The following is a 40,871-nucleotide window of genomic DNA, read 5'->3' as shown; positions in this document are numbered from 1 at the left end:
CTTAAATGGTTTATTTCCACGAACAGTTTTTACTCCGAATACTTCTTGAGCTATACAATTCTTCTCTTCCTTGTCTACTTTCCTTCCTTGTCTCCCTTGTCTTATCCCCACCCTAAAGTAAAAAACCTACACCTGTCAGCTTGTAGATCCCCCTCCCGTCCCCCTTAAAAAAGGGGGAAGCCAGCAGATGCTTCGCTTTTTGTTCCATGGGGGATGACAGAGGATGCTTCGCTTTTGTTTCCTTGGAGAAGGGGAATTAGAACAATTAATGATAAAAAAGGTAGGTAGCTACGCCTGCAATATAACACCTTTCTTGCTCCCCTCTCCCCAGAGTGTGAGAGGGGCTGGGGGTGAGGGGTTTCTGGCTTAAGCTGTAAGGGCACGATAATATCGTGTCCCTACCATAAATTCGGTGTGCCATACTACTACAATTTGCCTTATTGAGAAGGGATCAATATCTGAGTTTTAAGTAACAAGCTGTCACCCATTTAAACTGGGAATGGGTAGCGATAAATATGCTAGCACTACAATGAATTGACAAGCCATTCTTATATAATTATCGTAGGGGCGCAAGGCTTGCGCCCAGAAAAACGCCGCAGAAAACGAAACCCAAATCTCACCCTATAATACGCTTTGTGATGAAATCGTCTATCAACAGCTTAGAAGTCGTTACGATTTACGCCTTCCTGGAAGCCTTAACTCAACAAACTAAACCTCTCCCACCCGACTTAAAACACCAAATTAACGAAGTCGGACACCTATTTACAGAAAACCCCACAGCCGCCGTCAATCGCCTGTTGGAGTTAGCCGAACATGAAACTATTAAACCGATTTACGAACAAACCCGTCTGGAGATTCAAAATCAATATGAATCCACCGAACTAAATATATGGATGTCTTTCGATGAACCCAATCCCTCAGACGAACCTGAACCCGAAATCCTAGAAAACCTAATGGCGGTGAGTCTACAATCTCCCGAACCGGAGAAAGAGGCACAAACCCTATTATCTAAATTAAAATCCCTCTTTCCTCGGTTGTTTGGGCATAAAAATAATGATTAATTACAGCTATCTAACCCTTGACTTATTTACCTATACTCTGATCAAGGGGTTAGGATTTGATTCCAGCAATACCCTAAAACCAGATCAGCAGTTTTGGCGTCAACTACACGATCATGTTACAGCCTCTCTGAGTAATGTTTATTATTTAACTCCATTAGACGATATAGACGATCAACTAAAATTTAGTGGTAAACTGGACGATTTTTTCGTCGATGGAAACTATCAATCTTTTCACTTAGGTGATACTCAAGCCTTTGTATTTGACCGTTCCGCTAACCCCAAAAATACGCAAAATTCTGTCAATTATCTCAGCCAACTCAAAACCCTAACCCCAGAGTTTCCCACCACAGACTTAACGCTAGGACAAACCTGGATGATTTCCGGTTGGGTATCTTCTAGCCAGGACGATGAACTCGAAAACCTCGCTCAAACCCTGTACAAAACTTTAGTGGGTCAAGAGTGGGATCATCAACGAATGGGACAATTTATGGGCGCAACAGTATTTGAAGTCTGGCGTTCGCCTCAACTCTCGGATAAACCCAAAGCCAATAGTCATACTCTGATTATTTTCTATACCAATGACAACCAAATGGAAGCAGCAGGAAAATTTTATCGATATTGGCTACATTTACTCTGCTATCGCCATAAAATTTGGTACGCTTACACCTACAGCCGCCAACTGAAACAAGAACTTCAGGACGAGTTTAATCAAATTATCCCTAGCTTTCCCACTCCAGGTTGCTACGACTTAGATAAACTGAAACGCGACTTAAATAATAACCGCCATATCCTGTTCCGCTACAGTCAAAAACTTAACCTATTAGCCAATCAACAGCAAACGATTATCACCAATCTCTATAACTATCAAAGTTATTTGAACTTGATCGAAACCCAAGCAACAAAACTTGGCACAACTGACCTAACCTTTCTCAACGCCTTTAGTCAAACCGTTGAGAAACACTATCAACCGCAACTGGAACAAGACATCGCCAGCTTAACCCCCAGTTTAGGCACATTACAAGGGCTAACTGATACCGTGCGAGGAATTGTTGAGATAGAACAAGCGCAGCGCGATCGCAACTTCCAAAATAATATTGCCATTGTCGGTGTCGGCTTAGGTACCGCGTCGATTTTAGCCTCTGTTCCTGATTTAGAAATGATTACAGAACTACCGCCAGTCAACGCTTATATTACCCACTGGCAACTCAGCAAACCTCAAGCTAATTTTGTCGTTAGCCTCAATGTTAGTATCTTTGCCGGAGTATGGGTGGCAATATTCACCGCGATCGTGATTAAACTCGGTGAACTATTACGTTCAAAGAAATCCTCTGAACGGCGCTAAACTGTGATACTTTTAAATTTGGTATTAGTAGCAAGTAAATTGGGTAGTAGTAGCGAGCAAGATGCTCGCACTACAACGATTTTATTAATTCTACCGTTCCAGCAGCAATGTCACGGGTCCATCATTTTCAATCGAGACATGCATCATCGCCCCAAATACCCCCGTTTCCACTCGTAACCCACTGTGACGCAACTTTTCCACAAACTGCTGATACAATTGTTCCGCCTGTTCGGGATTTGCCGATCGCGAAAACGAGGGGCGACGCCCTTTGCGACAATCCCCATACAAGGTAAACTGACTCACCACCAACAATTCGCCGCCAATTTCCTGAACAGACTGTTCCCAGCGATCGCTATTGCTATCGGTTCCCGGAAATAACCGCAAATCCAAGCATTTTCGCGCCATCCAATCCAGTTCAGTTTCCGTATCACTATCGGCAATTCCCACTAGCAAATTTAGCCCTTGACCAATTTTACCAACGACTTCACCATTAATTGTGACTTGAGAGGATTTAACTCGCTGAATAATAACGCGCATTTACAATTTACATAAGTGTGTAGGGGCGGGTTTCACCAATAACGCATCGGATTAAACCATTCACTTAACTAAACCCGCCCTGACTTGACCCTTCGCTTACAGAAATCGGAACCTAATGTGTGTGTACGGTTGGGTTGAGGGGCGGGTTTAGTCGCACAACCCCCTCACCCCCAGCCCCTCTCCCACCAGGGGAGAGGGGAGCAATAAATGACAAATAACGAATGACGAATGACGAATGACAAATGACAATCACCGACTTAAGATAATAAGCTGTTGCTGTTGGAGCGATCGCACTCCATCTAATCCTAACTCTACATCCCTTAAAATCTCTGCCACAGTGCGCTGTTGACTGCTATTTTCGTCACAAGCTTGCAGAAAAGCAAACTCGGCATCTGATAAATTAATAATCTGATAATCATAGTTAAATAAACATTGACTGGGCCACCCTTCCATACAGGGATTGCGTTCGGGAATCGCCGCTAATAACTCCTGATCCTGTGACCAATCAACCTTCGGTAAAGGTGGACGCCCCAAGAAAAACTCGTAATGGGACAGATCTGGATCTAACAACTCAATTAAACGATACCGTTCGCGATCGCTCAACCCACTCGCCCGTTCCATTAATCCTGGATTTTTTCCCAATAGTCGATCCAATTGCCAATATCCAGGATTAGAAAAGCCGATAAATTCCAACCCCGACGCATCAATTAACTCAAATAAACTGTCAATCGTGTAGTCAATCTCTTGGGGATGCACATACATATCCGCGAAATTCGCATCCCGTTGATTTTCCAATGACCAACGTTCTTTTTCTCGCTTGACAATTCGATTATTTTCTGGTAGTGATTCAAACACCTGACGTCCGACTTGCACACCATCTTGGTAATCCCCACGCTGTTCCCCTTGCAAAAGTGCGATCGCCTGTTGCATCAGCCGCACTTCCCAGCGCCCCAATTCAGCATAGACAAAAATATGCATCAAGCCCCCTGGTGCTAACTTGGGTGCTAATGCCTGAATACCGCGAATCGGATCAGGCAAATGATGCAATACGCCTACACAGTTAATTAAATCAAACTCTCCCTCCAATTCCTGGGCATCATAAAGACTCAAGTGATGAAACTCAACCCGATTCGCCCCAGAACGATGACAGCGTTCCTGCGCCACCTGCAACGCCCCAGCACTCAAATCGATACCCACAACCGAAGCTTGGGGATTCAGGTGAACCAAATATTCGGTGCCTACCCCTGTACCGCAGCCCGCATCTAAAATCCGAATATCCTGCCTCGGCGGTTTTTGACCCGTGCAGAAATTATAGGCGGCTAACCAATTCCAGCGCCAGTTATACCCAGGCGGCGGTTCATCCAACAGGGGTTCTGGGGGAAAGGGGTAAGCGTCATACAATTGGGCTACAGCAATGCTGGTATTGTCATTTGTCATTCGTCATTTGTCCTTTGTCATTCGTCATTTGTCCTTTGTCATTCGTCCTTTGCTCCCCCATCTCCCTCATCTCCCTCATCTCCCTCAGCTTCCCCAGCTTCCCCATCTCCCTCATCTCCCTCATCTCCCCCATCTTCCCCAATCTCCCTCATCTCCCCCATCTCCCTCAGCTTCCCCATCTCCCCCATCTCCCCCATCTCCCCCATCTCCCCCAGCTCCCCCAGCTTCCCCAGCTCCTTCACCCCTCGGAACCCGAACTAATGTAACAAAACTTATGCTTTTTCTCAGTGAGTGAGATTAATCCACTATGATGACTCTGTTATGACACTGTAAAATTTTGGCATGTATTCTATACACTTCTTAATAAAGCCGTTAAGCAGATCAGAAACGTTTTAATCTAGATTCTGACCAGGTTGAGCGAGGTCACTGGTTGATTTAGGGCAAGGTAACGCAGGATATCCCATTCCCTGAACAAGTAGGTCTGGGAAAAAATCTTAATGTACTGAGCCTAAGAATGTAAACGACAGTGACCTAGATGAATCCCCTGGTCAGGCTTAACACAGTCAGTAGCAATTGTCGATGGGAGCGTTTGAAAATCAATGAGTGTTAAGGCAAGTGGTGGAAGCTCAGTTGCACGTCCGCAACTGTATCAAACTGTACCGATTAGCAACATTATCCAGGCTGAACAGCAAGATCGGTTTTTGGGTAAAGGAGAGCTGCTTGAGCTGTCCGAATACTTCCAATCCGGTACAAGACGCATAGATATTGCCAATCTGATTACTCAAAACTCAGATTTGATCGTATCTCGTGCCGCTAACCGGATTTTTGTCGGCGGTTCTCCGATGGCGTATTTAGAAAAGCCCCAGGAAGAACCTGCACCGGAAATGGCAATGGCAACCAGTGGTGCGGGTACAGGTGATGTCAGACGCACGATGACACTAGGAACCGCGACGTATGTAGAAAGTGGCGGAGGGTTCTTTGAAGGATTCCGGAACATCTTTAGCGCCTCCAGTGGCGGTCCAGCGCCATCGGGATTCCGACCGATAAATGTCGCCCGTTATGGTCCAAGCAATATGCAGAAATCCCTGCGCGACTTGTCTTGGATGCTGCGCTACCTCACCTACTCAATCGTTGCCGGTGACCCGAATATTATTACCGTCAACGTCCGAGGATTACGGGAAATTATCGAAAATGCTTGCTCTGGAGATGCCACCCTACTGGCACTGCAAGAAATGCGGGCAGCCTCTTTGGGATACTTTAAGCGCGATGCTGAAGCCGCCCAACTGGTGGGTGAGTACTTTGAGATTCTGATCAACGAATTCAAAGCCCCGAATCCAGCCGATAAAGTCCGCCAACGTCCTTCGCCGGATCAGCAAGGGTTACAACTGCCTCAAAGCTACTTCAATGCCGCAGAACGGCGTCCGAAGTTCGTGATGAAGCCGGGACTATCGGCATTAGAAAAGAACCAAGTGGTCAAGGCGGCGTATCGGCAAATCTTTGAGCGTGATATTAGCCGCGCTTACAGCCAATCCATCTCCTACCTAGAATCTCAGGTGAAAAACGCCGACATCTCCATGAAGGAGTTTGTGCGTCGCCTGGGTAAATCGCCCCTATACCGTAAGCAATTTTACGAACCCTTTATAAACAGTCGTGCTTTAGAACTGGCATTCCGTCATTTCCTGGGTCGGGGTCCGTCCTCTCGCGAAGAAGTTCAAACCTACTTCTCGATTGTGTCTGATGGCGGTTTAGCGGCGCTGGTGGACGCCTTGGTGGATTCTCAGGAATACTCCGATTACTTTGGCGAAGAAACTGTTCCCTACCTACGGGGATTGGGACAGGAGGCTCAGGAATGCCGCAACTGGGGCATGCAGCAAGACTTGCTCAAATACAGCGCCCCTTTCCGCAAGGTACCGCAATTTATCACCACCTTTGCTAAGTACGAGCAGCCGTTACCGGATCAACACCCCTACGGTGCTGGTAATGACCCCTTAGAGATTCAGTTTGGGGCAATTTTCCCCAAAGAAACGCGCAATCCCAATACCCAACCAGCTGGTTTTGGCAAGGATACTAAGCGCATCCTGATCCATCGCGGACCGGCGACGAATAACCAAAACAGCAATCCTCAGGCAAGGGGAGAGTTTCCGGGTTCTCTGGGGGCGAAAGTCTTCCGCTTAGACCAGATTCCTAGCACTAAGGCGGCTAGTGTCACATTTGCCGAAAGCTCGACCCAAAAGGTGATTAGTGCCTGCTATCGCCAAGTCTTTGGACGGGAGGTTTATGATGGTCAACGCCAGAAAGTGGCGGAGATTAAGCTGGAAAATGGCGAAATTACCATCCGGGAGTTTATCCGCATCTTGGCGAAGTCCGATGTCTTCCGCAAGATGTACTGGACATCCCTGTATGTGATGAAGGCTGTGGAATATATCCACCGTCGTCTATTGGGACGTCCCACTTACGGGCGCGGGGAAACGAACAAATACTTTGATATTTGTGCCAAAAAAGGCTTCTACGCCCTGGTTGATCTGCTGATTGACAGCAAAGAATACGAGGAAGCCTTTGGGGAAGATACGGTTCCCTACGAGCGCTATCTGACACCGGGGGGTCTACAATTGCGATCGGCTCGACCGGGTGCGATTCGTGAGGATGTGGGGACTAAGCCAGAAGTACCAGCGACTCCTGCCTATGTGGAAATGGCAAAAGTGCCAGAAACGCGGACTGAGCCGGATGTTCAATTCCGAATTAATCAGGGCGTTAACACTAAGCGCCAGCAGACCAAGATCTTTAAGCTGACGGATCTCAATAATAAGCCAGCGGTGAAGGTTCTGATTCGTGCCGCGTATCGCCAGATCTTTGAGCGCGATGTTGAACCGTATGTGGTCAAAGGTCAGTTCTCGAGCCTGGAAAGCAAGCTGGGGAACGGTGAGATTAACCTCAAGGAGTTTATTGAAGGGTTAGGATGCTCTGAACTCTACATCAAAGAGTTCTACACGCCTTATCCCAACACCAAGGTGATTGAGTTGGGAACCAAGCATTTCTTGGGTCGAGCACCGGAAAATCAAAAGGAAATCCAGAAGTACAACCAGATTCTGGCATCCCAGGGTATCCGAGGCTTTATCAGCGCCATGGTTAACAGCATGGAGTATGTTCAAGTCTTTGGTGAAGATACGGTTCCCTATCGTCGCTTCCCCACTTTACCGGCGGCGAACTTCCCCAATACGGAGAAACTCTATAACAAGCTAACCAAGCAGAATGATCAACTGGTGGTTCCTAGCTTTGAGCCAGTCAGTTCACGAGTGGATGGGGCAAAACTGCCTTTGACGGGGAAAGCGATCGCGGATATGGCGGCGACACCTAAGCCTGATTTTGTCGAACTCAGTCGTTCTGTACCCAAGGACAATAATCCAGCGGTTCAACCCGCCATCGGAATTGCCAATCGTAAACCAGCACGGATTTTCCGCCTAAACCCCGGAAATCCGGACGAAACGGCTCAGGTTATTGAGGCAATTTATGCTCAGGTGATGGATATCTGGACGGGTGAAATTCCCCCATCCTATCGACAGCCTGACTTAGAGCGTCAACTGAGCCAGGGTGATATCTCGGTGCGCGACTTTGTTAAGGGGTTGGCATGTAGTGAAAGCTATCGCCAGCGCTTCTACTCACCCTATCCCAGTGCCAAAGTCATCGAGTTTTTGTTCCGTCATCTGTTGGGACGCACTCCTGCGACTCAAACGGAGATTCAGGACTATACCAAACTCATGGCTGAACAAGGACTGAATGCGGTTGTGGTTGCGATCGTGGATAGTTCAGAGTATGCTCGTTTCTTCGGGGACTATGTGGTTCCCTATCCTCGTGTTCCCTCGTTGCCAGCAGGCAATTACTTGGGCAGTATCAAAGCTATCTCTGATTAGGGATTAGGGTAATGTTCTAGGCGTGTTACGGCACGTCTTTGAGGAAGATAGGGTGTAGAGACGTAGCATGCTACGTCTCTATAATCAGCGTTCCCCCACCCCTAAATCTGAGGACAAATGTTACAAAATGTTGCGAACATAGGAAAAATGTGAACAATCTATCGCAAAATATTTGCGGAAGAGAGCTGTCTCACTGACCTAATGTATCGCTAGCTACTCTCACCAATCTTGAGTCGATTAAGTCGTTTCAAGATCAGGCAGAGTCAGCCATTAAGCTGGAGAGCCTAGCCCATTGGGAAGCGTTTCAGCGTTTCAACAGTTACAATAAGCCAGTTTAAGTACACACACCTGGTTACATTCTTGGAGGAGGAATCCTGTAAATGAGTATAGTCACGAAATCAATCGTGAATGCCGATGCCGAGGCTCGTTACCTAAGCCCTGGTGAATTAGACCGGATCAAGTCGTTTGTGACCTCTGGTGATCGTCGCCTACGGGTTGCTCAAACGTTGACAGACTCTCGTGAGCGCATCGTTAAGCAAGCTGGAGACCAGTTATTCCAGAAGCGTCCTGATGTTGTTTCTCCCGGTGGTAATGCCTACGGTGAAGAAATGACAGCAACTTGTCTGCGTGACTTGGACTACTATCTGCGCCTAATCACCTATGGTGTTGTCGCTGGCGATGTTACCCCAATTGAAGAAATTGGCTTAGTCGGCGTGCGCGAAATGTACAAGTCTTTAGGGACTCCCGTTGACGCTGTTGTCGAAGGCGTTCGTGCCATGAAAAACGCTGCTACCGGTATGATGACTGGGGAAGATGCGGCTGAAGCTGGCTCCTACTTCGACTATGTAATCGGAGCAATGCAGTAGACCCTATCCGACTGGGAAAGACGTAGCATGACGCTTCCACACCTGGACGTTGCACGTCTGTCTTAAGGATTCGAGAGACTAGGTGAAATAAGGAAAATAGAATCGATGCAAGACGCAATTACCTCTGTTATTAACTCTTCCGACGTTCAAGGAAAATACCTGGACGCCTCTGCGATGGACAAGCTCAAGGGCTATTTCGCCACGGGTGAATTGCGGGTGCGTGCGGCAACCACAATCAGTGCTAACGCAGCAACTATCGTTAAAGAAGCTGTTGCCAAGTCTTTGCTCTACTCGGATATCACTCGTCCGGGTGGCAACATGTACACCACTCGCCGCTACGCTGCTTGTATCCGCGACTTGGACTACTATCTGCGCTACTCCACCTATGCCATGTTGGCGGGTGACACCTCCATCCTAGATGAGCGTGTACTCAATGGACTCAAGGAAACCTATAACTCTCTAGGTGTTCCCATTAGTGCAACCGTACAAGCCATCCAAGCCATGAAAGAAGTTACCGCCAGTCTGGTGGGTGCTGATGCTGGTAAGGAAATGGGTGTTTACTTCGACTACATTTGCTCGGGTTTGAGCTAGAGAATTCTGGAACGTTCCCTTGTGAACCTGTAGTCGGTAATTTTTTCAAGGTTTGGGAAATCAATTGTGAGTGCTAGCTTGTTAAAGGCAAGTCTGACTTTTTAGTTAAGCAGATGAGTTTTGACAATCTAGTATTGACAGTTGAGTCCCAAACCTGATTGCAATATAAAGTTTCTGAATTTTAATTAGGAGAACTTCAATCATGCGAATGTTTCAGGTGACGGCTTGCGTCCCTAGCCAAACTAGAACCAGAACTCAACGGGAGTTGCAAAACACCTATTTCACTAAGTTAGTTCCCTACGACAACTGGTTCCGCGAACAACAGCGGATCATGAAAATGGGCGGCAAAATTATCAAGGTGAAGCTAGCCACTGGCAAACAAGGTACAAATACTGGATTGCTTTAAAAAATAGCTTCTACGGCAAAGGTGGGGGGTCGCGATGACCCCTTTTTGATTGAAGATTGTCAGAAGGTATAGCACGACGAGGATACGTTAGGAGATTCCCGTTCAGAACAGTGGGATAAACTCTATGCGATCTTGATACTCATCATCAAAAGATCCTTCAGCGATCAAAATTAACTGCTCAAGATTTTCACCAATACTTAATTTTGGATTAAGGATAAAAATTCCCGGTGCATGGTGTCCTAGCGCAATGTGATCTGCCAGATGAACTGGCATAGATTTGCGGTTGTTAGTAACGAGAATACAGCGATTCTGTTCACACCAAAACAAAATTTCTGGGTCTAATGTTCCTTTGGGTGGAGCCGTAATATCGCCCACTGCGATCGTAAATAAATCTGGATTAAGGCGGCGGAGTTGCTTGGTATAAGTTGGATCGACATTTTCATCAACAAGATACTTGAGCATGATCCATTTGATTTGCCTGTTTTTCCGCTTTCAATTTTCGCAGTCTTTCTACAACTGGACGAGGATTCCGCTGTTGTTCTGCACGCATCCGATCGCCCCACTCTAACCAATCGGTCATGTAAGCTTCAACAGCTTCCTTATTATGCAAATAGTACAAAATTGTTGCATACACTTGCTCTAAGGTTAGCGAAGTATAAGTGTTAGCGATTTCTTCTGGGGTTTTTGCCCGAAAAAGGTGGTCAAATAAAATTGTTTCGATCCCGATTCTTGTACCTTTGAGCCGAATGTCATCAGGAGCTAAAAAATTAAAGTAATCCTCCAGTCGCATAATTTTTTTTAAATAAAAGATGTCGTGTTGGCGATCTTAGCATACAAGTCTCAAATAAACTCTAGTGGCTGATATTCACCCCAAACTAACCAGAATCCTTGAAACTCTAAGGTATCAGGGTGAAACCCAAAATATTCTGGTGTGCGAAAGGTATGGGAGCATCCAAATTTTGGGCGTTAGCTCTTTTGAGGGGGCTGAAACCCTTGAAATATCATTGCTTTTGGAAGTGGTGTTTCTTATGTCTTTTAAGCCTACTGATGTAATTACTGGATGATATACTCCGGTTGCGCTACCCTAATTGAGAGTAATAAATGAAATTTTAGTGACTCTACGTAACCTGATTTCATGGATTCATCCTTCGGCTAAGGACTGGGGAATCGATGCCCGTCTATTGCGCTGGTTAACCTTTCTGTGGCTATTGGTGGGTTTGGCGGTGCTGTTCTCGGCATCCTATCCCAGTGCCGATGCTGAGTTTGGTGACGGTTTATATTACTTTAAGCGACAGCTCATCTGGATTACCCTAGGCATGATCGCCTTTAATTTTTTTGTGCGATCGCCTTTACGGTATATCCTCAGAATTGCCCATTGGATAATGCTGGTGTTATTGGGGTTGATCTTGATCATCCTGATTCCCGGTGTGGGAACAACAGTGAATGGCGCAACCCGCTGGCTATCCCTGGGTTCTGTTCCCCTACAACCCTCGGAATTAATTAAACCGTTTCTGATCCTTCAGAGTGCTTGCATCTTTGGGCAATGGCAACAGATTTCCGTGCGAGTACGCCTGTTCTGGCTAGGGATGTTTGCCCTAGTGCTGTTGGGAATTTTGCTCCAACCAAATCTGAGTACAACGGCGCTATGTGGGATGACGCTATGGCTCATTGCACTGGCGGCTGGGTTGCCCTTTTCCTACTTAGGAGGAACCGCCTTGGGAGGCGTGTTACTGGCAACGATTAGTATCAGCATCAAGGAGTATCAGCGGCGTCGGGTGATGTCCTTTCTCAATCCCTGGGCTGATCCGATGAATGACGGCTATCAATTGATTCAAAGCCTGCTGGCGGTAGGATCAGGGGGTACATGGGGTTCTGGGTTTGGTCTATCCCAACAAAAGTTGTTTTACTTACCCATTCAATATACCGACTTTATTTTTGCCGTATTCGCGGAAGAATTTGGCTTTGTCGGCAGTACATTATTGCTGCTGCTGATCGTAGCTTATGCTACCTTGGCAACCATTGTGGCATTAAAAACCCGTCATCCTGTGCATCGGTTAGTTGCGATCGGAGCGATGATTGTAATTGTCGGTCAGTCGCTGTTAAATATTGGTGTCGCCACAGGGGTTCTCCCGACTACGGGTTTACCCTTCCCATTTTTTAGTTATGGGGGAAGTTCGATGATTGCCAATTTGTGTTCGGCTGGATTGTTGATTCGGGTAGCCAGAGAAAGTAGTGAGGCTCAAGTCGTTTCTTTACAAAACCGTCGCCAATCACCACCTCAGCGGCGTAGGCGACAGAGAACGCAGTTACAGAGGATTCGAGATTAAGGCGTTAGTAGAGACGTAGCATGCTACGTCTCTACATCTTCAATCTTCCAAAATTGGCACAGTCTGATTGGAAGCAGGAGGGGGTAGGGTTTGAGGATTGGTAGCTGGATTGTCTAGGGTGGGTACAGTAACTGATGGTGGAGTATTTTCCTCGCTTGGCTTTGTGAAAATAAACTCCCGCTCGGTTTCTGCGGGTGCAGGTTCCTGTACTGCTGGCGTTACCGGGTTTGGAGGACTCACCGCTGGTGTTGCTGGCATCCCTGTATCGCTTGTTAGATAGATATGACCTAAAGTTCGACCTTGATAAGCACGTCGAGTGAACCGCCAACCGGGATCAAGTTCAATTTTGAGAAAATTGCCATTACTCAACCCTTGGGTTCTGCCAATTTCCACCTTGGGAGCTTGACGATTCATCCGATTTGTACCCATGAGGACTAACTCGCCATCACGCTCGACAAGTCTGAGCAAATAGTCTAATCCTAAATCTTGACCCTCCATGCGAATCGAATAACCATTACTATCAGTGCTACGTCCGCAAATGCCTGTAAAGTCAAAATTGAGCAGTAACGGATCAACGATCGCGGGATTACTTCCCACCTCCTGCCAGCAAGCGCGTTGGGTTGAGCGCTGTTCGATAATTAGTAATTGATACTTGTTATCCCCGAAAGGAGCAGCAACGGCAATAAAGTTATCAGAATTGACTTCTTGACTATCAAATGTGCCTGCCTTGAGGGAATTTGAACCTCCGACGGTGAGTAGAAATGCCGTCGTTAGAACTCCAACGTTGAGCCATCGTAAACGTTTCATAGTTAGTGTGGTTGCTGAAAATTTCTACATTCCACAATAGACGTAGTGAGCGCTTCAAAGATTCCTAATCTAGGATTTGACATCCTCCCCGGTGTAAACGCACAGGGATTCCTACCGATAGGGGTTTGGGAACCAAACTGATGGCGCTCATACTTCCCCTGCTCCCCCAGCTCCCAGACGTGCCATGGCACGTCTCTACATTGCTCCCCCAGCTCTCCACCTTCCCCGCACTAGCGACTCCCCTGATCGGGTGAATTGGAATTCACTGGCACAGGGTTAACGGCAAAAGTTAAGACTGTCTCATCAACACCTTTAAGTTTAAGAGAACGATACTTGGCGATCGCGTCATCATCTAACCAATCCGCAACGGATGCCGAAACCAGGATTGAATTCGGTTCAGCGGCTTCTTGCAATCGGGCGGCGATATTCACTGAAGGACCGATCGCGGTATAGTCGGTTCGTTCATCTCCACCAAACATCCCCACTACAGCAGTTCCTTGATGAATCCCACAGCGGAATCGTACAGGCGGGGGTCCTCCATTACCCACGAGTCCCCTCGCTTGCCACTGTTGATTCAGCTCATCGAGCGATCGCAACATTTGTCGTGCCGAGGCGATTGCCCGTCGCGCTTGTTCGTGAGGACTTAATTCTTCAGGAGCGCCGAAAATCGCTAAAATGCCATCCCCCATAAACTTATCCACCGTACCCCCATTATCAAACACCGCACGAGTCATGGCGGCTAAATACTCATTCAGCAACTCAGCAATTCGGCGCGATCGCAAGGTATTCGACAACTCGGTAAACCCAACAATATCACTGAATAAGGACGTAACTAAGCGGGGTTCTGGATGTAAATCCAGTGCTAATTCTCCCCGTGCTGCTTTCTGAACCATAGCTGGGGGTAAAAACCGCTTCAGTACCGACTCAGTTAGATATCGATTTAACTCAACCACGCGCTGTTCTTGTTCTTTAAGCGCTAACAAATTCCGGACTTCTGCCAACAATTCCCGGTCATTAAACGGTTTGGAAAGATAGGCATCTGCCCCCTTTTCTGTTCCCTCAATCCGGCTGGCTTCATCCGCTTTTGCCGTGAGCAATATAATCGGTATTCCCTTAAAGTCCTGGGAACCCCGAATGGTATGAATCATATCCAGTCCTGACATCACAGGCATCATCAAATCAGTCACGATAAGCTGAGGATGACACTTCTGCGTCATTTGCCATCCCTCTTCCCCATTCCGTGCTGTCCACACCTGATACCCCGATTGCCTTAAGATACTGCTTACATAAGCCCGTAAATCGGAATTATCATCAACGACCAAAATTCGCGCTACTTTCGCCGCCAAAGGTGTATGTGGATCAACAGTCAAATAAGCATTTCCCGGCTCTTGAGGTTCGGCTTCGGGTTGATCTTCGGGTTCCCCGAAGGAATTTAACTCCAAGTCCGCCAGTTCCACCAATGCTCGACTGGACTGGATTTCCGTGGCAACATCCACAATCTGCTCGACGGGGAGGTGAGCTTTTCCTTGTTGTAAATGAATAGTGAATGTTGTTCCTTTTCCCTGTTCCGAGGATACGTCAATTTCTCCCCCATGGAGTTCTACTAATTCTTTCACCAACGCTAATCCTAAACCACTGCCTTCATAACTGCGGTTGACTGAGCCTTCTGCTTGTCGGAACCGTTCAAATAAATGAGGAAGTTGTTCTTTACTAATACCAATACCCGTATCGGAAATTTTTAGACAAACTTTATTGTCCGTCGATTTAACGGTAATGGTAATACTCCCCCCAGCATTGGTAAATTTCATCGCATTTGACAGGAGATTATACAATACCTTGTCAAATTTTTCTATATCTAAATAAATCTCAGGACAAGGGATGACCTGGCTCAAGAGATTGATATTTTTTTTCTCGCAGTAGGGTTTAAAAGTTTCAACAATTTGATGAATAAATTCAATTAAATTACAGGGACGGAAACTCGGTTGCATCCGTCCCGCATCGAGTCGCTGTAAATCCAATAGCTGATTGACTAATCGCAACAAGCGGCGCGAATTCCGCAGCGCGATCGCACTTTGTTCATAAGGTAATCCCTGATGTTGATTAATTGCCGATTCTAGTGGCCCAATCATCAGGGTCAGGGGCGTGCGGAATTCATGGGAAACATTTTGGAAAAATTCCGTTTTCTGGCGGTCTAATTCCATTAACCGCTCGGCTTGCTGTCGCGTTTTTTGATAAAGTCGCGATTGCTGAACCGCAATTGCCGCTTGGGATGCCACGGCTTGGGCAAGCTCAATTTCGGATTGCAGCCAGTGGCGTGGGGTATCGGTTTGCCGCAGGCTAATGCTACCAATAATTTTGCCATCAACCAATAAAGGCACCACCAAAAGAGCGCGGGCATTTTGGCGCAGGGGTAGGTCAGACCCATTCATTTGGGGATTGGCTGTCAGATCATCAAGCACTACTGGGGCTTGGGTATCAATAAGCTGCCGTAATACGGGATTGCCGACAATCGGAACAGCTGACAGAGGAAGTTGAGTTGAGGAGACCGATTCAATTGAGGAGGTAGGGGAATCAGTTAGAGTGACTTGATTATTCTTTGGAAATTGATCATGATGATTAACCGACGTTCCCACCACTTTGGTTGATTTCCCATCATACAAGCCCACACATTGAACAAACTCATCGTCTTCACTCCACAGAGACAGAACACAACCATCAACGTTGAGAGCAACGCCTAATTGTTGAGTAATGGCTGTGAAAATTTCTTGGGGATCAAGACTAGAACGAATAGCGCGAGTAATTGTGTTGATTAAGGTTTGCTGCGTCGCTAAGGTGTGTAGCTGTTCATACGCCCGTGCCTGGGAAATTGCCATGGCAGCTTGGTCTGCTACCATCACGACGAGTTGAATTTCGTCATCTTGCCAGCTATAGGGTTCTACACACTGGTGTAACGCCATGACAGCCACCAATTCCTGTTGACTAATCAGGGGGACGACTAAGCTAGAGCGAATATTCGCTTGTTGATACGCCTGTAGCCGAGCTTCGCCTTCAGGACTATCCTGATTAAATCGTTCATCTGTCAATACATCGTGAATAACGGTAACTTCATGGGTTTGCCAAACCGTCTGAGTTAAAAGCGGCGGTAGCGATGAGGTCGCATCTGTATTTTCACCCGTGGTTTGTATGGTACAGGAGTTGGGTTGCGCCTGTGCTAAGTCTAATGGTGAATGGTTCGGTGATAAGGGTTGCCTACCATTGTCTCTAAACCTTGAAGTTTCGCCCTCTGAGTCGCTCAGTTGCCGTTGATAGACAAACCATTCATCGACCAACTGCTCTTGCTGGAAGGGACGAAGAATACAGACATCGACTTCTAGCAAGTGACCCACCGTCTCAACAATCCGCTGTAGAACGTCTTTAAGCGGGGAACTACCACTTTTGTCATACTGAGCATTGCGAATGGTATTGGTTACGGTATTCAGCAGGGTTTCCCGACGCAACGCCCGACAGAGTTCACTGGTGCGGGACTTAAGGACATTATGAGTGTCCATAGCTTGCCGCACGACTGACTTCAGTTCCTCGGCATTCCAGGGCTTGGTGACGTATTTAAATACTTTACCCGCATTGATGGCTTCAACGAGGTCTTCAACATCGGTGTACCCCGTCAAGATAATCCGGATAATATCAGGGTATTGAGCGGCGGTGATACTGAGAAACTCCGTACCACTCATTAGTGGCATACGCTGGTCGGAGATAATCACAGCCACATCTCCTTCAGCTTCCAAAATTTCTAGTGCTGCAGGACCATTATCTGCCCGCAAGACTTTATACTCACGATGGAATGTTCGATATAGCAAGTCCAGGTTGTCGGGTTCGTCGTCAACAACCAGAAGTTTAGGCTTTCGTGTGGATTGAGATCTCATGCACCGCTCTCCTGCTGCCAGAGCTTTTGCGAATAAAAACAGTTTGCAAGCACGTTAGAGATTTTTACGGCTGGCAATGACTGGCTCGATGAGAACTCTCTGACTCCAGGGAAGTGTAGTTCGATGATCACGACGGGCTAAAGGAAGCATGTTACTTGTCCTGCGGCAATTTGGCTATTGTGACGGTAGTTAGTGGTACACCCCAATTGATTTTAATTTTTGTTTTCCAGTATGGTTGTATTCTGCCTCAAGTTGCCGAATAGTCATGTTTGGTCTGAGCGTCTTGGTTTTGGCTTTACCATAAGAGTTATGCGATCGCGCCTAACTCCTCTATTTTGGGCGAATCCTGAAAATTTAGGGGATCTAGCATACCTTGAGGACGCAAAGCGCTGCGCCTTGATCGGCTTTATGATGGTGTCATGCCCCTGGGAAAGCGCTGTGGGAAGAAGTGATTCGTCAATGCTCTCCTTGTACAATACTATCGTTCTAGAAACGAAAGACGATGATTTCTGGTTAAGTGTTGATCCCAAGGGAGTGGTGATGGCGCTCTTTATGTTTTTGCAATGGTGAACCCCTGCTTTTCTTTCGTGACGTCCCACAAAGTTGCTTCTGAAGCTCAGCAGACGCTGGCTGTGGATGCTTCCCGCTTAACGATCCGGAGGGCAAAAGACCAAGATCTAATTGCGCTCTCGGAAATTCTAGCGGATAGCTTTCACTCGCAACAGGGACTCTGGCGTTTGGTTTATCCAATTTGGCGATTAGGAATTTATGAAGATCTGCGGAATCGACTGCGTGGCAATTCTCCCCATTATGCCTGTTTTGTTGCCCTCAACCCTGATGCTTCTGGCGATAGTGCTGACGGGCTACTCGTCGGCACTGTCGAAATTGCCCTCCGTTCTCCTCCATCCTGGCAACCTCAAGGTCACCACTATCCTTACATTTCTAATTTAGCGGTCAGAAGGTGTTGTCGGCGACGGGGTGTGGCTGGACAATTACTGCTAGCTTGCGAGCGTCAATCCTTGGCATGGGGCTTTCCCAATCTTTACCTTCATGTCCTAGATAGTAACGATCAAGCGCGGCAACTTTACCTGAAAATGGGCTATCAACTGCATCATCTAGAGCCGAGTTACAGTCTCTGGCGACGCCATCCTCAACGTTTGTTATTACGCAAGCGTTTAAATACGGGAACACCTGGATAACCCTAAGAGGAATTTTTTCCTCACGGCGGTAAGTGACACAGTTGGGGACATAATCTCCACTTTGCCGCCTTTGGGAATCGAGTTTCTCGCTCCAGCTTTACCATTTCTTTAAAAAACGTTCCCACTTCTTCACAAAATCTTCATAAAATTTCTTAACAAATAGGCGTATATTGACCCAATTCAGGCATCTGTAAGGGATTGACCTGACCTATAGCTGTAACCGTATGCCATAAAATAGAGTTATAAATTTGTCGAGAAGCAACAAATGACACCGATCTGAGTTGGTTTGATAGGGTAATTCAACATAGAGGATCAACAAAACTTCTCTTCTTGGTTATTATCAAAGACTGATAACCAAATAAATTGATTAGTTGTGCGTTCAACCTGGGTGCATCCCTGCTCCCTTGAAATTAAGCAATACGAGTTGAAATGGAGAGCGAAAATAACCAGCGTTGCCAAACAACTCTTTACGAAGAAGAGGAGGTGCTTGCCCGCCCCAATAGTTTCGCCAACGCTCAAGGCTCTAGTGGCATGAATAAACAAAGCCCAAATTCCCATGACTCACCGGAAGGAAAAATTCTTCAGCAGCTTCACGATCAGCAACTGTTGATCGTGAATCCTCGGCGTCGGAATGGCTTAATTCTCTTCAAGCGCTATCATGCTGAATTTGCTGGACCCGGTTCAGGGGTGGGAGGATTATTCGATGTGGATTGTCAGCGGGTGCTACCTGTGGGAAACATTTCTTTACTCTCTCCAGAATCATCAGAAGAGCGACAGCGGGCGTATCTGATTCGACGACAGTGGGTGAGATTAACGATGCAAATTACGGATAACCCAGTTCCCCTGCAACGCGCCCAAAAGATGATAGAGCAGTTTGAGGGCTTCTTTGACGCGGAAACAATTGCTAAATTACCTAATGAGGCTTTTTCTCTGTTGGTGGGAGTCTTGCCTCAGACGGTGATTAAAGTGCGTCACACAGGCTAGTGCAGTGTGGCAGAGGAGGGAAGATGGGGGAGATGGGGAAGCTGGGGAAGCTGGGGAAGCTGGGAAGCTGGGGGAGCAAGGTGGGAATTGTCAGGGGCGGGTTAGGATAAAGATTGGAGCATTTGTTAGCGGATCACGCCGGATGTCTGAACCTTTGATTTGTGTCTCCATCAAACTGTTCGCCGCTTATCAAGACGCCTACGGCGTCCCTGAACTTCAACGGGAGTTCCCCGCCCAAACCCCTGTATCTGTCCTTCTGGATAGCTTAATCGCCGAACATCCTCAACTGAAACCCTGGCGGGATTTGACTCGTTTTGGTATCAACCTCCAGTTTGTTGAACCGGATACGATTTTGCAAGCAGGAGATGAGGTTGTCCTAATCCCCCCTGTCAGTGGCGGTTAATTCGGATGAATTCCGGCGAAGAGAGGGGCAACAGGTTAATTGATGGCTCCTTTTTCTGTAAAAATATAAAGAGAAATTATCAGAAAAACCTGCAAGTGAGTCGTTATGCCAGAAAAAAACAAATCTAATCCGGACGCTCAAGGGGCTAAATCTAAATCCTCTAAAGCAAAAAAAGAGAAACCACCAGCACCTGAGGACAAACCGTTCCCGGAATTTATCGAACAAGAGTACCTACCCGCATTAAAGACTGCCTTTGGCGAAAAAGGTGTCGATGATGTAGAGGTCAATTTTGTCAAGGAAAAATTCCCGATTCCCGGTTTAAGCAGCCAGCCAGACTGCTGGCAAGTCATTGGTCGCTTCGCTAATGGTCAGCGTCAATTTAACGTATATTTCCCTGATGAGGATATAAAGGCGCAAAAAGCCTTCTCCTGTGCGCCCAAGGGAGCCAAACCCAGTACCCTTGAGTCATTTATGATTGACGAACGCAAGGTGTCTCTCGATCTGCTGGTGTTTTATACCATACAGCGATTGAATGCCCAGAAATGGTTGGCAAGAAATTAGTTAGGGGCTGCTAAATAAGTGTTGTGGTTAGGGGGAGCTGGGGGAGCAATGTAGAGACGTATCATGCTACGTCTGGAAGCTGGGGGAGATGTTAGCCGTTCAGTTATTTCCCTGCTCACTGCACTATGAGGCTTCTCTTGAGCGATCGCAAATATGAGTTATACTTAACTGAATGGGGTATGCTTTAGACAAGCTTGAGATTTCCAGCTAAATTTTTCCAAAAACAGAGTCCTGCTGTAACATAGTGCGATACTAGGGTGTACTGACTGCTTTCCTTGGAGATTAGCCAAAACGTTAGCTCATGGGTTTACCCTACTCCTGCTTCCTGGCGTTGTGGTAGCCGTACTTGCGAAAAACGGCTGTAGCTGGCTAATCTATTAGTGATCCTGACCTGTAGTGATCCGAACCTCTAGATTCCAGCAGCAAATTTCCCACCGAACCGCTGGCTTGAGTTAAGGGTTCTCACTCAACGCACGCTTCTACCCCCTTACTTTTGCTATGCTGACTTCCATTACCCACGAACAAGAACTAAAACACGAAAGCCTGCGATTGCTGCGAGACTATCAGCAATCCAAATCCGCAGAGACTCGCAACCAGCTAGTGTATCTCAATATTGGGCTAGTTAGACGAGAAGCTCATTATTGGGTCAATCAATGCACCGAAAGCTATGAAGACTTGCTACAGGTTGGTTGCCTAGGTCTGATTCGAGCGATTGAGCGATTTGCTCCCAGCAAGGGTAATGCGTTTAGTTCCTTTGCTATTCCCTACATTCGTGGTGAAATTCAGCACTATTTGCGCGATCGCGGCGGTTGTATTCGTATCCCCCGGCGCTGGTTGGCGCTACAACAGCAGTCTATCGCTATTATTCGCCAGTTACGAGAGGAACTCAATCGCCAACCCACCGATGCAGAAGTAGCGGAAGTTCTGGACATTCCTCTAGCCGAATGGCAAGAAATTAAACTAGCTCATCAGAATCGAGAACCTCTGAGCCTAGATACGCCTGTTGGGGACGAAGAAGATGGCACAACCAGCTTGGGTGATATTGTCCCTGATCCGCAATATCGCAGTTTTCAACTGGCACAAGAAGACCAAATTCGCCTGCAACAAGCGCTGGTTCACCTAGAACAACGGACTCGCGAGGTTTTGGAATTTGTCTTTTTACATGATTTAACTCAGAAAGAAGTGGCAGAGTTGTTGAATATTAGTGTGGTAACCGTGTCTCGCCGCATGAAAAAAGGACTCAACGCCATGAAAAATATTATGAATGGTGGGGAACGGTAAGTGTCAAAGATGATGGCGCGATCGCTACTAACAGTTGTAGTCAAAGCATCCCCAACCCTTTCACTATAATAGTAAGTAGAGAAAATAATTGAAATATATTTCTAATTGGGGTGTTCTGTCTGGTGTCTTCTGTAAAAATATGGGGGGACTCGATCATGCATAAAAAATTATTAGTTGGGTTGATCACAGTATTAGCATTGTACATAGGAGGTTGTCAGGGCGACGATACTGAACAAATTGGCGAAGTGCCAGAGCCGACAACAGAGGAATCGCCAAGCGAGTCACCAACTGCACCAGAGGTAGCGCCCTTTGCCAATCCTGATGTAGGCGCACAGCCAAGATTGCCAGCAGCATCAGGGTTGATCCAAAGTCAGTCGTCCCAGGAGCAAGTTAGAAAAGTAGAAAAAGGACGCAGCGATCCCTTTGCTACCCTGACCCTAAAACCGGAAGTAACCGTATCGCCTAATCCTCAAGCACAAGGACGATCTATACCTGTACCTGTGGTTCCGCGAGTCCCCTCGCCTCCCGTTAGGAGGGGGACGGGTAATGGTAGTCCAGGTAGTCCAGGCGGTGGCAATCAAAGCAGAGGAACAGGTGGCACAGGTGGCACAGGAAGAACGGGTGGAAACGGTTCCAATGTAGTACCAGGAGCAACAACATCACCAGGAGGAACGAGTGCCAACGGTGGTAATGGTGGTAATGGAGGGCAACCAGGTAGTGCGACAGCCAGTGGAAGTCCGGTTCCGGAACCCCCTCCCTTGGTTCCCGAACTGCCAAAATTACCAGATCCTACATTAGCTAGGCAAGTGGAAGTTGAGGGTGTAGTCCAAGTTGGCAATGTGCCTCGAGCTATTGTCAAAGTTCCCAATGAACCAAGCCGCTACGTCCAAGAAGGACAAAGGATTTCCAACGGACAAGTTCTGGTTAAGCGGATTGAAGTGAATCGCGGTCCGACGCCAGTGGTTGTTCTGGAGCAATATGGTCAAGAAGTGGCTAGACAGGTTGGTGAAGGACCTGCGGGAACTCCAGCACAAGCCGAATCCTCTACCGCTTTGCCACCACCACCCGCCTGATGTCAGGTGAATGAGCATCGCCCGCCCTAGCTAGGAGCGCGATCTGTCAGGATAAATAGTTTGTAGAGACGTGCCATGGCGCGTCTCTTTGTATTAAAAGCAGTAGCTCGCAAACTTTGGTAACCTGGAGGAATTCAACCCAAAAAACGTATCCCAGAAAACGAAAAATTAGGTGAATTGAAACGTACAGCCTGTGGCAAGCCAATCACTACGATATTATGTATCTGGTTCGAGAGTACCTTTAGCCGTTTATCGAGAGGTGGCGGCTCATTTACGGCAAGTAGAAGGAGTAGACGTTGAGCTAATCCCCCAAATGTCCCAGACGTTTGATTACAATCAAAGTCAAGTAGAGGGGTTATGGATTCAACATGCTGATGATTCTGATGCGGTGAGTCGAGAACGAGTTAACCAAATTTTGACTCACTATAACCTACTCACGACTTAATGAAGAATCGTTAACGATTATGGACTATTGGGAATTTCTACTCCAAAAAGAGGGCGATCTCACTTGGTTACCGATCAAATCCCCTAAGCTTGACTTGGATGTGGGTCGATACCGGGTAGTGGCTCATTCGAGTCGCGCTAATACCGATGTGGAAATTTGCGTGACGCATACCGATACGAATGAAACACCACCCAAGCGACGGTATCAAAAGCGATCGCGCCGTACTAACCCTGATGGGTTAATGGTGATTATTCCCTTTACCTATCTTAAGCCCGGTCTGTGGGAGTTGCGCTGCTGTGGCGATATTATGTCCGATTTTCTGGGCAATTCTTGGCAGGAAACGGTACATTTATCGGTTGTACCTAAGGTGAGTGAGGTTTTCAATCAGGCAGAAGGACATGAGATCACTCCGGAAACGGTAAATAATGACTCCGCGCATCCAGAGGAACTTGACCCCCCATTGATCACATCCCTCCATAGCCCAGAGTCCCTCCATAGCCCAGAGACAGAAGAGGTTCTCTCCACACAAGAGCAACCTGCGATCGCGGATAATGATTCACTCGACTCATCTCACCCTGTCCCCCAATCAACCCAATCCCCCCCTCCAACTGAGTTACCGACTCTAAGTGAGACAATCACATTACCCCAACCTCATACTCCCTCTCAAACCCCTATAGCGGCGACAGAAACCGCTCAAACAGATACAGAACACTCTATTTCCCACCCCACAAATGGCAAAATCGGCGATAGAGAGGAAACGACACCCTCAGAAACAAAAGCCACCTCTCCCCCACCGGAAGCATTACCTGAGTTAGAGATTCCTGAACCCGATATCCCGATTCAAACCTCTACCTCTTCCCAATCTCCTATCTCCAATCCCATCTTGGATCAATCCCTGCAAGTGCTAGAGCAAGTGTTGCAACAAGTACTTGATCCGGTAATCAAAGAATTTGAAGCGTCTGAGTCCTCAGAATTGCCTATTCCCATCTCCCCAGAATCCGAATTTTCTCCAGAAGAAGATACGTCATGGCAAGGATTAATCTTAACCCTAGAGGAGGAAGCTTTAGTCACACAACGGGGAGAATCTCTAACTGTAGCCGGACAGGTGGATCAGTTAAAGGTGCATCCGCTAGACCCTAGGGAAACTGTCCTAAGTGAGACGAATCAGTTTCAGGGCATCCTACACTATGAATTACGTCATCCGCAAACCGGAGAGGTTGTCGTGGATGTACAAACACCCATCGCCGCATCCGCCTTTCCTGTCACTTTTAGCCAGACGCTAGAGATTCCCTCAGACAGCAAAACCTGTTTATTACTAGGGAAAGTTAACCTGTCCGAATCAACGGGGACAGCATTAGCCAGTCAACCGTTTACAGTCACGGTAGATTTAGATGAATTGTTGGTTGCGGTTCAATCGGGAAATTGGACAAAATCGGAAGACACAACTCCTGGGGTTTCTATCCCACAACCCCAGTCACAGTCAATTGCTCTGAATCAGATATTTCTTGATTTGGTGGATAATCCGAACAACCGTAAGCCTTTAATCTACCAACCCTCATCCGATCAACCTTTACCCCCACAGCTTTATCAACCCCAATCCCAGCCCGGATTAACCAAATCCCTGGATTTGCCTACCTTTTCTCAGCCCAAACCAACCTCAGGGAAAGAATCGGAATTCCTTGATCAAATCCAGCCAGAAACAGAAGCGCGATCGCAAGCTGTTGAACCCACTGATAAACAGACAACCGAAACCACGCCTTCAGCACCCAACGATACAACAGAAGACTTCGTAATCGACTCATCTGTCACCGAATCTCTAGTGCAGGAAACAGGTGAGGGGGAAACCAACGAGACTATCTCTGTTCCTCACACGGCGGTCACTGAAGCCTCTATGCAGGCGGAAACCGGAACTGAGTCCGCTGAACCCTCAGATGAAACACCCCCCCTAGAGGACAATCTCGCCGCCTTAGCAGAAACATCTGAACAGGCTTCTACAGAGTCCACCGAGATATCCGATGTCTGGACATCAACACCAGAGGCGGAACCCGAATCCTCCCAGGGAGAAGAGATAGCGAATCCAGACTTATCCGAGTGGAAAACAGCCGCGATGTCAACTGCTGCACCCATCGATCAAGATCCGATCGCGGTTGATCGCGCTTTCACTGAACTCAACCTGAATGAGCGATTCTGGGGGCGTTTGAATGCGTTAATGACGGATACGGATTTAGCCGAATGGCTGAAAGTGGAGTTACCCCCTAGTGAGGAGTTGGTTGAGTTGGAAGGGGAACTATCCGAGCCAGAGGTTGATCCATTATTTGCTCAACCCAAAGAAATTCCGCCATCCTCTGATGATGAAGATCAAGAATTAAATGGCTTTGATGAATCGATGTGGGATGAAGACACCGAGGAAGTGGGGAGTCTAAATCATGAGGAAATCCCGAAACTCGAACCCCCTATCCAACCCGATCATCCTCCTTTGAATCGTGAGGAATTATTGGAGCGAGAAATTGTGGTTGAAGATGAACCCCCGACTACCGAATCCTCAGCGTCTGGGCTAGTTGGTTCAAGAACCGTTGAGACAGAAACAGGAGCGCGATCGCACCTGAGAACGTCTGACATGGCTCAACTCGACTTAGGAACACCCTTACCCACACCAGAACTATTCATCCCGACTCAGGAACTAGCGGCTGGGGAACCTGTACTGGTAAAGATTAAATTGAACCCTCATTCGGCTCGCTTAGGCGTTAAATTATGGGTTCAAGATCGTCAAAGTCGCTCCCTACTTGATGGACCCCGTTGGTTAATGGATTTAAGCCCAAATAAATCGGGGGAATTAGAAGCCTTAACCCAGTTAGTTGTACCTTTTGGTACAGTGGAAATTCGGTTTGAAGCAATTACTGTCGATTTAGACAGTGAACGGGAAAGTCATAAAGTTTCGGTTGATCGGGTTGTCGTTCCACCGGACTTGTCAGATTTCTCTGAGGATGAGTTCTGAATTTACCCATACGATCATCAGTTACTTGTAGGGGCGGGTTTAGGGATAAAATGAGGAAACCCATCTTAAATTAAACAACGAAACCCGCCCTAATCCTAACTGTCATCGTCGCTATTCTGTAAATTTGGGATTTAGGTGATCAGTTGAGTGTGAGGGGGAGGAAGGGCGGGTTTTGTAGAAACGTTATTAATTTCTGGGTTAATTATTTCCCTAAACCCGCCCCTACATGGGATATACAGTCCTAGATACCAAATGAATACTAAAATATCGTTCTGGCTGATACCATCAGCAGCTTATCAACCCTTTTTTCAAGAGATGATTAACTCTCTAGCTCAAGCCCATAATGCGCCCAGGTTTGAGCCTCACGTCACTATCTATTCGGAAAACTATACGGCTGATGAATCGGTTGATGAATTAATCGAAACAGCCGCAAAGAATGTTTCTGGGTTTATGCTGGATATCGATCAGGTTGGCTATACCGATCTATACACCAAGACATTATTTGTGCAGTTTCACTCATCGGCAATTCTAACTCAGATTTCCGAAACCTTACGCCATAACTCGGCTAAACCCTCTAATTATGTTCTCAATCCCCATTTAAGTTTGCTGTACCAGCATCTTGATCAAACTGTTCAAAAAAAATTAGCCACAGAGTTAGTTATTCCCTACACTCAGGTTTTCTTTGATGAAGTGAGAGCCATTTCCACACCAGAACCTGTTCGGAGTGGGGAAGATGTGGAAAAATGGCAAACGCTCAGTGTCAGGAAATTGGCACCGTGAGAGTGGAGCAGAGGGAGCAGGGGGAGCAGGGGAAGCAGAGGGAGCAGGGGAAGCAGGGGAAGCAGAGGAAGCAGAGGGAGCAGAGGGAAAAGAGGCGTTCCGATAAAACATCTTTTGTAGGGGCGGGTTTTACTACTAACATTTCGTTTTCACCCTGATGTAACTAAACCCGCCCCAACCTAACCGTTCAATTATTGCAAATGACGTAGCTTGCTTCTCGCGATAGCGAGTATGACAAATGACGAATGACAAATGACAAATGACAAATGACAAATGACATAAGACAAATGACATAAGACAAATGACAAATCCGGATGAAGCGATCGCACCTGCGAAACAAGAAGAGGAGAACTTGTTCGGTTAACGGACATGACTAGCGACAAGCATCAGCAGGATGAGACTATGGTTGTATCAGGGAATTCTAAACTATCCGAGAATCCCTCAGCAGGGATGGAGGATGTGCAATCTGACGCCGATACCTGGTTGAGTCAGGGAATTGCGTCGTTTCAGCAAGGGGACTATCGCCGTGCGATCGCGGCGTTGAATCAAGCCTTGCAGATTAATCCCGATTTGGCGCAGGCTTACCATTATCGGGGAATGAGTCATTATTGTCAGGGAGACGCTTTGGGGGCGATCGGGGATTTTGATGAAGTGTTACGGCTTGATCCTCAAAATGCCCAAGCTTATAGCGATCGCGGTTTGATTCTAGCGACGCTTAATGATCGCTGGGGTGCGATGCAGGATTATAATCAAGCCTTGCAAATTGATCCGAATTATGCTAAAAGTTATCTGAATCGTAGTATGCTGCGGTTGGCATTAGAAGACTATGATGGCGCGATCGCGGATTGTGATCAAGTGATTCGGATGAATCCGAACTTAGCCGAAGGGTATCTGAATCGAGGGATTGCCCGGTTTGAACTAGAAGCCTATCAAGATGCTATTGCAGATTGCGATCGCGCTTTAGCGATTAATTCAAATCTGGCGGCGGCTTATTTTAACCGGGGGATGAATCAAATCGCTTTGGGAGCGTATCAGGAAGCGATTGGGGATTTTGATCATGTCTTAGAATTGAATCCCAATGATGCTCAAGCGTATCTGAATCGCGGTTATGTGCGGTTGCAATTGGGAGAAAATTGGTCAAGTATTGAGGATTTTGACCAAGCCATGCGCCTAGAACCCGTGGCGGCGAAGGCATTTTTCCAACAGATTGCTGATACATTGAATGAAGAACCCGACGCCGTTGAGGATGATGACTCGAAGCTGATTAACGGGTTAATGGTTCGAGGGAATTTACGCTATCAATTAGGCGATTATCAAGCGGCGCTGAATGCCTATAATCAGGTATTGAATCTCGATCCTAATTATACAGAGGCTTATAACCAACGCAGTACCGTGCGTTCAGCGATGGGGGATTACCAAGGTGCGATCGCGGATTTGGACAGGGTGAAAACGCTCTCTCTGGCGACTCCGTTATCCCCAGAACCTGTATCCGTGGCGACGGATGAACCAACGCCTCAAGAGTACCATAAGATCGGCGTACAAAAGTTGAATCAGGAAGACTTCCAAGGCGCTATTGAAGCGTTTAATTATGTCTTACAGGATAATCCAAATAATGCCACGGCGTTAACCTGTCGGGGATTTGCTTATCGTCGTCTGGGAGATAAACCACGAGCAATTGCCGATTTTCAGAAAGCGGCGAAGGTGTTTTATGAGCAAGGGGATATGAAGTCATCTCAGGAAGTGATCAAGACACTGAAAAAATTGCGGCAATAATGATTAAACCCGCCCCGACACAATGATGGGTGAGACACCAATGATGAAGGGCGGGTTTTGCACAAAAGTTAGCGGTGTTGATTCAACGTTTATCCCTAAACCCGCCCCTACACGATGGTTATGGCGAGGAATTTAATGAAATGAACAACACGATTCCACTCAATTGAATCGGGTCGCCCTCAGCTTAATCATTTAGAAATGATCCTGGGCGCAAGCCTTGCGCCCCTACAGAATCGCTACGCTTATGGATTTAAACGCTGGACAAATGCCTGATGTTCGGCTGTCTGGATTCCCTGCTGCAACACTGCCAAAACCTCAGCTAAATTCCCCTCGCGCAACGCATTTACCGCTAACCATAATCCCGGAAAAACACGAGATTTAATAATCCCCGCTGCATCGGGTTCTACGGAAACATATCGTCCTTCTTCTAAGCAAAACCAATCAATACGATTTTCGTAACTTTGCCACACAATATATTCTTGCACACCATTGCGACGATAGGCATTCAATTTATCATTTAAATCATAAGAAGCACTCGAAGCCGCTACTTCTACAATTAACTCCGGTGCGCCTTCAATATAATCATCCTCAGTAATTCGAGAATTTCCGCCTACCTCCGGTTCAATTCGCAGTAAAGCATCGGGTTGAGGTTCGTTATCGGCATCCAGACGGACTGTAGTATTATCAGCCAGATATGCACCCGGAGTTTCTGACTCGTACACTAACAACCAACCGATAATTTGAGCATGGGGTTTACCGTGACGGTTGGCGCGAACGGGTGAAGCCACGTAAACCACTCCTTCAATTAATTCGGCTTTTTTATTGTCTGGCATTTGCTGATAGCGACGCTCAAATTCGATGCGAGTGAGGCGATCGCCACTTTCTAGGGGAGGAGGAGAAATGGTGGGACTGATTGACATCTGGCACTCTCTAACTGTAATCGCTAATGATTACGTTCATTTTAGCGTTGAGTGATGACGGTTATAAATCATCTTTGGCATAAGAGTGAGGGGTGAGATGCCCAGGATTAAGGGCGGGTTTTGAACATAGGTTAGCGGTGTTGATTCAAGATTTATGCCTAAACCCGCCCCTACACGATGGTTATGGCGAGGGATTCAAATAGGATAAAGGAACGAACTGTAGGGGCGACCCGCTTGCATCAATGGACAACACTATTCCACTCAATTGGATCGGGTCGCCCTCAGCTTAATAGCGTAGCTGGAAACGATTTTGGGCGCAAGTCTTTGCGCCCCTACATTATTACTCCTGTGGATTTCAACCCTCTGTTAAGGGAAAATTTGGCGATTAGGTCGGCTTGCAAGCCCTATTGATCCTTAGCGACTGAGTGTAGCTGAAAATTTTTGACCTGACACTTGCTTGTCATCGACGCGATCGCATACTTCCTGTGTCGGTGTAACCCTTACCAATTCTACACTCCTGCCTGCTGACTTTTGACCTTGTTTAAGTTCCCCAACTTTGAGCAAAATCAGATACTCATAAAATGCTTGCAACGTACACCAAGTAAACCCAGCCTTGCCATCTAAACATCCCCCCAGCAAGAAATACATATAGAACCAGCGCAGCAGGGGACGACAGGGTAAACGTAACGATAAATCTTTTAAGGCGCGGCGGCGTTGAACTTCGGTGCGTCCCCAGAATAAATCAGACCAATTGATCGGGTGATGGTTTAATTGATAAAGGGTTTCTTTGGCTTCATCTGTTGAGTAACGATTGTGCTTCTCTATCCAGCGACTAAAGCCTTTGGAACAGGTGTAGTGGGGATAGGTTTCCGTTAAAAATCCGGTGATGCCGTTACAAACTTCCCGTTCCGTATGACCATAGTCCGTAAACCAAACCTGGTGTTTATCGAACAAGCGCAACTGATAACGGGGATATTGGGTACTGTGACGAATCCAGTGATTCATAAACATGACTCGTTCCGCCGCATAATATCCAACGGGTTCTGAATTCCTAATCGCTGCTAAACATTCAGCAAATAGTGCAGGTGTCATCCGTTCATCTGCTTCCAGGATGTAAACCCAGTCGTATTTTGTGGGGACATGGCGTAACATCCAAGTGCGTTGTTTGCCGTGGGATTCAAAGGGATGCTGGATAATCCGGACAGGATAGCCTTGGGCGATTTCTACTGTCGCGTCGCTGCTATAGGAATCGACAACAATCACATCATCGGATAGACTGGCTGACTCGATACAAGCAGCGATATCGATTTCTTCGTTGTGGGTGAGGATGAATATAGAAAACATTACCAACTTTTAAGCACGTTTTTCAAACACAAGTCAAACGGAACGGTTAAAAATTTTGTGACATAAAGCCCCACCAGGTCAGGGATTGAGTAACCCGTGGGGCTATACTATTGATCAATTAAGCGAAATCTAGCAAGCTTTGAGGAAAAAGACCCATTTTCTAGCTTGAGGCTTGCTTTTTCTTGAGAGCTGAAGTGGCACCCAAAGCACCAACTGTGAGTAAACCTAAGATAGAAGCAGGTTCGGGAACACTCTTTTGAGTTGCCACTAACTCACCACCAATGTCTAGAGTTTCACAATCTGAAGGTAACGCATTAGTCCCTGCACCACACCCCATTGGTGTGAGATTGTTATCCAGAATAATCGTACCGACTGATGGGAATCCTTCATCACCATCAGACGTGTAGAAATCAATACCTAAGTCACCGTTATCAAAATCAGTCCCTAAATCAAATCCGTCTGACGTATCAAAGCTACCTAGTTGCAGGATATTTCCTGTGGCTGAATCAAAGTTGAAATTGAATTCACCTGAGGTATCTGGAGCGGGGAAATCATAGTCAAAAGTAGCTAGCTCCATCCCAGCCGGATCAAGGAAGGAAATCATGAAATCATCTAGTTCAGTTGCCGTGACTAATCCGCCTAGAAAACTGTCATCAAAGCTGAACATCCCCTCAGCCGTGAAGCCACTATCCCCTGTCCAGGAAAGGTTGTAGGAAGCGGCTTCTGCTTTAGGCGCGTCAACGGCAATGGCTACGGATAAAGCAGCACTTGTGGCAACAGTCGCAGCAATTTTGGTAACGATGCTTTTCATAATCGGAATCTCTCTAGTTAACACAGTAGAAACAGTGCGTTGTCAAACTCGGCTGTTGACCTTATTCGTTGCTTTTCTTCAAGGTACACAATTCAACAGAATTCACAAATAGATAAAAGTTCGTTAAAATTCGTTAAAGTTCGTACTTTAACGACGCTTCATCAAAACTTTATACAGTTTTATGCCTTTTTTTTAGCGAGTTCAAATGATTTGTGAACAAAAATGATACTGAAAGCCTTGTTCTATCAGCATCGCTATTTCACAACTCATTTATACAGCCGATCAATTGTCAACGTTTAATAGTTTAAAGTTTCTGTAAAGTTTCGGAATATCTCTTGACAAAAAAAGGGGGGGAACAAAGCATAGAGTTAATCGCGGCAATCAATTAACCTGTAAACTGTTCCTTCTATCAGTTCAGCTTTTTTTAGAGCGATCGCCTCATACATTGGTTAAGGTGCGTTACGCTACGCTAACACACCCTACGGAACGGATATAGCCTTGGCGTAAGTCTTCACTGTAATTGCTAACGGTTGCGTTTATTTTAGCGTTTGGCATTGTCTGAACTTGACGCCAATCAGGGTGTCATTTATACAGCCGATAAAATGCTGTCTGTATTTCCTAGTGCAACACTGTCAAAACTTTAGTTTCAAGACAAATTGTATACAAGAATTCCCCATAAATGTGATACCGTTATGGATTTATCTGGGCAAACCCATTTCCCTGTGTTCAAAGTCCAGTTATTTACCATGAAACATCGCTCAACACCGCTCCTTTTCGTTCTTGTTGCTCCCTTTGTGCTACAACTTGCTGCCGCTGTGGGCATTGTTGGCTTTTTCTCGTTCCAAACTGGCAGAGCCGCTGTCGATGATCTCGCCAGTCAACTCCGCAGCGAAGTGACTAACCGCATTCAACAAAAACTCACCAACTATCTCAATTCTCCCGCTCTGGTCAACCAACTCAATGCCGAAGCATTTACCCTGGGTGAAGTGGACAGCGCCGCGCCGGATTCAGTTCTGCAACACTTTCACCGCAAGATCCAGCTTTTCCCGGCTGCCAACTACATTTCTTTCGGGAGCGCCACGGGCGATTATCTGTCTATCGATCGCCTAGAAGAGAACGACACCCTGCGTGTCGTCGTCGCTAATGCGAATACAGGCGGCGATATGCATATCTATGCCACCGATACCGCAGGCAATCCCACCCAGCGCGTCGAGGTTATTCCCAACTATGATCCGCGTATCCGACCCTGGTACCGCGTTGCGGCGAATAGTCGCGCCCCTGCTTGGAGTGAGGTTCACACCTACTTCACCGACTCGATGCTGGCGATCAACTATAGCCAGCCATTGTACCAGGATGGCAACTTGCTGGGCGTACTCACCAATAACCTCGGCTTGGCTGAAGTTGGCGACTTCTTGCGCGAGATCAAGATTAGCGATCGCGGTCAAACCTTCATTGTGGAACGATCCGGTCAAGTTATTGCTAGTTCGAGCTTGCCGAAACCCTTCCGTGTTGTCAATGGCGAGGTCAAGCGTGTATCTGCCGCAGATAGCGACGATTCCCTGCTGGGCGCCACTTTCGCCCAGTTGCAGCACGAGTTTGGCAATCTTAAGGGTATCCGCACCGCGCACCAGTTGAACTTTACCGCTGCGGGTCAGCGACAGTTTGTGCAAGTCACCCCCCTCGTCAGTTACCCCGAACTCGATTGGCTAATCGTGGTAACCATCCCGGAAGCTGACTTCATGGCGCAAATCTACGCCAATACTCGTAATACAATCTGGCTGACAGTGGCTGCATTGGGAATCGCGATCGGTCTTGGAGTTCTGACTGCCCATTGGCTCACACGCCCGATGCTTAAAGTCATAGCAGCGTCGGAAGAAATGGCTCAGGGTGATCTAGATCAACAGGTGGATCAGAGCAGTCGCATCACTGAACTAGAGACTCTGGCTCATTCCTTTAACAGCATGGCAGGACAGCTCAAAGAATCCTTTGAAACCCTCGAAGATAAGGTTGAAGAACGCACAGCGGAGTTAGCGAGTGCCAACGAACAAATTACTGCCCTCAATGAAAAACTGAAAGCTGAGAACCTGCGTATGTCAGCAGAACTCGACGTGGCTCGTCAGATTCAGGACATGATCTTGCCGACAATTGCAGAATTAGAAAACGTCGAGGGGCTGGAGATTGTGGGCTATATGGATGCCGCTGATGAAGTTGGTGGTGATTACTATGACGTGCTACAGACGAATGGTGTGGTCACCATCGGCATTGGTGACGTGACCGGACATGGCTTGGAAAGTGGTCTATTGATGCTGATGACTCAAACAGCCGTGCGAACTCTGCAAGAACTCCGGGAATATGACTCAGTGAGATTCTTAGACACGCTCAACCGCACTATCTACCACAATGTAGAACGGATGAATTCTGACAAAAACCTGACCCTGACGATTCTCAACTATTCTGAAGGTCGGGTTAGCATCAGCGGTCAGCATGAAGAAACCCTGATCGTGCGGGCTGATAGTACAGTAGAACGCATTGACACGATAGATTTAGGGATGCCTATTGGTCTCGACGATAATATTACTGAATTTATTAACCATACGATTGTCGAACTTCAGCCAGGGGATGGTGTGGTACTCTACACCGATGGCATTCCAGAAGCCTACAACATTCACGAAAAGCAGTACGGTATGGCTCGGCTGTGTGAGGTAATCAGTCAGAGTTGGTCGAAGTCTGCCGAGGAGATCAAGCAAGCCATTATTGACGATGTACACCACTTTATTGGTAAGCAAAAGGTATTTGATGACATTACGCTGCTGGTCATTAAGCAGAGATAACCTTTTTCTCTATCCTTATTTTTTTATTTATTTCCTTAATACCTAGTGAGCCAAAATTGCTCGCTCCCCCCATACCCCACACCCCATACCCCATACCCCACACCCAGTATTCTCTTGTGGGTAATGTGGCTTAGATCGCGCTCTGGATCAAATATAAGTTATGGAGGAGATGCCCAGGATTAAGGGCGGGTTTTGAACATAGGTTAGCGGTGTTGATTCAAGGTTTAACCCTAAACCCGCCCCTACACGATGGCGATGGCGATGAAAATTTATTATTTTAGCCCTGTTCCTTCATCACAACTTTATAAAACGAGTTAAACAATTTCCCGTTAGTTCAAATGATTTGTGAACAGAAATGACCCTGAAACCCTTATTCTCTCAGGATTGCCATTTCACAATTCATTTATACGCCTGATGAATTTTTAAGTTTCAATTATTTTAAGTTTCTGTAAAGTTTCAAAATACATCTTGACACCATCGGGGGGGGTAATTCATGATTTATTTATTGAAGCAAATTAACTGCTCAAGCAAACGACATCATCTAATTAAACCATGCTGAAATCACTATCTCTCGTTACCGTTGGCGCTACAGTTATGGCACTGGGAGCGATTACTCAAGCCGAAGCCACTTCAATTGTTCAACCTCAATCGGCTTCAACAGATATGGGAGAAAACTTTCCTTTAGTTCATAGTATTGACCAATCTGGATTGTCCGTTGGGTATACCACTGGTGTGACCGACTTTGATACTTATTTGTCAGGAAATCCCACACACACTTCTGCACGAGGAACAGATTGGGTTTCTTTAGATCCCACTGGATCGGTGACATTCGATTTTGGCAATGTTCTCAACCTGGAAGGGATGGCGTTATGGAATTTTTCAGCAAATCCCCCTTTTGGCGTATCAGACTTCGAGTTATTGGCTTCTTCTACTGGAAATGCTGGCAGTTTCATGAGTTTAGGTTCTTTTAATGCTAATACACAGTCTCAACCCAGCTCTGCCCAGGTATTCAATTTTAATCCCACCGCCGCCCAATTTATCCAGATGGATATTCTGAGTAATCATGGTGCTTCTAGGACAGGAATTGGCGAAGTTGCGTTTAAGACGGCTGACGTTACGCCTGAACCTGTTCCTGAACCTATGACTCTGTTCGGTTCTGCGACGGCTCTAGGCTTTGGTGCGTTAGTCAATAGAAAGAATGCTAAAAAGCAGAAGAATAAAGACAATAATTAACTGAGAGGGTATTGAGCGACTCAATTAATATATCCTGGTTATCTGTCTCTCTGAAAAGGGAGACTTTTGTCTTGTTTGATTCCCGATGATGAGTGAACGGTAAACAATGCGGAGCATAATATATTTAATCGGGTAAATAAGAATTCCATCCAGAAACCGTAGGGGCGCACCGACGTGCGCCCTTTGCTAACCTGCGCCCTTTGCCGACGTGCGCCCTTTACTGACGTGCGCCCTTTCCCAATGTGCGCCTGATTGAATCATCAAATCTATTACCCAATTTTAGGTAGGGGTAGGGCGGGTTTTGCAGCAACGCTAGCGGTGTCGCATCCAACGTTTATCCCTAAACCCGCCCCTACATTATGCCTACATGACGTTTCAGGAGGGTTGGCACTTGTAGGGGTACGGCATTGCCGTACCTTTGCTGTGAAATAAAATAGAGTACAGCCAAAGCTTGGAGTAGTATATTGGTGAGTGAAGGAGTAGGTTTAATGACCGATAAGCCCACATCTTACGAACAGTTTACCCTGCCAATTGTACAGGAAATGTTCGAGTTAGTGTTAGATGAACGAACTAATTGGACAGCCAACCTAGAACCCGTCGAACCCAGCCCTCGATTAGTTCAGGACTTGGAAGATAATGTACTGCTGGCATTAGCCACCAATACTGAAAAAGCGAGGTCAGAACTGATTATCACTCCCATCCTGAACGAATTGCGTCGGAGAAAGAATGTTGTCGTATTTTCGGGTAAAACCTTCAACGTCAACGAAGAGTTGGGCTTAAAGGGACGCTGCGATTTTATTGTCACTGCATCGGAGGAATTCTATTACATCAAGGCTCCGATTTTGACGATTGTCGAAGCCAAAAATGAGAGTATTGTTGCTGGGTTAGGACAATGCCTTGCCACAATGATTGCCGCCCAGATATTCAACCAGAGTGACGTGATGTATGGTGCAGTGACAACGGGCGATCGCTGGAAATTCTTGCAGATCAATGGCAAAGCTGTCAGTATTTCTCCCGTTGAGTATAACTTGGAAAATTTGGGTAAAATCTTGGCAGTATTGGAGGCAGCAACGTGAAAATCTGGTACTGGTAAGGCACGGCATTGCCGTACCCCTACAATTTTCGTATCATCGCGCTCAATCCAAATCTTTCCTTCTTTAATTTCTACATAGATAATACAACCAAAGACGCGACTCAACCCTTCCCAACCGATAGGCAAAACTTGATAGCGATCGCGCTCAGCAAGATCCCCGACAACTCCTACGAAGTCGGGCATCTGTCGGTGTACCTCACTAACTACCAAAAGCGCTGTAAATTTCTCACTCGACGCTAATCGACGCTAAAATAAACGTAACCGTTAGCAATTACAGTTAGAGCGTGCCAGATGTCAATTAGTCCCACCGTTTCTATCCCTCCCCTAGAAAATGGCGATCGCCTCACTCGCATCGAATTTGAGCGTCGCTATCAGCTAATGCCCGACAACAAAAAAGCCGAATTAATTGAAGGAGTAGTTTACGTGGCTTCACCTGTTCGCGCTAACCGTCACGGTAGACCCCATAGTGAAATTATCGGTTTGTTATTGGTTTACAGAATACAAACACCAGGGGTTTATCTTACTGATAATACTACAGTCCGTCTGGATGCCGATAATGAACCTCAACCTGATGCCTTACTCCGAATTGAACCGGAAGTCGGAGGAAATTCTCGGATTACTCAGGATGATTATATTGAAGGCGCACCGGAGTTAATTGTAGAAGTAGCGGCATCGAGTGCCTCTTATGATTTAAATGATAAACTGAATGCCTATCGTCGCAATGGTGTTCAAGAGTATATTGTCTGGCAAAGTTATGAAAATCGTATTGATTGGTTTCGCTTAGAAGAGGGAAGATATGTTTCCTTAGAACCTGATGAAGTCGGGATTATTCGCTCTAATGTTTTTCCGGGATTATGGCTAGCAGTGAATGCGTTACGTGAGGGAAATTTAGCTGAAGTTTTGGCAGTGTTGCAGCAGGGAATACAGACAGCAGAACATCAGGAGTATGTCCAGCGTTTAAATCCGCAAGCATAGCGATTCTGTCGTGAAATACGCCGTAAAAAAGCCGTGAACACCGATCCAGCCATCTCCACCCGCTTTTTACAATGAGGTCAGTTAAACAAATTCTCTACGTTAATGACTGACTATGCAACCCAATAATCCCAATCTGTTTACCGAAAAAGCCTGGGAAGCCCTCGCCCATACCCCAGATGTAGTTAAAGCCGCCCAGCAACAACAAATTGAAAGCGAACATTTGATGAAAGCGCTGCTGGATCAAGAAGGGCTGGCAATTAGCATTCTCAATAAAGCCCAAATCCCAGTACAGCGCATCCGGGAAGCCACCGACGCCTTTATCCAGCGTCAACCCAAGGTGTCTGGGAGTAGTTCCTCGATTTATATGGGGCGTAGCCTGGATACCTTGTTAGATCGGGCTGATGCTTACCGTAAAGAATTTAACGATGACTACATCTCCGTAGAGCATCTGATGTTAGCGTATGTCAAAGACGATCGCTTTGGCAAAAGCCTATTTCAGGAATTTAAACTAGACGAACAAACACTGAGAAATACGATTACCCAGATTCGGGGGAACCAAACTGTGACTGATCAAAATCCAGAAGGCAAATATGAAGCCCTAGAGAAATATGGACGGGATTTAACCGAAGCCGCTAGAGACGGTAAACTAGACCCCGTGATTGGGCGAGATGATGAGATTCGCCGCACGGTACAAATTCTCTCCCGTCGCACTAAAAATAACCCAGTTCTGATTGGGGAACCCGGAGTGGGTAAAACCGCGATCGCAGAAGGATTGGCACAGCGGATTGTCGCTGGCGATGTTCCCCAATCCCTGAAGGATCGCAAATTAATCGCCCTGGATATGGGGGCGTTAATCGCTGGGGCGAAGTTCCGAGGGGAATTTGAAGAACGCCTGAAAGCCGTTCTCAAAGAAGTTACCGACTCCAAGGGACAAATCATCATGTTTATTGATGAAATCCATACCGTCGTTGGTGCAGGGGCGACACAAGGATCGATGGATGCAGGGAATTTACTCAAACCCATGCTAGCTAGAGGGGAGTTGCGCTGTATTGGGGCGACAACCTTAGACGAGTATCGCAAATATTTAGAAAAAGATGCCGCTTTAGAACGGCGTTTCCAACAAGTCTTTGTCGATCAACCCAGTGTCGTCGATACCATCTCGATTCTCAGAGGGTTAAAAGAACGCTACGAAGTTCACCACGGCGTTAAAATCTCCGATAGCGCCTTAGTCGCCGCCGCCACCCTCTCCACCCGGTATATTAGCGATCGCTTTCTCCCGGATAAAGCCATTGATTTAGTCGATGAATCCGCCGCCCGACTGAAAATGGAGATTACCTCCAAACCGGAAGAATTGGATGAAATCGATCGCAAAATCCTACAACTGGAAATGGAGAAACTGTCCTTGCAAAAAGACAGTGATCCAGCCTCCATGGAACGCTTAGATCGCCTAGAACAAGAACTGGCAAACCTCAAAGAAGCACAACGCACCTTAAACGCCCAATGGCAATCCGAAAAAGACGTTCTGGATCGGATTCAAGGGATTAAAGAAGAAATTGATCGCGTCAATATAGAAATCTCTCAAGCCGAACGGGAATACAACCTGAATCGGGCGGCTGAACTCAAATACGGCAAACTCGCCCAGTTACAACAATCCTTACAAGCCTCCGAACACCAGTTAAACGATACCCAAACCAGTGGCAAATCCCTGTTGCGGGAAGAAGTCACCGAGTCCGATATTGCTGAAATTATCTCCAAGTGGACAGGAATTCCGATCAGCAAACTGGTAGAATCCGAGAAAGAGAAACTGCTACAACTCGAAGACGAACTCCATCAACGAGTTGTTGGACAAGAAGAAGCCGTTACTGCGGTAGCCGATGCAATTCAGCGATCGCGTGCAGGATTAGCTGACCCCAATCGTCCCACCGCTAGCTTCATTTTCTTGGGTCCCACGGGTGTCGGTAAAACCGAATTGGCAAAAGCCCTCGCTGCGTATCTATTCGACACCGAAGACGCCTTGGTGCGGATTGATATGTCGGAATACATGGAAAAACACGCCGTCTCTCGCCTGATTGGTGCGCCTCCCGGCTATGTTGGCTACGAAGAGGGGGGTCAGTTAACCGAATCAATTCGGCGACGCCCCTATGCGGTGATTCTCTTCGACGAAATCGAAAAGGCGCATAATGATGTGTTCAATATTATGCTGCAAATCCTCGATGATGGTCGAGTCACCGATGCTCAAGGTCATACGGTAGACTTCAAGAATACCGTAATTATCATGACCAGCAATATTGGGTCACAGTACATTCTCGACTTAGCTGGGGATGACACCCACTATGACGAAATGCGGGGACGGGTAATGGATGCAATGCGAACCAGCTTCCGTCCAGAGTTCTTGAACCGGATTGACGAAGTGATTATCTTCCACGCCCTGCAAAAACACCAGTTACGCCATATCGTGTCCCTACAAACCCAGCTACTGGAAACACGGTTAGCCGAACGGCAAATGTCGCTGAAGCTATCGGAAGAGGCGATCGATTACTTAGCCGAAGTTGGGTATGATCCGGTGTACGGCGCACGTCCCTTGAAGCGGGCGATTCAGCGAGAATTAGAAACCCAATTGGCTAAAGCTATGCTGCGGGGTGAGTTCAGCGACGGTGATACCATATTTGTGGATGTGGAGAACGAACGACTAACATTCAAGCGCTTACCCGCAGAGTTGTTGACCACTCAATCTGGTTAAGCCCTCGACAGCCAGGGAATCTAAGTTTAAGGGGATTTGATTAAGTGACGTGCGATCAAGCGCAGGGTGTAGGGGCTAGTCTCCTCCCCATTGGTGTCAACTTAAGGTGAAAGCTCGGTTGAGCAAGGGTGTCGGGTGTCGGGTGTCGGGTGTCAGGATGGAATTGTCTGTTGGAGGCGAAAAAACCTCACACCTACCACCATTCACCTCACCTATTCATCCACAATG

33 protein-coding genes and 2 pseudogenes are annotated in these 40,871 nt (G+C 46.8%); 23 read left to right on the top strand and 12 right to left on the bottom strand.

Going from position 1 to position 40,871, the window contains the following annotated elements; translation table 11 throughout:
* Positions 1–638: 638 nt before the first annotated feature.
* Together RIG66_RS15200 and RIG66_RS15195 are read left to right on the top strand one after the other, a co-directional pair.
* Entirely contained in the window at positions 639–1,061 is a 423-nt protein-coding gene (locus RIG66_RS15200) for a hypothetical protein (protein ID WP_446379375.1), read from the top strand.
* A complete protein-coding gene (locus RIG66_RS15195) occupies positions 1,054–2,403 on the top strand; it encodes a hypothetical protein (RefSeq protein ID WP_446379373.1) in 1,350 nt (449 codons plus the stop codon). The genes RIG66_RS15200 and RIG66_RS15195 overlap by 8 nt, the downstream gene beginning before the upstream one ends.
* 90 nt (positions 2,404–2,493) lie before the next feature.
* Here the strand turns inward: RIG66_RS15195 and dtd are convergent, their stop codons facing one another.
* From dtd to RIG66_RS15180, 3 genes are all read right to left on the bottom strand, one after another.
* A complete protein-coding gene (gene dtd, locus RIG66_RS15190) occupies positions 2,494–2,940 on the bottom strand; it encodes a D-aminoacyl-tRNA deacylase (RefSeq protein ID WP_446379371.1) in 447 nt (148 codons plus the stop codon).
* 249 nt (positions 2,941–3,189) lie between these two features.
* The gene (locus RIG66_RS15185) at positions 3,190–4,377 is read right to left on the bottom strand and encodes a class I SAM-dependent methyltransferase (RefSeq protein WP_446379369.1); all 1,188 of its coding nucleotides are present in this window, start codon (positions 4,375–4,377) and stop codon (positions 3,190–3,192) included.
* 38 nt (positions 4,378–4,415) lie between these two features.
* The gene (locus RIG66_RS15180; RefSeq protein WP_446379367.1) at positions 4,416–4,583 is read right to left on the bottom strand and encodes a hypothetical protein; all 168 of its coding nucleotides are present in this window, start codon (positions 4,581–4,583) and stop codon (positions 4,416–4,418) included.
* A 393-nt stretch (positions 4,584–4,976) separates the two neighbouring features.
* Between RIG66_RS15180 and RIG66_RS15175 the strand changes: the two genes are divergently transcribed.
* The 4 genes from RIG66_RS15175 (at position 4,977) to RIG66_RS15160 (ending at position 10,148) form a co-directional block, all read left to right on the top strand.
* Positions 4,977–8,285: a phycobilisome rod-core linker polypeptide gene (locus RIG66_RS15175; RefSeq protein WP_446379366.1), complete on the top strand. Its 3,309-nt coding sequence runs from the start codon at positions 4,977–4,979 to the stop codon at positions 8,283–8,285.
* A gap of 380 nt (positions 8,286–8,665) precedes the next feature.
* Positions 8,666–9,151 carry an allophycocyanin subunit alpha gene (apcA, locus tag RIG66_RS15170; protein WP_446370408.1) on the top strand — a complete coding sequence of 162 codons (486 nt, stop codon included), beginning with the start codon at positions 8,666–8,668 and terminating at the stop codon, positions 9,149–9,151.
* A 105-nt stretch (positions 9,152–9,256) separates the two neighbouring features.
* Positions 9,257–9,742, top strand: coding sequence for an allophycocyanin subunit beta (apcB, locus tag RIG66_RS15165; RefSeq protein WP_446370407.1), 486 nt, complete (start codon positions 9,257–9,259; stop codon positions 9,740–9,742).
* 202 nt (positions 9,743–9,944) lie between these two features.
* Positions 9,945–10,148 (top strand): phycobilisome linker polypeptide, encoded by a 204-nt coding sequence (locus tag RIG66_RS15160; protein ID WP_006101555.1) that lies wholly within the window; start codon positions 9,945–9,947, stop codon positions 10,146–10,148.
* Between the two features lie 102 nt (positions 10,149–10,250).
* Here the strand turns inward: RIG66_RS15160 and RIG66_RS15155 are convergent, their stop codons facing one another.
* From RIG66_RS15155 to RIG66_RS15145, 3 genes and pseudogenes are all read right to left on the bottom strand, one after another.
* A complete protein-coding gene (locus RIG66_RS15155; RefSeq protein WP_446379363.1) occupies positions 10,251–10,610 on the bottom strand; it encodes a DUF5615 family PIN-like protein in 360 nt (119 codons plus the stop codon).
* Positions 10,591–10,938, bottom strand: coding sequence for a DUF433 domain-containing protein (locus RIG66_RS15150; protein ID WP_446379361.1), 348 nt, complete (start codon positions 10,936–10,938; stop codon positions 10,591–10,593). The genes RIG66_RS15155 and RIG66_RS15150 overlap by 20 nt, the downstream gene beginning before the upstream one ends.
* A 62-nt stretch (positions 10,939–11,000) precedes the next feature.
* Positions 11,001–11,093, bottom strand: a pseudogene (locus RIG66_RS15145) (Uma2 family endonuclease); the annotation flags it as partial.
* 167 nt (positions 11,094–11,260) lie between these two features.
* Here RIG66_RS15145 and RIG66_RS15140 point away from each other — a divergent pair.
* The gene (locus RIG66_RS15140; protein ID WP_446379359.1) at positions 11,261–12,475 is read left to right on the top strand and encodes an FtsW/RodA/SpoVE family cell cycle protein; all 1,215 of its coding nucleotides are present in this window, start codon (positions 11,261–11,263) and stop codon (positions 12,473–12,475) included.
* 39 nt (positions 12,476–12,514) lie between these two features.
* Here RIG66_RS15140 and RIG66_RS15135 read toward each other — a convergent pair whose 3' ends face one another.
* Both RIG66_RS15135 and RIG66_RS15130 read right to left on the bottom strand, forming a co-directional pair.
* The gene (locus RIG66_RS15135; RefSeq protein ID WP_446379357.1) at positions 12,515–13,282 is read right to left on the bottom strand and encodes a DUF3747 domain-containing protein; all 768 of its coding nucleotides are present in this window, start codon (positions 13,280–13,282) and stop codon (positions 12,515–12,517) included.
* Between the two features lie 230 nt (positions 13,283–13,512).
* Positions 13,513–17,202 carry a response regulator gene (locus tag RIG66_RS15130; RefSeq protein WP_446379355.1) on the bottom strand — a complete coding sequence of 1,230 codons (3,690 nt, stop codon included), beginning with the start codon at positions 17,200–17,202 and terminating at the stop codon, positions 13,513–13,515.
* Positions 17,203–17,789: 587 nt separating this feature from the next.
* On the opposite strand from RIG66_RS15130, the gene RIG66_RS15125 reads away from it, so the two are divergent.
* The 11 genes from RIG66_RS15125 to RIG66_RS15075 all read left to right on the top strand — a co-directional run bounded on the left by RIG66_RS15125 (position 17,790) and on the right by RIG66_RS15075 (position 28,696).
* Entirely contained in the window at positions 17,790–18,401 is a 612-nt protein-coding gene (locus RIG66_RS15125; RefSeq protein WP_446379353.1) for an N-acetyltransferase family protein, read from the top strand.
* A 429-nt stretch (positions 18,402–18,830) separates the two neighbouring features.
* The gene (locus RIG66_RS15120; protein ID WP_446379351.1) at positions 18,831–19,385 is read left to right on the top strand and encodes a hypothetical protein; all 555 of its coding nucleotides are present in this window, start codon (positions 18,831–18,833) and stop codon (positions 19,383–19,385) included.
* Between the two features lie 142 nt (positions 19,386–19,527).
* Positions 19,528–19,788, top strand: a complete 261-nt coding sequence (locus RIG66_RS15115) for a MoaD/ThiS family protein (protein WP_044207491.1) — start codon at positions 19,528–19,530, stop codon at positions 19,786–19,788.
* A gap of 105 nt (positions 19,789–19,893) precedes the next feature.
* Complete coding sequence (locus RIG66_RS15110) at positions 19,894–20,349, top strand: DUF2996 domain-containing protein (protein ID WP_446379349.1); 456 nt, start codon at positions 19,894–19,896, stop codon at positions 20,347–20,349.
* A gap of 498 nt (positions 20,350–20,847) precedes the next feature.
* Complete coding sequence (locus RIG66_RS15105; protein ID WP_446379347.1) at positions 20,848–21,630, top strand: RNA polymerase sigma factor SigF; 783 nt, start codon at positions 20,848–20,850, stop codon at positions 21,628–21,630.
* Between the two features lie 155 nt (positions 21,631–21,785).
* Complete coding sequence (locus RIG66_RS15100; RefSeq protein WP_446379345.1) at positions 21,786–22,703, top strand: hypothetical protein; 918 nt, start codon at positions 21,786–21,788, stop codon at positions 22,701–22,703.
* Positions 22,704–22,896: 193 nt separating this feature from the next.
* Positions 22,897–23,148: a hypothetical protein gene (locus RIG66_RS15095; protein ID WP_446379343.1), complete on the top strand. Its 252-nt coding sequence runs from the start codon at positions 22,897–22,899 to the stop codon at positions 23,146–23,148.
* 19 nt (positions 23,149–23,167) lie between these two features.
* Complete coding sequence (locus RIG66_RS15090; RefSeq protein ID WP_446379341.1) at positions 23,168–26,143, top strand: hypothetical protein; 2,976 nt, start codon at positions 23,168–23,170, stop codon at positions 26,141–26,143.
* A gap of 252 nt (positions 26,144–26,395) precedes the next feature.
* Complete coding sequence (locus tag RIG66_RS15085) at positions 26,396–26,923, top strand: 2'-5' RNA ligase family protein (protein WP_446379339.1); 528 nt, start codon at positions 26,396–26,398, stop codon at positions 26,921–26,923.
* Positions 26,901–27,029: a hypothetical protein gene (locus RIG66_RS15080; protein WP_446379337.1), complete on the top strand. Its 129-nt coding sequence runs from the start codon at positions 26,901–26,903 to the stop codon at positions 27,027–27,029. Before RIG66_RS15085 ends, RIG66_RS15080 begins: the two co-directional genes overlap by 23 nt.
* 296 nt (positions 27,030–27,325) lie before the next feature.
* Positions 27,326–28,696, top strand: coding sequence for a tetratricopeptide repeat protein (locus tag RIG66_RS15075; RefSeq protein ID WP_446379335.1), 1,371 nt, complete (start codon positions 27,326–27,328; stop codon positions 28,694–28,696).
* Positions 28,697–28,938: 242 nt separating this feature from the next.
* On the opposite strand, the gene RIG66_RS15070 is transcribed toward RIG66_RS15075, so the two are convergent.
* The 3 genes from RIG66_RS15070 to RIG66_RS15060 all read right to left on the bottom strand — a co-directional run bounded on the left by RIG66_RS15070 (position 28,939) and on the right by RIG66_RS15060 (position 31,771).
* On the bottom strand, positions 28,939–29,616 hold the full coding sequence (locus RIG66_RS15070) for a Uma2 family endonuclease (protein WP_446379333.1): 678 nt from the start codon (positions 29,614–29,616) through the stop codon (positions 28,939–28,941).
* 414 nt (positions 29,617–30,030) lie between these two features.
* Positions 30,031–30,960 (bottom strand): glycosyltransferase family 2 protein, encoded by a 930-nt coding sequence (locus RIG66_RS15065; protein ID WP_446379331.1) that lies wholly within the window; start codon positions 30,958–30,960, stop codon positions 30,031–30,033.
* A gap of 160 nt (positions 30,961–31,120) precedes the next feature.
* Complete coding sequence (locus RIG66_RS15060) at positions 31,121–31,771, bottom strand: PEP-CTERM sorting domain-containing protein (RefSeq protein ID WP_446379329.1); 651 nt, start codon at positions 31,769–31,771, stop codon at positions 31,121–31,123.
* Positions 31,772–32,463: 692 nt separating this feature from the next.
* On the opposite strand from RIG66_RS15060, the gene RIG66_RS15055 reads away from it, so the two are divergent.
* From RIG66_RS15055 to RIG66_RS15045, 3 genes are all read left to right on the top strand, one after another.
* Positions 32,464–34,602: a SpoIIE family protein phosphatase gene (locus tag RIG66_RS15055; RefSeq protein WP_446379327.1), complete on the top strand. Its 2,139-nt coding sequence runs from the start codon at positions 32,464–32,466 to the stop codon at positions 34,600–34,602.
* Between the two features lie 552 nt (positions 34,603–35,154).
* Entirely contained in the window at positions 35,155–35,835 is a 681-nt protein-coding gene (locus tag RIG66_RS15050; RefSeq protein WP_446379325.1) for a PEP-CTERM sorting domain-containing protein, read from the top strand.
* A 488-nt stretch (positions 35,836–36,323) separates the two neighbouring features.
* The gene (locus RIG66_RS15045) at positions 36,324–36,911 is read left to right on the top strand and encodes a hypothetical protein (RefSeq protein ID WP_446379323.1); all 588 of its coding nucleotides are present in this window, start codon (positions 36,324–36,326) and stop codon (positions 36,909–36,911) included.
* A gap of 98 nt (positions 36,912–37,009) precedes the next feature.
* On the opposite strand, the pseudogene RIG66_RS15040 reads toward RIG66_RS15045, so the two are convergent.
* Positions 37,010–37,111, bottom strand: a pseudogene (locus RIG66_RS15040) (hypothetical protein); the annotation flags it as partial.
* Positions 37,112–37,219: 108 nt separating this feature from the next.
* Here RIG66_RS15040 and RIG66_RS15035 point away from each other — a divergent pair.
* Complete coding sequence (locus tag RIG66_RS15035; RefSeq protein ID WP_446379321.1) at positions 37,220–37,903, top strand: Uma2 family endonuclease; 684 nt, start codon at positions 37,220–37,222, stop codon at positions 37,901–37,903.
* A gap of 112 nt (positions 37,904–38,015) precedes the next feature.
* A complete protein-coding gene (gene clpB, locus RIG66_RS15030; RefSeq protein ID WP_446379319.1) occupies positions 38,016–40,643 on the top strand; it encodes an ATP-dependent chaperone ClpB in 2,628 nt (875 codons plus the stop codon).
* Positions 40,644–40,871 lie beyond the last annotated feature (228 nt).

Source organism: Coleofasciculus sp. E2-BRE-01 (assembly GCF_040221695.1).
Classification (GTDB): Bacteria; Cyanobacteriota; Cyanobacteriia; order Cyanobacteriales; family Coleofasciculaceae; genus Coleofasciculus.
The sequence above is the reverse complement of the archived record's forward strand: the minus strand, read 5'-3'. Positions and strand labels throughout refer to the sequence as shown.

What these genes read in the sequence shown, in the direction of transcription:
- RIG66_RS15200 (WP_446379375.1), top strand. Translation starts at nt 639, where the DNA reads ATGAAATCGTCTATCAACAGCTTAGAAGTCGTTACGATTTACGCCTTC.
- RIG66_RS15195 (WP_446379373.1), top strand. Translation starts at nt 1,054, where the DNA reads ATGATTAATTACAGCTATCTAACCCTTGACTTATTTACCTATACTCTG.
- dtd (WP_446379371.1), bottom strand. Translation starts at nt 2,940, where the DNA reads ATGCGCGTTATTATTCAGCGAGTTAAATCCTCTCAAGTCACAATTAAT.
- RIG66_RS15185 (WP_446379369.1), bottom strand. Translation starts at nt 4,377, where the DNA reads ATGACAAATGACAATACCAGCATTGCTGTAGCCCAATTGTATGACGCT.
- RIG66_RS15180 (WP_446379367.1), bottom strand. Translation starts at nt 4,583, where the DNA reads ATGGGGGAGATGGGGGAGATGGGGGAGATGGGGAAGCTGAGGGAGATG.
- RIG66_RS15175 (WP_446379366.1), top strand. Translation starts at nt 4,977, where the DNA reads ATGAGTGTTAAGGCAAGTGGTGGAAGCTCAGTTGCACGTCCGCAACTG.
- apcA (WP_446370408.1), top strand. Translation starts at nt 8,666, where the DNA reads ATGAGTATAGTCACGAAATCAATCGTGAATGCCGATGCCGAGGCTCGT.
- apcB (WP_446370407.1), top strand. Translation starts at nt 9,257, where the DNA reads ATGCAAGACGCAATTACCTCTGTTATTAACTCTTCCGACGTTCAAGGA.
- RIG66_RS15160 (WP_006101555.1), top strand. Translation starts at nt 9,945, where the DNA reads ATGCGAATGTTTCAGGTGACGGCTTGCGTCCCTAGCCAAACTAGAACC.
- RIG66_RS15155 (WP_446379363.1), bottom strand. Translation starts at nt 10,610, where the DNA reads ATGCTCAAGTATCTTGTTGATGAAAATGTCGATCCAACTTATACCAAG.
- RIG66_RS15150 (WP_446379361.1), bottom strand. Translation starts at nt 10,938, where the DNA reads ATGCGACTGGAGGATTACTTTAATTTTTTAGCTCCTGATGACATTCGG.
- RIG66_RS15135 (WP_446379357.1), bottom strand. Translation starts at nt 13,282, where the DNA reads ATGAAACGTTTACGATGGCTCAACGTTGGAGTTCTAACGACGGCATTT.
- RIG66_RS15130 (WP_446379355.1), bottom strand. Translation starts at nt 17,202, where the DNA reads ATGAGATCTCAATCCACACGAAAGCCTAAACTTCTGGTTGTTGACGAC.
- RIG66_RS15120 (WP_446379351.1), top strand. Translation starts at nt 18,831, where the DNA reads ATGGAGAGCGAAAATAACCAGCGTTGCCAAACAACTCTTTACGAAGAA.
- RIG66_RS15115 (WP_044207491.1), top strand. Translation starts at nt 19,528, where the DNA reads ATGTCTGAACCTTTGATTTGTGTCTCCATCAAACTGTTCGCCGCTTAT.
- RIG66_RS15110 (WP_446379349.1), top strand. Translation starts at nt 19,894, where the DNA reads ATGCCAGAAAAAAACAAATCTAATCCGGACGCTCAAGGGGCTAAATCT.
- RIG66_RS15105 (WP_446379347.1), top strand. Translation starts at nt 20,848, where the DNA reads ATGCTGACTTCCATTACCCACGAACAAGAACTAAAACACGAAAGCCTG.
- RIG66_RS15100 (WP_446379345.1), top strand. Translation starts at nt 21,786, where the DNA reads ATGCATAAAAAATTATTAGTTGGGTTGATCACAGTATTAGCATTGTAC.
- RIG66_RS15090 (WP_446379341.1), top strand. Translation starts at nt 23,168, where the DNA reads ATGGACTATTGGGAATTTCTACTCCAAAAAGAGGGCGATCTCACTTGG.
- RIG66_RS15085 (WP_446379339.1), top strand. Translation starts at nt 26,396, where the DNA reads ATGAATACTAAAATATCGTTCTGGCTGATACCATCAGCAGCTTATCAA.
- RIG66_RS15075 (WP_446379335.1), top strand. Translation starts at nt 27,326, where the DNA reads ATGGTTGTATCAGGGAATTCTAAACTATCCGAGAATCCCTCAGCAGGG.
- RIG66_RS15070 (WP_446379333.1), bottom strand. Translation starts at nt 29,616, where the DNA reads ATGTCAATCAGTCCCACCATTTCTCCTCCTCCCCTAGAAAGTGGCGAT.
- RIG66_RS15065 (WP_446379331.1), bottom strand. Translation starts at nt 30,960, where the DNA reads ATGTTTTCTATATTCATCCTCACCCACAACGAAGAAATCGATATCGCT.
- RIG66_RS15060 (WP_446379329.1), bottom strand. Translation starts at nt 31,771, where the DNA reads ATGAAAAGCATCGTTACCAAAATTGCTGCGACTGTTGCCACAAGTGCT.
- RIG66_RS15055 (WP_446379327.1), top strand. Translation starts at nt 32,464, where the DNA reads ATGGATTTATCTGGGCAAACCCATTTCCCTGTGTTCAAAGTCCAGTTA.
- RIG66_RS15050 (WP_446379325.1), top strand. Translation starts at nt 35,155, where the DNA reads ATGCTGAAATCACTATCTCTCGTTACCGTTGGCGCTACAGTTATGGCA.
- RIG66_RS15045 (WP_446379323.1), top strand. Translation starts at nt 36,324, where the DNA reads ATGACCGATAAGCCCACATCTTACGAACAGTTTACCCTGCCAATTGTA.
- RIG66_RS15035 (WP_446379321.1), top strand. Translation starts at nt 37,220, where the DNA reads ATGTCAATTAGTCCCACCGTTTCTATCCCTCCCCTAGAAAATGGCGAT.
- clpB (WP_446379319.1), top strand. Translation starts at nt 38,016, where the DNA reads ATGCAACCCAATAATCCCAATCTGTTTACCGAAAAAGCCTGGGAAGCC.